This is a genomic window from Pseudomonas sp. B21-009 (assembly GCF_024749345.1).
GTDB lineage: Bacteria > Pseudomonadota > Gammaproteobacteria > Pseudomonadales > Pseudomonadaceae > Aquipseudomonas.
This window is the reverse complement of sequence record NZ_CP087199.1, coordinates 3,052,545-3,108,890: the sequence shown is the minus strand read 5'-3', so window position 1 is coordinate 3,108,890 and position 56,346 is coordinate 3,052,545. Positions and strand designations below refer to the sequence as shown.

The following is a 56,346-nucleotide window of genomic DNA, read 5'->3' as shown; positions in this document are numbered from 1 at the left end:
CCGACGCAATTGTCATGGGCCCCAACGCCGATGGCAGTTTCCCGGCCTCGACCTACCCGCTGGAAAGCATCGGCAAACGCAACCCGGCGATCCCCAACCGTCTGGAGCCGTTCCGTGATTTCGCCGCGCAGTTCACCGACGAAGCCGCCTCGACCCAGGCCTTCCCCGGTTACTGGGCAGACCCGGTAATGGGCCATGTGCTGGAGCCGACCCGCGACTCGTTCATGATCAACTATGGCTCCGGCGGCATGGGCGCCGAGGTTGTGGCCAACCGCCTGGGCGTGGGGCCGATGCATGACTGCCTGTCATGCGCCTATGAAGAGTTCTTCTTGAGTTCGCACACCGTCGGCGACGTGGCGATGCTGGTGGACGTACCGGCCAACGTCGGCCTGGAGAACATCCGCCCGGGCCAGACCCCGAGCGCCGAGCAGGTCGGGGTTAAGGCGACCATGGCCCTGTACCCGGCGGAACCGGCCAACGTCAACCACAGCTACATCGGTGACATGGTCAAGTTCCGCAACACCCACAACGGCCACGAGCAGCACATCTTTCACCTGCACGGCCACCAGTGGCTGTTCAACCCCAATGACGACAACTCCGACTATGTCGACGCCCAGGGCATCGGCCCGGGTGTCGGCTACACCTACGAAATCGCCAACGGCGGCTCGGGCAATCGTAACCGCGTGGCCGGCGATGCGATCTATCACTGCCACTTCTACCCGCACTTTGCCCAGGGTATGTGGAGCATGTGGCGGGTCCACGATGTGTTCGAAGAAGGCACCCGCCTGGAAGTCTCCGGGCAGAGCGAAAACGGCTATCACAGCGTGCCGTTCGCCTTGCGCAGCGGCAAGCCGGCCGCGGGCGCCCGGGCCTTGCCGGATGGCGAGATCGTCGCCGGTACGCCAATCCCGGCCATCGTGCCGTTGCCCGGCAAGGCCATGGCGCCGATGCCCGGCAAGGTCGCGGTGATTCCCAAGCTGGCGCAAACCCTGGTTGCCGCAAACCATGACGACGATGAGCAAGAAGAGGGCGATGATGACGCTGGCCATGACGACGCCGCGCCGCGCGCAGTCGGCTCGCTGGCCCTGGTCGATCGCAGCGAGGCCAACCGCAACGCCGACGGCAGCCTGAAGAACCCGGGCTTCCCGTTCTGGATCGGCGGCATGGAAAACACCGTCGGCCAGCGCCCGCCAACCCCGCCGCTGGACATGCTCGACCCGGCCAAGGCGCAACAGTTGAAAAACTCCGGCAACGCCCTGTGGGCCAACCTCGACCCGGCCCAGGTCGGTGGCTGGGACGGCGGCCTGCCACGCCATGCCCTGGACGGCCTGTCGGCCGGCGGCGAGGCGCTGGTGACCACCACTGCGCTGGACTTCACCAAGGCCATCACCAAGGCCAAGGCGGTGTTCCTGCCCGAGGAGGGTACCGACGTCGAACAGGCGGCGATGAGCTTCCATTCCAAACTGGAGCACCCAAGCTATGCCGTGCTGCCTGGCAAGCAGACCGTGGCGCGCAACTTTCGCACCAACGGCGCCGCACCTACCGCCGGCGCGCCGTACTACGAGCCGTGCATGGATGATCGCGCCAAGCGCCTGACCCAACTGTCCGGCGCCGGTGAGTTCAACAGCGGCGAGCGCCTGGACGGCATGAGCTTTACCGGCAGCTCGACTTTCACCGCCGACCGCCCGCGCATCTACAAGGGCGCCAACATCCAGTTCGACGCGGTGTACAACAAGGTCGGCTACCACTTCCCGCAGGCGCGGATCATCAGCCTCTGGGAAGACGCCTGGGCGGTGATCAACAAGCAGCGCCCGCCGGAGCCGCTGGTGATGCGCATGAACACCTTCGACTGCGTGATGTACCAGCACACCAACCTGATCCCCTCGTACTATGAAATGGACGACTACCAGGTGCGTACGCCAACCGACGTTATCGGCCAGCACATCCACCTGCCCAAATGGGACTTGACCGCCGCCGATGGTTCGGCCAACGGCTGGAACTACGAGGACGGTATCCTTTCCCCTGGCACCGTGGTCGAGCGTATCCACGCGATTCGCGAGTTCAACGAGTGCCGCGCCGGCGACCCGCGCGAAGGCACGGCCGAGTGCCCGGTGGCCAAGGCGCACCCGTTCTTCGGCCGCTACGGGCGCGCCGACTGGCTGGGCGCGCGCACGGCCATGCAGCGCTGGTTCGTCGACCCGGTGGTCAACGTGCACAACGTCGACCGTGGCCTGGGCACCATCTTTACCCACGACCACCTCGGCCCATCGACCCACCAGCAACTGGGCCTGTACGCCACCGTGCTGGCCGAGCCTGCCGGCTCTACCTGGTACCACGCCGAAACCGGCGAGCTGCTGTACAACAGCGCCCTGCGCGAAGACGGCGGGCCGACCTCGTGGCAGGCGGTGGTGAAAACCGGCGACCTCGATGGTGACGGGCGCAACGACAGCTACCGCGAGTTCTTCCTCGAGTACAGCGACTTCCAGCACGCCTATGAGGCCGGTGTTTACGTCGGCGCCGGCCCGGACGGCATCCCCAATGCCCAGGCTTACCCGGCCAGCGCCGACAGCTTCCGCTATGCGATCAACCCGCCGGTGCGGCAGAAGGCTTCGAACCTGCTGGAATCGGTGGTCGAGTCGCGCGGCGGGCTCAACCCGGGCTGCCCGAGCCGGCCTTGCCCGCAGGCAATCTCGGTGGATGACCCGGGCATGTTCGTCGTCAACTACCGCAACGAGCCGCTGGCCCTGCGCGTCTACGACCCCAACAAGGTCGCCCCCGACGGCAAGCGCGGCATGCAGGCCGACGGCCTGGCCGGCGATCTCGCCTATGCCATGCAGAGCCGCACCGACCGCGCCATCCCGGCGATGAACCTGTCGCCGGCGGCTGTTACCTCAGCCGTGGGGCCAACCGGTGGCACCACCTTGTTCCCGCCGCACATCAACGCCGCCGGGGCCGAGCCGGGCGACCCGTTCACGCCGATGCTGCGCACCTACTCTGGCGACAACGTGCGCCTGCGCATGCATGCCGGTGGCCATGAAGAGGAACACAACGTGACCCTGCATGGCGTCAAATGGCTGCAGAACGGCTCGGGCTTCGGCAACAGCTCGAACTCCGGCTGGAAGGCCTCGCAGATGGTCGGGATCTCCGAACAACTGGGCTTCATGGCACCGGTGTCGATGATCTCCAGCGCGTCGGCGCCCAACGGTGACTACCTGTATTCGCTGGACGCCGCCCACGAAGGCTACTGGAATGGCATATGGGGCGTTATGCGCAACTACAGCAACAGCCGCAACGACCTGTTTGCCCTGCCCAACAACCCGTTGCCGATGGCGGCGCGCAATACCGTGGCGTTTGACGGCATCTGCCCGCGCTTTACCGCCAACACCAATGGCATCGGCACCCGGCCAACGGTGCAGCGCAGCTATGAAATCGTCGCCGCCCTGGCCAACGATATCCTCGCCAACTCGCTGGGTGTGAGCATCACCGACCCGGCCGGCGCCGGCCAGCACGTCGGCGGCCCGCTCAAGGCCAACGGCGGCACCCTGGTGTACAACAGCCGGCGCACCAGCATCCCGCAGGTGACGGTGACCGACTCCGAAGATGGCGAGACCTTCACCATCGGCGGCCACAGCGGCCCGCTGCACGACCCGACGGCAATCCTCTATGTGCGCAAGGCCGACCTCGACCCGGGCACCGGCAAGCTCAAGCCCGGTGTGCCGATCGAGCCGCTGGTGCTGCGCGCCGCTGCCGGTGAGTGCCTGAAGGTCACCCTGGAAAACCGCCTGCCGCTGGTCATGCCCGACCTGCCGAGTACCGCCGTGATGCAGAACGTGGTCAAGCGCGACCGCAATGGCAGTGAAGGCTCCACCGCCTTCAACAACAACCTCATGCGGCCCTCCAGCCATGTCGGCCTGCATGCCCAGTTGCTGGCCTACGACATCACCAAGTCGGACGGCGCCAACGTCGGCCAGAACCCGGTGCAGACCGTGCCGCCACGGGCCGGCAACAGCGGCGCCTACCCGAGCAAGGTCTACCAGTACTACGCCGGGCACCTGGAGCGCGAAGGCAAGCCGGTGCTGCAGATGGGCCGTGCGGTGGACAACATCAACACCACCGCCATCGAGTTCGGCGGCCTGAACATCACCCCGGCCGATGTCATCAAGCAGGGGCAAAAGGGCTTGATCGGCGCCATGAGCATCCTGCCGCTGGGTGCCACCTGGAGCGAAGACACGGCCAGCCGCGCCTCGGCCACCGTGCAGGTGCCGGGGCAAACCGCCTACCGCGACTTCGCCACCCTCTGGCAACGCTCGCTGAACATGCGCTGGGCCGATGGCCGGCCGGTGGAGGGCATTGCCACTGAAGGCAACGGCGTGCCGGGCGATCCGAAGGACAACTCGAACATGGCCATCAACTACAAGACCGAGCCGTTGTGGTTCCGCTTCGGCCTGGCCCCGGATGCGCCGTTCGGCCATGCCGATGGCAATGGCTGGGCCGATGTAGCCAATGCCCACATGGCCTACAGCAACGCCCTGGTCGGCGGCGATCCGCAAACCCCGGTGCTCTGGGCCAAGCCTGGCCAGCCACTGCGCAACCACGTGCTGATGCCCACCGGCGGCAGCCGCGGCATTACCTACCAGCTCGACGGGCACCTGTGGCCGCTGCACGCCTACCAGCCGGAGAAGGCCGACCCCGGTGGCTACCCGATGTACCAGCCCGGTATCGGTTCGGTGCGCTTTGGCTACAACCCGCAGGCCATGTACATCGGCGCCCAGGAGAGCGTGCTGCCGGCCGCGCACTTCAGTTTCATGCTGCCTAGCGCCGGCGGCAGCAACGCGGTGCCGGGTGACTACCTGTTCCGCGACTACGCCGCCTACGGCAACGCCTCCGGGTTGTGGGGGATCCTGCGGGTGACCAACGAAACACCACCGGCCACGCCGCCAGCACAGTGAGTGAGGGGAAGGTCATGAACAATAAGAATCGACCGCTGTACCTGGGCCTGCTGGTGGGCCTGACCCTGATCGGCCTGGGGGTGAGTTACGAAAGCCTGTGGTGCGACCCGCGCAGCGAGCAGGTCGAAGGTGACCCCCAGGGCCTGCATAGCTTCAGCCGCGACGGCGTCAGCGTCGAGTTCGAGGCGCGGCCGCTGGGCAGCGGCGGGACCTTGACCGAAGGCAGCTTCGCCAATGTGCGCTTCAAGATCACCGACCAGAACAGCGGCCAGCCATTGTCGGGGGTATCCCCCGGCGCCTGGCTGGACCCGGCGCTGACCGGCGAAGCGGCCAAGGACCGCAGCACCAGTTGCAAGGCACGGGTGGCGCTGTTTCTCAAAAGCAGCATCGGCGCACGGCCCTTGCTCGATTTGAACAGCTACTTCCTGCTGGTGCTGAACAAGGACGCCAGCCTCACGGTGATTGATCCGTCGGTGTCGGTGGGCGGGGTCACCAGCACCCTGGCGCGCATCGAACTGCCGGGCACACCGATGGACTGGGTGGCGAGCAAGGATGACAAGCAGGTCTACGTGTCGATGCCGGAGCGCGGAGAGGTGGCGTTGATCGATACCGAGACCTTCCAGCGCGTCGCCAACCTGCCGGCCGGCAAGCAGCCGCTGCGCCTGGCGATGCAGCCCGACCAGCGCCTGCTGTGGGTCGGCAACAATGCCCGCGACGCCCAGAGCAGCGGGGTGACAGTGATCGACGTGCCCAGCCGCAAGACTCTGAAGTTTTTCGCCACCGGCGCCGGTCACCACGAAATCGCCTTTAGCAGCGATTCGCGCTACGCCTTTGTCAGCAACCGCGACAGCGGCACCCTGAGCGTGATCGACGCCAGCGAGATGCGCCTGGTGAAAACCCTCAAGGTCGGCTCGCACCCTTTGTCGGTGGCTTATTCGCCGCTGTCCCAGGCGGTGTACGTGGCCGATGGCCGCGACGGCAGCATCAGCGTCATCGATGCCCGCAGCCACACCCAGCGCCACCTGATCGAAGGCAAGCAGGGCCTGGGGCCGATGCGCTTCAGCAATGACGGGCGCTTCGGCATCGTCCTCAACACCCTGCAAAGCCAGGCCATGGTCATCGATGCCAGCAGCGACCGGCTGATCCACAGCCTGCCGGTGGCCGCCGAGCCCTACCAGCTGACCTTCACCCAGGCCTATGCCTATGTCCGCGGCCTGGCCTCGCCCAAGGTCAGCATGATCAACCTCAGCAGCCTCGGCGAAGGCCGCCAGCCGATCGTCCAGGGCTTCGAAGCCGGGCCCGCGGCGCCGCGCCAGGCCGGTGACCTGCCGCTGGCCCAGGGCCTGACCGTGGCCCGCGACGAGAACTCGGTGTTTGTGGTCAACCCGGTGGACAACACCACCTACTTCTACGCCGAAGGCATGAACGCGCCGATGTCCGGCTACGCCAACCGTGGCCACAGCGCCCGCGCCGCGCTGGTCATCGACCGCAGCCTGCGCGAGGTGGCGCCGGGGGTGTACAGCTCGACCATCAAGCTGCCGGCCGCCGGTACCTTCGATGTCGCCTTTTTGCTCAACCAGCCGCAGATCATTCACTGCTTCAGTACCGAAGTGGCGGCTTCCAGCAGCGCCCCGCACCGGCAGACGCCACGGGTGGAGTTCCTTATCGGCCCCTCGGTGGTCGACCAGGGCCGGCCGCTGATCGCGCGCTTTCGCATCAGCGAGGGCAACGGCACGCCGCGCACCGGAATCAAGGACCTGAGCCTGCGCTACTTTCTCGCGCCCACCTCGCGAGCCCGGACCAGCGTGGTCCGCGAAGTGGGCGAGGGCATCTACGAGGCGCCGCTGGAACAACTTGAAGCCGGTGCCTGGTACCTGCACGTGCAGGCGCCGTCATTGGGCAAGCGCTTTGCCGAGAACAACTACACCAGCCTGCGGGTAATGCCCGCCGGCGCACAGCAAGCATCCGACGCCGGACCAAGGAGTGTGCAATGAAACTGCTCGATCGCTGCAGACTGTTCAGCCTCTGCCTGCTCGCCGCCAGTTGCGGTATCGCCCAGGCCCACAACGGTGTCGACCACAGCGGCCATGGCGCGCCCGCCGCCCACCAGGAAAAGACCTCGGTGCGCTTTGCCGATGTCTCGTTGCTCGACCAGAACGGCATGCCGGTGCGCCTGGAAAAGGACCTGGTGGCCGATCACCTGGTGGTCATGGGCTTTATCTACACCAGTTGCACCACGGTGTGCCCGGTGGTTTCCTCGATCATGGCCAAGGTGCAGAAGCAGCTGGGCGGCCGGGTCGGCACCGAAGTGCAACTGGTGTCGATCAGCGTCGATCCGCAGCGCGATGATCCCAAGCGCCTGCTCGGCTACGCCCAGGCGTTCCAGAACGGCCCGGGCTGGAGCTGGCTGACCGGCACCCCGTATGCCATCAACGAAACCCTCAAGGGCCTGGGCAGCTTCAGCGCCGACCTAGGCCAGCATCCGCCGCTGATCCTCGTCGGTGACGGCCACAGCGGCCACTGGACGCGCTATTACGGTTTTACCGACCCACAGCTGCTGATCAGCGAGATCGACCGCCTCAGCGCCCGCCGGGTGCACGCCAAGCACACCGCCATTGCCCAGGAGGTGCAACCATGAGCGCCGTCAGCCGTGGCATGCGCAGCACCGACTGGCTGGCCCTGGCGCTGTGCCTGTGGATCCTCAGCGCAGTGGCCCTGGCCCATGAAGGCCATGGCGCACCACCGCCCAACGCCACCCCGGCGACGGCCGAGGGCGGGACCCGCGACGCCCGCACGTACTTCACCGACACCGTGCTGCAGGACCAGAACGGCCGTAACCTGCGCTTTTACCAAGACGTCCTGAAAGACCGCGTGGTGCTGCTCAATGTGATCTTCACCCACTGCAACGACGCCTGCCCGCTGATTACCCGCAAGCTGCGCGAGGTGCGCGAAGCCCTGGGCGAAGACGCAGCCAGCAAGGTCACGTTCATTTCCCTGAGCAGCGACCCGCAGAACGACACCCCGGCGGTGCTCAAGGCCTTTGCCGAAAAACAGGGGGTGGACAGCGCCAACTGGCTGTTCCTCACCGGTGACAAGGCGCAGATGGACCTAGTCTTGGCGCGCCTGGGCCACCTGATTCCAAGCCCCGAGCAGCATTCGACCCAGTTGATTGCCGGCGACGTGGCCAACAAGCGCTGGAGCAAGATCCGCCCGGACGCGCCGGCGCAAGCCATCGCCCAGCGTCTGCAACTGCTGTCGCAACCCTTGGCGGGGCGCTGAGCCATGGCCGCGCGCCTGGCTATCGGCCTGCTGCTGAGCGTGCTGCTGGTCAGTCCGCTGGCCTGCGCCCTCGAGCTCAGCCCGCAGGAGCTGGCGGGCAAGCGCCTGTACCGCGAAGGCCTGTCGAGCAGCGATGCCCAGGTGTCGGCGCGGGTTGGCGCCGCCGACATGCTGGTGCCGGCCAGCGTCGTACCCTGTGCCAGTTGCCACGGCAACGATGGCCTGGGCCGGGCCGAGGGCGGAGTGCGTCCGCCTTCGTTGAACTGGCAGCGCCTGGCTGGCGGGCAGGGCATGCGCGAGGTCAATGGCCGCCGCTATCCGGTCTACACCGAGGCGAGCCTGGCCCGCGCCATCCAGGAGGGCCGCGACCCGGCCGGCAACCGCCTGGACCCGGCGATGCCGCGCTTTGTCCTGAGCATGGCCGACCAGCGCGACCTCAGTGCCTACCTCAAGCGCCTGGCCGATGACCGCGACCCGGGGCTGGAGGAACAGACCCTGCGCCTGGGCACCTTGCTGCCGACCCAGGGCGCCCTGGCCGCGCCTGCGCGGGTGGTGGCGGCGGTGTTGGCTGACCGTATCGAGCAGATCAACCGCCAGGGCGGCATTCATGGCCGCAGCTTGCAGCTGGTCAACCTCGACCCCGGCCCCGACCAGGCCAGTGCCGAGCAGGCGCTGGCGCAACTGATCGACCAGCAGCGGGTATTCGCCCTGGTCGCGCCGATGGCGCCGGCCCTTGATGCCACGCTGGCCGCGCGCCTGGAGCAGGCGCGCCTGCCGTTGATCGGCGCCGCCCCGCAGCTGGCCGGCAGCCGCCAGGTGTTCGACCCCTTGCCCGGGCTGCGCGAGCAATTGCTGAGCCTGGCTGACTATGCCCAGGGCAGCCTGTCGTTGCAGCAGGCCCAGGTGACTATCGTCTATGCCGAGGCCAGCCAGGCCGCGCGGGCGGCCAATCTACGCGAGGCCTTGCTGGCGCGCGGCTGGAGCCAGGTCAAGGTCGAGGCCTTCGAGCAGCAGGCGCCGACCGGGCAGGCGCTGTTCTATCTCGGCAAGGCCTCGGGTTTCAGCCGCCTGACCGACGCCTTGCAGCAGGCCGGGCGCACGCCTTACCTGTTCGCCGCCTCAAGCCAGGTCGCCAGCGAGCTGCTGCTGGTACCACAGGCGTGGTCGCGGCGGGTGTTCCTGGCCTATCCGTTCATCCCCAGCGACTGGACCGCCCAGGGCCGCGAGGCGCTCACCGCCCTGCGCCAGCGCCAGGGCCTGGATGGCCGCCAAGGCTTGTTGCAGGTCAGTACCTGGTGCGCCATGCAATTGCTTGAAGAAGCGCTCAAGCGCGCCGGGCGTGATGCCAGCCGCGAGAAACTCACCCAGGCCCTCGAAGGCCTGCACGACGTGCACACCGGGCTGACCCCGGCCCTGGGCTTTGGCCCGGGCCGGCGCCAGGGCCTGAACGGTGCGCATGTGGTCACCGTTGAAATGCCCGGCCCGGTGTTCTATCCGGTTGCCGCTTACCAGAGTGTCCTTGAGACGAGGTCGCCATGAACCGCCTGATGCCGTTGCTGCTGTGCCTGTTGGCTGTATCGCTGCACGCCGCGGACGGGCCGCCGGCGGCGCGGGTCAACGGCGTGGAGATCAGCCAGATGCGCCTGGAGCGCTATTTTGCCGAGTATCTTGAGGACCAGGGCAGGGCGCTGACCAGTATCCGCAACCCCAGCGTGTACAAGCGCCTGCGCGAACAGGCGCTGAACGACCTGATCGACCGCGAGCTGCTGTGGCAGGAGGCCCAGCGCCAGGGCGTGGCGGTCAGTGATGCCGAGGTCGAGGCGCGCATCGGCCACCTGCGCCAGGCGTTCGGCAGCAATGAAGTGTTCGAGCGGCGCCTGGCCGATGCCGGTTTCGACCCCCAGAGCTTTGCCGCTTACACCCGTCAGGAGATGGCCGCGCAGCAGGTGTTCGTGGCTGCCAGCCGCGTGCCGGAGCCAAGCGCGGCGCAGGTGTCGGCGTTCTATCAAGCCAACGCGAAAACCTTTGCGGGTGGGCAGAACCAAAGCCAGGGCGACCCTGTCCAACGGGAGCAAGGACTTGCAATGGCTAAAACCCTTCTTATCGATCAACTGCAGACGCAGGCGCGTCAGGCGTTGTTGCAACGCTTGCGCGACAGCGGTCAACTGCAGCGTATCGACTGAGCGCAGCGCCGCCCCCACTATTGGGGGCAGCACTAGGGGCAAAACGCCATCTGTCCCCCGGGATTGGGGAAGGGGCTAGCACCCGTTTGCGTCTATGCTTACAGAATCAACGACATAGCACAGTGATTTGCGCCGTATCACGTCTGGCACGAAGCATGCGTAAGCCTCTACAAGGCCGCACTCGTGCCGGGCCGGGAAACCGGGCCAGCGATGCTTCAGGGAGTGGACCTTGGTGAACAGAGTATTGGTAGTCGATGACGAACAGACCCTTGCCGGCAATATCCAGGATTACCTGGTTCTGCAAGGCCTCGACGTCCATGTTGCCCACGACGGAGCCAGTGCCATCGGCGCTGCCGAACGCACCCGCCCCGAAGTGGTAGTGCTGGATTATCGCTTGCCCGATATGGAGGGGTTTCAGGTTCTTGAGACTGTGCGCCAACAAGGTACGCGCTGTCATTTCGTGCTGATCACCGCCCACCCGACCGCCGAGGTCCGTGAGCGGGCCAGCCAACTGGGTGTCAGCCATATCCTGTTCAAGCCTTTTCCCCTGGCGGAACTGGCCCGCGCAGTCCTCGACCTGATGGGCATCAAGCGAGAAAGCCGGCGCGCAGCCGACAAGGACACAGGATTCGTCGAACGACGCCAGAGCAGGAGTGAGAGTTTCCCCCTGCAGTTGTTCGACGGTAGCTGGGTCCTGGCCGATCGCCGACGTAATGGCGCACGGCCGCCGGGGCCCGACGACGACCAACTGCTCACCGGGGAATAACGCGCGAGCAGGGCTGAACCAGGCTCTCCGCGCCCCGCGTCGGAGAGCATGCCATGGAACCGTTGTCGCTCGTTCCTCCCGTTGTAGCCAGCACCCCGGCGCCCCTTGGTCGCGCGCTGCTGGCCCAGGCCAGGGCCAGTGCCGAACTCAGCGGCGAGCGCCTGCTCGATACCCTGCAATCGCTCAGCGGTCTTGAGCCGGCAGCGTTTGTCCAGTGCCTGGGCGCCACCCTGCATTACCCGCTGCTCGACGGCCCGGCGCTGTTCGCCGCCACGCCGCTGTTCGAGCGGGTCAGCCTGGCCCAGTGCCTGAAACGCGAATTCATCCTCCTCCAGCATGACGGCCAGACCCTCGGGGTGTTCGCCGACCCCTTCGACGACGCCCGCCTGGCCTGGATCGATGACTGCCTGCAAGGCGCACCGCTGTACCTGGTGCAAGCCGCTGAGCTCACGGGCTTTCTGGCCCGCCACGAAGAGAGCTTCCACGCGGTCGATTCGCTGGACACCGAGAACGAAACCGCCAACGAGCTCGACAGCCTGCAGAGCCTGTCGCTGGCGAGCATCAGCGAAGACCAGAGCCGGGTGGTCAAGCTGGTCAACTCGACCCTCTACGATGCCCTGAAGATGCACGCCAGCGACATTCACCTGGGCGTGACCGGCAGCGGCCTGGTGATCAAGTACCGCATCGACGGCGTACTCAACAGCATCAGCAAGGTCAGTGGCAGCGAGTTCGCCGACCAGGTGATCTCGCGGATCAAGGTCATGGCTGAGCTTGACATCGGCGAGAAACGCGTGCCCCAGGACGGCCGCTTCAAGATCGGCATCAGCGCCCGGCAGATCGATTTCAGGGTGTCGATCATGCCGAGCATTTTCGGCGAAGACGCGGTGTTGCGGGTGCTCGACAAACAGGACCTGGCCGATCGCGTCAGCGGCGTGCAGTTGCAGGCCCTGGGCTTTGAACAGCAGACCCTGCGCAGCCTGCGCCGGCTGGCCAGCGAACCCTACGGGATGATCCTGGTCACCGGCCCCACCGGCAGCGGCAAGACCACCACCCTTTACGCCATGATCAGCGAGATCAACCACGGCGTAGACAAGATCATCACCATCGAAGACCCGGTCGAGTACCAGTTGCCGGGGGTGCTGCAGATCCCGGTCAATGAAAAGAAAGGCCTGACCTTCGCCCGCGGCCTGCGCTCGATCCTGCGCCACGACCCGGACAAAATCATGGTCGGCGAAATCCGCGACCCGGACACTGCGCAAATCGCCGTGCAGTCGGCACTCACCGGGCACCTGGTGTTCACCACCATCCACGCCAACAACGTCTTCGATGTGATCGGCCGCTTCAGCCAGATGCAGGTCGACCCCTACAGCTTTGTCTCGGCGCTCAACGCCGTGCTGGCCCAGCGCCTGATTCGCCTGGTGTGCCCGCACTGCGCCGCTGCCCAGCAACCCAGTGATGAAGAACTCGTCGCCTCGGGCCTGGAGCCCGGCCAGGTCGGCCATTACCGCTTCGTTCACGGCAGTGGCTGCGGCCAGTGCCGGGGCAGCGGTTATCGCGGGCGCACGGCGATTGCCGAGCTGCTGCACCTGGATGACGACCTGCGCCAGATGATCGTCGAGCGCAAGCCCCTGGCGCAAATCAAGACCCTGGCCTGCCAACGCGGCTTGCGCCTGCTGCGCAGCTCGGCGCTGGAGCTGGTGCGTGATGGCCGGACCACCCTGGAGGAGATCAATCGTGTCACTTTTATCGCCTGATCGCTTTATCGCCGTGCTCGGCGCCCAGGGTGTGGGCCTGTGCCAACGCCAGGGTCAACAGCAACGCTGGCTCTCAAGCCTGGACTTTATCGCCGAGCGCAGCCTGGCCTGGGCCGTGGCCCTGGAGTCGCTGCAGCACCTGCTGGTTGAACATGCCGGCAAGGGTGCGCAGTTGCAGGTGTTGCTCTCGGCCCAGTACAGCCGCTTCTGCCTGGTGCCCTGGAGCGCCGCCATCAGCCGCCCGGACGAGTTGCAGCAGTACGCCCGCGCCTGTTTCGAGGCGCATTACGGGCAGAGCCTGGAAGGCTGGCGCATTGTCGTATCCCCCGAAGCCGGCGGTTGCCCGCGCATCGCCAGCGCCACGCCGCAGGCCTTGCTCGATCAGCTTGAGGCCCTGTGCCGCAACCTTGGGCTACGCCTGCGCTCGACGCGGCCTTACCTGATGGCGGCCTACAACCACTTTGCCGAGCAACTGGGGCAGGGCGACTTTCTCTTCGTCCTGGCCGAGCCGCAACGCAGCGTCTGCCTGCTGGCGCAAAACGGCGCCTGGCAGCACGTCAGTGCCCAGGGCTGCAGCGACAGTGACCAGGCCCTGCAAGCCTTGATCGCCCGCCACAGCGAGTTGCACCAGGGCGAGGGGCAACTGCCGGTGTACCTGCATGCGCCCGGGCGCCTTGAGCCAGTACCGGCGCTGGCGGGCGTGCAACTGTGCGAGCTGGCGCCAGCGCCGCTGGCGGTACGCGACGTGCTGTGCAGCATGTCACGGGCGGTGGCCTGAAATGCGCCGCCTGATGCTGGACCTGCAACCCGCCCGCACAGGTTGGCCCGCCTGGGCGCTGTTGGCATGCGCACTGAGCCTGCTGCTCGGCACTGCGCTGCTGCAGCAGGGCTTCGATCAACAACAGGCCGGGCTTGAACAGCAACTTGAACAGCTCGACCGGCAACTGGGCAAACGGCCCCAGGCCGAGCCAGCGCTCAATGCCGCGCAAAGCCGCGAGCAGGCCGAGAAACTGGCACAGATGCGCAGCGTCTCGCAGCAACTGCAACGGCCGTGGGAGCGCCTGTTCAACATGCTTGAAGGGCTGGCGCAAGACGACGTTGCCTTGCTCACCCTGACCCCCGATGCGCGCAAGGGCCAACTGCGCATCAGCGCCGAGGCCCGCGACCTGGAGGCCATGCTGGCCTTCCACAAGCGTCTGGAAGCCAGCGACGAGCTGCGCGATGTGTCGCTGCTCAACCACGAAATCATCGCCAAGCAGGCCGAGCATCCGGTGCAGTTCAACCTGTCGGCCACCTGGGAGAACGGCAATGCGCATCCCTAGCCTGATCCTCCATGAACGCGCCCGCCAGCTCGGCGTAGTGGGCCTGGCCGGTGCCGGGTTGCTGGCCCTGGCCCTGCTGTATGGCGTTACTGCCTTGCTCGGCCAATGGCAGCAGTTGCAACAGCTGGAGCTGCAGCGCGACCTGGCCCTGGCCCAGGTCGCGCAGTTCAAGCAGGGCACGCTGAAGCTGGCGCAGGTGCCCAGGCACGAGCTGGAAGACTTTCACAAACAGCTGCCGGCCCAGCCTCAGGCCACGGTGGCCATCGACCGCATCTACGCCCTGGCCAAGGCCGAGCAGATCACCCTGGCCCGCGGCGAGTACGCCCTGGGGGTCGATCCCAAGACTCAGCTGGCGCGTTACCAGATCCTCCTGCCGGTGCGCGGCAGCTACCCGCAAATCCGCCGCTACGTGCATGCCTTGCTCGGCCAGTTGCCGGCACTGGTGCTCGAAGACATTGACCTGCAGCGCAAGAAGATCGGCGACCGCGAGCTGACCGGGCGCATCCGTATGACCCTTTACCTGTCGAGGTCATGATGAACACTCAACGCAGCCTGGCCTGGCTGGCTTTTCTCGGCACCGCCGCAGTGCTGGCCTGGGCGCCGGGGTATTTCTTCGACGACGTCGCTGAAGACGCCGAGGCGGCTGTTGAGGTCGCCGGCAAGGCTTCTGCACCGCTGACGCCGACTGCGCAGATGGCGGCAAGGCCGGCAGCCCTGCAGCCGCGCGACCTGTTCCCGAGCAAGAGCTGGAAGCCTGCGGTGCAGGTCACCACCGTCACCGAACAACCGGTGGTCATCGCTCCGGTGGCCGTGGCGCCTGTCGCCCCGGCACTGCCATTCCAGTTCGTTGGCCGCCTGGATGATCGCGACGACCAGCAGGTGTTCCTGCAAAGCGGCGAAAAACTCTACGTCGTGCGCCGCGGCGACGTGATCGATGACACCTACCGGATCGAGCAGATCTCCGCCACGGAGCTGAGCCTGGTCTACCTGCCATTGCACCTGTCCCAGACCTTGTCTGTAGGGAGCGCACCATGAATTCGCCAAGGCTCAGCCACAAAGCGCCGTACCTGATGCTTGCCCTGTGTGTCGCCCTGGCCGGATGCGGCACTTCGGGTGTGCGCAAGGACGCCCAGGCCCTGATCGGTGAGGGCCAGTACGAGGCCGGAATCGCCCAGCTTGAAGACGCGCTCAAGGAACACCCGCGCGACACCGAACTGAACATCGCCTTGATCCAGGGCCGGCGCCAGGCGGTGGAGGCGCTGCTGACCCAGGCCGACAGCGACCGCAGCCGCCATGACTTCGGCGGTGCGCGCACAGGTTACGGGCGGGTGCTGACCCTGGAGCCGAACAACCGCCGGGCCCTGGATGCGGTGCGCCAGATCGAGCAGATGCGCAACCTGGGCGAGCGCATTGCCCTGGGCCAGGCGGCGTTGCGCAGCGGCGACCTGTTCGGCGCCGAGCGGCACATGCGCGAAGTGCTGCTGCTCGACCCGCAGAACGAAGGTGGCCTGGCCCTGCGCAAGGACATCGAGCGGGTGCAAAGCCGCACCGCCCAGCCCAACCCGCAACTGCGCAGCAAGCTCGAACGGCCGGTGACCCTGGAGTTTCGCGACGCCAACCTGAAGACCATCTTCGAGGTGCTGTCGCAGGTGGCGGGGCTGAACTTCATCTTCGACAAGGACCTGCGCCCGGACATGAAGGCGACCATCTTCGTGCGTGACGTGCGCATCGAAGACGCCGTGGCCCTGCTGCTGGAACAGAACCAGCTGCACCAGAAGGTGGTGAACGACAACACCCTGCTGATCTACCCGGACTCGCCGCAGAAGCTCAAGGATTACCAGGAACTGGTGATGCGCACCTTCTACCTGACCAGCATCGACGCCAACACCGCATTGAACATGGTCAAGACCATGCTCAAGACCCGCGACGTGTTCGTCGACGAGCGCCTCAACACCCTGACCATGCGCGACACCCCCGACGCCGTGCGCATGGCCGAGAAACTGCTGCAGTCCCAGGACCAGTCCAACCCGGAAGTGGTGCTGGAGGTGGAAGTGATGGAGGTTGCCCGTTCGCGGATCCTCGAACTCGGCCTGCAGTGGCCCAACACCTTTGGCATCCTCAACGCCGATGGCAACCCGGTGGGCACCCTCGACCAACTGCGCGGCATCAACTCCTCGCGCATCAGCATCGCCCCGGCACCGCAAGCCAAGATCAACGCCCAGGACAACGACATCAACACCCTGGCAAGCCCGGTGATCCGCGTCAGCAACCGTGAACAGGCGCGCATCCACATTGGCCAGCGGGTGCCGATCATCAGCGCCACCTCGGTGCCCTCGACTCAGGGCCCGGTGATCACCGAAAGCGTCACCTACCTGGACGTCGGCCTCAAGCTCGAAGTGACCCCGGTGGTGCACCTGAACAACGAAGTGGCGATCAAGGTGGCCCTGGAAGTCAGCAACGCCAAGCCGCTGGAGCCGACCCGCCAGGGCACCATCCCGGTTCAGGTCGACACCCGCAACGCCCAGACCAGCCTGCGCCTGCACGACGGCGAAACCCAGGTGCTGGCCGGGTTGATGCGCAACGACCAGGGTGGCAGCGGCAACAAGATCCCGGGGCTTGGCGACATTCCCGGCCTGGGCCGGCTGTTCGGCAGCAACCGCAGCGACAACAGCCAGTCGGAGCTGGTGCTGTCGATCACCCCGCGGATCATCCGCAACCTGCCGTACCAGAGCCCGTCGGACATGGAGTTTGCCACCGGCACTGAAACCAGCATGCAGATCCGCAACCTCAACCGCAGCATCGAGGTCGACGACGAACAACCCATTGCGGCGGTACCGACCGCGGTGAGGCCGTAAATCATGAAACGCCCGATGGCAGGTTTCAGCCTGATCGAAGTGATGCTGACCCTGGCACTGCTCGGGTTGCTCGCCTCGATTGCTGCGCCGCTGACCGAAACCCTGGTGCGGCGCAACAAGGAGCAGGAGCTGCGCACCGCGCTGTACCAACTGCGCGATGCCATCGACGCCTACAAGCGCGCCTTCGACGCCGGCTATATCGAGAAGTCCCTCGACGCCAGCGGCTACCCGCCGAACCTGCAGGTGCTGGTCGATGGCGTGCGCGATGTGCGCAGTGCCAAGGGCGCAAAGTTCTACTTTCTGCGGCGCATTCCCCAGGACCCGCTGCTGGCCGCGCGCAAGGACGACGAGCAGGGCGGGTGGGGCCTGCGCGCCTACGACAGCCCGGCGCAGAGCCCGCGTGATGGTGAAGACGTTTTTGATGTGTACTCCCGGGCCCGCGGCAAGGGCCTCAACGGCATCGCCTACGGGCAGTGGTGAGCAGCATGAAACGCAACCAGGGCTTTACCTTGATCGAATTGCTGGTGGTGATGGCGATCATCGCCACGCTGATGACCATCGCCATGCCGCGCTACTTCAACAGCCTCGAGACCTCGCGCGAGGCCACCCTGCGCCAGAGCCTGGCGGTGATGCGCGAGGCGCTGGACCACTACTACGGCGACACCGGCCGCTACCCCGAGTCGCTGGAACAGTTGGTCGAGCAGCGCTACCTGCGCGGCGCGCCGCTGGACCCGATCACCGAACGCCGTGACGGCTGGCTGCTGGTGGCACCGCCTGAAGGCGTCGCCGGCGCCGTTGCCGACATCAAAAGCGGTTCAACCGGGAGGGCCCGTGATGGCAGCCTTTATGCCGAGTGGTAATGCCGGGCAGGCAGGCTTCACCTACCTGGGCGTGCTGTTGCTGATTGCCGTCACCGGCATGGCCCTGGCGGCCACCGGCACGCTGTGGTCGACCGTCGCCCAGCGCGAGCGCGAACGCGAGCTGCTGTGGGTCGGCGGCCAGTATGCCCAGGCCCTGCGCAGCTACTTTCGCGCCTCACCTGGCCTGGCCCAATACCCGCAGAGCCTTGAGGAGCTGCTGGAGGATAGCCGTTACCCCAACCCCAAGCGGCACCTGCGCAAGTTGTACCCGGACCCGATCACCGCCAGCGATGACTGGGGCCTGCTGCGCTCGATCGACGGGCGCATCACCGGCGTCTACAGCCGCTCCCAGGCCCTGCCGCTCAAACGCACCGGCTTTGCCGGGCAATGGTCGGAGTTCGACGGCCTTGAGCACTACAGCGACTGGCAGTTCGTCGCCGAAAAGGCTTTCAACGAAAGCGCCGCCGGCGCACGCAAGGGCCTGGCCCAGGGAGCCGGGCAATGAACCGCCGCCTCAGTGCCCTGGCCCTGGCCCTGGTGCTGCTGGCCGGCACCGCCCGGGGCGGCGCCGAGGACGAGATGATGGGCTTTATCGTCGACAACACCATCTCGCACATCGGCCACGACTTCTATTACAGCTTTGCCGAGCGGCTGCGTGCCACCAGCCGCCTGGATTTCAACCTGGTGGTACGTGAACGACCCGACCCGCGCTGGGGCAGCCTGGTGACGGTCGAGTACGAGCAACGCGTGCTGTACCGGCGTTTTCTGCCACCCAACACCACCGAGCTTAAGGACGCCGCCTACGAGGCTGCGGACCTGGTCAAGGCGCAGATCATCCAGCGCAAGCTGCAGATGCTGCTGCAGGACACCACTGATCTGGAGAGGGACGAGCTATGAACAACAACAAAACCTGCAGCCTGGCCTCGCTGGTATTGCTGGCGAGCCTCGCCAGTGCAGCCAGCGCCACGGAACTGGTCTACACCCCGGTCAACCCGGCGTTTGGCGGCAACCCGCTGAACGGCACCTGGCTGCTCAACAACGCCCAGGCGCAGAACGATCACGAAGACCCGGCCATCAAGGACCGCACCTCGGCCTTTGCCAGCACCTCGGCACTGGAGCGCTTCACCAGCCAGCTGGAGTCGCGCCTGCTCTCGCAACTGCTGACCAACATCAACAACGGCAACACCGGCAGCCTGCAGACCGACGCCTTCATCATCAACGTCATCGACGACTCGGGGGCCCTGAGCATTCAGGTGACCGACCGGGTAACCGGGGAAATCTCGGAAATTCAGGTCAACGGCCTGAACCCTTGAAGGGCACAGGACAACGGGGAGAAACAGCGATGAAACGAATTCTGAGCACACTGCTGATCCTGGCCGCCTTGCAAGGCTGCAGCCTGCGCGAACCGATGCCGGCCGAACAGGACAGCGAAAGCCCGACCCTGACGCCACGGGCCTCGACCTACTACGACCTGCTCAACATGCCGCGGCCCAAGGGCCGGCTGATGGCGGTGGTGTATGGTTTTCGCGACCAGACCGGGCAATACAAGCCGACCCCGGCCAGCTCGTTTTCCACCAGCGTCACCCAGGGCGCGGCGAGCATGCTGATGGATGCCCTGCAGGCCAGCGGCTGGTTCGTGGTGCTCGAGCGCGAAGGGCTGCAGAACCTGCTGACCGAACGCAAGATCATTCGCGCCTCGCAGAAAAAGCCCGACACCCCGGTGAATATCCAGGGCGAGCTGCCGCCGCTGCAGGCGGCCAACCTGATGCTCGAAGGCGGCATCATCGCCTACGACACCAACGTGCGCAGCGGCGGCGAGGGCGCGCGTTACCTGGGTATCGACCTGTCGCGCGAGTACCGGGTCGACCAGGTCTCGGTCAACCTGCGGGCGGTGGACGTGCGCAGCGGCCAGGTGCTGGCCAACGTCATGACCAGCAAGACCATCTACTCGGTCGGGCGCAGCGCCGGGGTGTTCAAGTTCATCGAATTCAAGAAGCTCCTGGAAGCCGAGGTCGGCTACACCACCAACGAGCCGGCGCAGCTGTGCGTGCTGTCGGCGATCGAGGCGGCGGTGGGGCACTTGCTGGCCCAGGGCATTGAACGGCGCCTGTGGCAGGTGGCGGGGGATGGCAGCGGCGACAAGGCGGTACTGGACAAATACCTGAGCCAGTACCAGAGCCCTGAGTGAGTGTGTCAGTGGCTGGGGCAGCCCTGTTCCTTGACGATCCGCTGGGTCGAGGCCGGGTTGTTGACCAGCTTGGCCGCCGAGCGCGCCGGGCGTTTGACCAGCTCACCGCCGCAATTGGGGCACTGGCCCTTGAGCTGACGTTCGTTGCAGACACGGCAAAAGGTGCATTCGAACGAGCAGATCAACGCATCCGCGCTATCTCCGGGCAGGTCGCTGCCACAGCATTCACAGTTGGGGCGCAATTCGAGCATGGTCAGGTCCTCACAGGCGGAACGGAATCGTCAGTGTATACGCTCAGGGCCGATACAGGTGGGCGTGGCCAGCGCGGTACAGCGCCGACTCGCTGAAGCTGTCGTTGCCCAGCACCCGGCCTACCAGAATCAGCGCGGTACGGCGAAAATCCTTGGCTGCCGCCAGCTCGACAATCGTCTCCAGGGTGCCCAGCACCCAGTCCTGGTCCGGCCAGGTTGCGCGGTGCACCACGGCAATCGGGCAGTCGCCGCCATAGTGCGGGCGCAGCTCTTCGACGATTTTAGCCAGGTGCTTGACCCCCAGGTGCACTGCCAGGGTGGTTTGGTGGCGGGCCAGGTCGGCCAGTTGCTCGCCGGCCGGCATGGGTGATTTGTCGGCGTAGCGGGTGAGGATCACACTTTGGGCGATGTCCGGCAGGGTCAGCTCGCAGCCGAGCAGGGCGGCGCTGGCCGCCACGGCGGTGACGCCGGGGACAATCTCGTAGGGGATGCCCAGCTCGCGCAGGTAGCGGATCTGCTCGCCGATGGCGCCATACAGGCTGGGGTCGCCACTGTGCACCCGGGCGACGTCCTGGCCATTGTCGTGGGCGCTCTTGATAGCTTCGATAATCTGCGCCAGGTGCAGTTCGGCGCTGTTGATCAGGGTCTCGGCGCGGTGACCTTCCAGCACTGCGGCGGGCACCAGGGAGCCGGCGTAGATGATCACCGGGCAGCGCTGGATCAGGCGCTGGCCCTTGACGGTGATCAGCTGCGGATCGCCGGGGCCGGCGCCGATGAAATAGACGGTCATGGGGTGTCCTTGCGGGTAAAGGGCTGATTATCAGCGAAAACCGCTGGTGCAGGCCAATGCCAGGCTGGCGTCGGCCTGCAAGGTGCGAGTGACCAGCAGCCGGGCCGGGCCGCCGAGCTGCTCGGCCAGGGCCAGGGCGGCGCTCTCGGCCACGCCATAACAGCCGCTGTGCTGGAAGGCTAGCGCAGAGCGATGGCTCAGCTGTGATTCGAAAGCGGCCAGCTGCGCCGCACTGTAGAACCGCAGCGGCACGCCCAGGCGCCGGGCCAGTTCATGCAGGCCGGGTTCGTCGTGCTTGAGGTCGATGCTGGCAAGGCCCATGACCGCGCCGGGCGGCAGGTCATGGGCGAGCAGGGTGCGGGTGAGCAGCTCGCTCAGGGCGTCGGCCGGGCAGCCGCGACGGCAACCCAGGCCGAGGTACAGCTGCATAGTTCAGGCCTGGCTCGAACGGCGGTACAGCCAGGCGCTGATCAGCCCCAGGGCCAGCCAGAATGCGGCGTTGGTCAGCAGCGAGGCGACCTTGAACTCGGCTTCCAGGGCTTCTGGGGCGAGCATCTGGTGCACTTCCGGCTGTGGCGCGCCAATCACATGCGGGACTACCAGCAAGACTGCGCCGACTATCTTCAGCAGCCAGTTGTGGGCAAACACGATCAAGGCCAGGCCCACGGCGGTGGCGGCAGCGGTGCCAACCCACCAGGTCTGGCGCTGGGCCAGGTCGGCGGCTGCGGTGCCCGGCAGTTCCGGTGGCAGGCCCAGGGTCGGCGCCAGGCAGAACACGGCAAAGCCGCCCAGGCCCCAGAGCGCGCCGCTGATCACGGTTTTCGGTGCGCTCAGGGTGTAGAGCGCGGCGAGGATCAGGGCGAAACCGACCGCCACCACCAGATTGCCACCGGTGGTCGACAGCACACGCTGCCAGCCGTCTTGCGGCGACCAGGCTTCGCTGTCGTGATGATGCTCGGCGGTGCCGGCGGCATGTTCATGGGGCGCTTCGAGCGCAGGCGCGGCGCTTTCATAGGTTTCCGCCTGGAGAATCAGCGGCGCGACCCAGAAGCTTTGCAGCAGGGTCAGCAGCAGGGCGGCCAGCAGGCCGGTAAAGCCTGCGGTACTGGCAATACGCTTGATCATCGGGGCAGCACTCAGTGGCAAGGGAAGGCGGCGCTGTGGCGGGTATCGTGGGCAGCGTTGTGCACTGCTTCGATGTGCGAGAAACCGGCGAAGTACACCAGGCACAGGCCCAGCAGCGAGGCGCCGACAGCCACCAGCAGACGCTGGCTGAGGCTTGACGGGGTAACGGCTTGGTTAATGGCGGTACTGGTACGCATGGCGCTTTCCTCTTGGTGTTGTCGGCAACAGGCAAGCGCAGCAAACCCCTGCGCGGCGTTCGCCCAGGGGTTGTAACAGCGCCCGCCCACCGCGGGTTTGTTCGGTCAAGCGTTGGGCCGGTCTCCGGGCTGGTGAGGGTTGGCCGCAGGCCACACCACAGGCGTCACCTTCCCATGCCAGACAGCGGGCACAGTGGCTCTGACGCTTTTCTCACTTACCGTTGCGGGGGCAGCACCGGACTTGCCATACACCCTATAAAGAGCGTACGACGCACCGGTTTCCCAGTTTCACCCTCAAGGGGCACCCAAACGAATGGCGTTAGCAAATCACGGGCGCGGGCAGGCGTCAATCGTGACAGCAGTTGACCGCTCACCGGGCACTGCGTAGCCTAGCCGCTTCGAGGTTCTTCGGCGCTGGCCGAAGCTAAGACGGGAACGCGGTTCAAGCCGCGGCTGCCCCCGCAACTGTAAGCATTGAAGGGTTCGACACAGCCACTGCAGCACGTGCGGGAAGGCGTCGTTCGACTGGCCACGGCGCCGGTGCAATGCAAGCCAGGAGACCTGCCTCGAACAGTTTCCGACATTCAACCGGGCGGGGTGATCCGGTGGCGAACAGGCCAGGTGCGCAACACCTTTGGCGCTCGTCCCGCATGCCCGCCATCCTGCCAAGGGCATCGAAATGAAAACACTGGCCAAACTCCCCGTCACCATCGTTACCGGCTTCCTCGGCTCGGGCAAGACCACGCTGCTGCGGCACATGCTCGACAACGCCCAGGGGCGGCGCATCGCGGTGATCGTCAACGAGTTTGGCGAGCTGGGCATCGACGGCGAAATCCTCAAGCAATGCAGCATCGGCTGCACTGAAGAAGAGGCCAGCGGCCGCGTCTATGAGCTGGCCAATGGCTGTCTGTGCTGCACCGTGCAGGAAGAGTTCTTCCCGGTGATGCGCGAGCTGGTGGCGCGTCGCGGCGACCTCGACCATATCCTCATCGAAACCAGCGGCCTGGCCCTGCCCAAGCCCCTGGTACAAGCCTTCCAGTGGCCAGAAATCCGTAACGCCTGCACCGTTGATGCGGTGATCACCGTGGTCGACAGCCCGGCGGTTGCCGCCGGCACCTTTGCCGCCTACCCGGAGCAGGTCGATGCGCAGCGCAAGCTCGACCCCAACCTTGACCACGAATCGCCACTGCACGAGCTGTTCGCCGACCAGCTGGCCAGCGCCGACCTGGTGGTGCTGAACAAGGCCGACCTGATCGCCGCCGACGACCTGGCCAAGGTTCGCGCCGAAGTCGAAGAAGAGCTGCCGCCGGCGGTCAAGGTGATCGAAGCCAGCAGCGGCCGCCTGCCGCTGGAGGTGTTGCTGGGCCTGGGCGCCGAATCCGAGGCGCACATCGATGGCCGCCGCACCCACCACGACTCGCACCACGACGGTGACGATCACGACGACCATGACCACGACGCCTTCGACTCGATCTCCATCGAGCTGCCGCAAGCCGACGAAAGCCTGCTGCTCGACGCCCTGACCCAACTGGTGGTGCAACACGGCATCCTGCGGGTCAAAGGGTTTGCGGCGATCCCGGGCAAGCCGATGCGCCTGCTGATCCAGGGCGTAGGCACCCGTTTCGACAAGCACTTCGACCGCGCCTGGCGCAGCGAAGAGCCGCGCACCACGCGCCTGGTGCTGATCGGCCAGGAGCTGGATGCGCCGCAGCTGCAAGCGAGCCTGCGCGCCGCCCTGGGCGCCTGACCCATGCACCTGCTGCGGACCCAGCCCGGTGGTTTTGTACCGGACGACAGCATTGCCGACCTCGGCCAGACCCCGGCCGAGCTGGTAATCCTCTGCAGCGGTGACTCGCACCTGGCGCTGCTGGCCGAAACCGCCCAGCAGCTGCCCGAGGATTTCCCCAGCCTGCGTCTGGCCAACCCCATGCAGGTACAGAATCATGCCTCGGTCGACCTGTATGTCGACCAGGTGCTGCGCCATGCCAAGGTTATCCTGGTGTCGCTGCACGGCGGCGTCGGTTACTGGCGCTATGGTGTGGAGCAACTGCTGGAACTGGCCGCCCGTGGCGTGCAGTTGATCCTGGTGCCCGGCGACGACCGCCCCGACCCGGAACTGACCGGCCTGAGTACGGTGCCGGCCGAGCAGGCCGAACGGCTCTGGCACTTCTTGCGCCAGGGCGGCAAGGCCAATGCCCTGAACCTGTTCAACTGCCTGGCCAGCCAGTACCTGCAGCGCGACTATCCGTGGAGCGAACCGCAGCAACTGCCGCGCACCGCGGTGTACCACCCGCGCAAGGCCGCTGCGGTGCTGCAGGACTGGTTCGGCGAGTGGCAGGTCGAGCAGCCAGTGGTGCCGATCCTGTTCTACCGCTCGCACCTGCAGGCGGCCAACACGGCCTTTATCGACACCTTTTGCGAGCGTTTGCAGCTGGCCGGGCTCAACCCCTTGCCGATCGCCGTGGCCAGCCTCAAGGAGGCTGCATGCCTGCAGCAGGTCGAAGACTGGCTGGACCAGGTCGACGCTGCGCTGATCATCAACACCACAGGCTTTGCCCAGTCCAGCCCCGAGCAGCCGCACCTGCGCCCGTTTCGCCGCGACATCCCGGTGTTGCAGGCGATCTGCGCCCAGGACAACGAACCGGCCTGGCAGGCCAGCGAGCAGGGCTTGGGTGCCCGTGACCTGGCCATGCACATCGCCTTGCCGGAGCTGGACGGGCGCATCATCACCCGCCCGGTCAGCTTCAAGGACCTGGCCTGGCGCAGCGAGCGCAGCCAGTCCGATGTGGTCTGCTACCGCGCCCAGCCCGAGCGCATGGACTTTGTCGCCGAGCTGGCGCGGCGCTGGTGTGCGCTGGCGCAGATACCCAACGGGCAGAAGCGCGTGGCGCTGATCCTCGCCAACTACCCGACCCGCGATGGTCGCATCGGCAATGGCGTGGGCCTCGATACGCCGGCAGCGGCGCTGAACATCCTGCGCACCCTGCAGGCCCAGGGCTATCCGCTGGCGCCCTTGCCCGTCAGCGGCACGGCGCTGATCCAGGCTTTGCTCGGTGGCGTCAGCAATGACCTGGACAGCCTTGACCTGCGCCCGTGCATGCAGAGCATGGCCCTGGAGGACTACCTGGCGGCCTTTGCTACCTTGCCCGAGGCCAATCAGCTCGCTGTGCGCGAGCGCTGGGGCGAACCGAGCCAGGACCCGATGTGGCGCAGCGGGCGGATGATGATCGCCGGCCTGCGCTACGGCCTGACTTTTGTCGGCATCCAGCCGGCCCGTGGCTACCAGCTGGACCAGAGCGCGGTCTATCACGACCCGGACCTGGTGCCGCCGCATGGCTACCTGGCGTTCTACTTCTGGCTGCGCCATGGCTTTGCCGCCGATGCGCTGATCCATGTCGGCAAGCATGGCAACCTGGAATGGCTGCCGGGCAAGGGTGTCGGGCTGTCCGAGAGCTGCTGGCCGGACGCCTTGCTCGGGCCGCTGCCGAACATTTACCCGTTTATCGTCAACGACCCGGGCGAGGGCGCCCAGGCCAAGCGCCGCACCCAGGCCGTGATCATCGACCACCTGATGCCGCCGCTGACCCGCGCCGAAACCTACGGGCCGTTGCGCCACCTGGAGCTGCTCGCCGACGAGTACTACGAGGCGCAGCTGCTCGACCCGCGCCGGGCCCGCGAGCTGCAGCGCGACATCCTGGCGCTGGTGCGCGACAACCATATCGATCGCGAACTGCAGATCGAAGGCGCCCTGGACGATGCCGCGATCTGGCTGCCACGCCTGGACACCTACCTGTGCGACCTCAAGGAATCGCAGATCCGCGATGGCCTGCACGTATTCGGCGAGTCGCCGGCCGGGCGCCTGCGTATCGACACCTTGCTGGCGCTATTGCGGGTGGAACGCGGTGATGGGCGCGAGGCCAACGGCAGTTTGTTGCGGGCCCTGGCCAAAGCGCTGAACCTGGGCTTCGACCCGCTCGATTGCGACCTCGGCCAGCCCTGGCAAGGCCCTCGGCCCGCACTCCTGGCGACATTGGACGAAGCCTGGCGCACCGCCGGCGATACCCGCGAGCGCCTTGAGCTGTACGCCAGCCAACTGATCGAACAGACCCTCGATGGCAGCGTGCAGCTGGTCGGCGGCCCTGAATGGGCACAGGTACAGGCGATTCTCGACGCGCTGGCGCAGCAGGTCGCGCCGCAACTGGACAGCTGCGGCCCGGCAGAAATGCACGGCTTGCTGGCGGCTCTCGACGGTCGCTTCGTGCCTGCCGGCCCCAGTGGTGCGCCAAGCCGCGGGCGCCTGGACGTACTGCCGACCGGGCGCAACTTCTATACCGTCGATGTGCGCAACCTGCCGACCACCACCGCCTGGCGCATCGGTTTTGCCTCGGCCAACCTGATCCTCGAACGTCACCTGCAAGACCATGGCGATCACCTGCGCCAGCTCGGCCTTTCAGTGTGGGGCACGGCGACCATGCGCACCGGTGGCGACGATATCGCCCAGGCCATGGCCCTGCTTGGCGTGCGGCCGGTGTGGGCCAGCGGCAGCCAGCGCGTCGACGACTTCGAAATCCTGCCCTTGAGCCTGCTCGACCGGCCACGGGTGGATGTCACCTTGCGCGTCTCGGGGTTCTTCCGCGATGCTTTTGGCAACCTGATCAAGCTGTTCGATGCGGCGGTGCAAGCGGTGGCGGCGCTGGATGAGCCGGATGAGCTCAATCCGCTGGCGGCCAAGGTCCGTAGCGAGCGCGCAGAACTGCTGGCCCAGGGCCTGGACGCCGAACGGGCCGCTCGCCAGGCCGGCTGGCGGGTGTTCGGGGCCAAGCCGGGCGCTTATGGCGCCGGCGTGCAGAATGCCATTGACGGACGGCTGTGGAATGACCGTCAGGACCTCGCCGAGGTTTACCTGAACCATGGTGGCTATGCCTATGGCACCGCCGATGACGGCACGCCGGCGCGCGCCGATTTTGCCCGGCGCCTGAGCCAGGTGCAGGCGGTGGTGCAAAATCAGGACAACCACGAGCACGACCTGCTCGATTCCAATGACTACTACCAGTTCCAGGGCGGCATGCTCGCCGCCGTGGAGAGCCTGGGCGGCAGCAGGGTGGCCAGTTATCACGGCGACCACAGCCAGCCGGACCGGCCGCGCATCCGCACCCTGAAAGAAGAGCTGAACCGGGTGATTCGCGCCCGGGCGCTGAACCCCAAGTGGATCGACGGGGTCAAGCGTCACGGCTATAAAGGTGCCTTCGAGCTGGCGGCCACCGTCGACAACCTGTTCGCTTTCGATGCCACCACGCAGCTGATCGACGACCACCATTACCAGTCGCTGGCCGACGCCTATGTGCTCGACGATGCGACCCGCGACTTTATCCGCCAGCACAACCCCGAGGCCTTGCGCGACATCACCGAGCGCCTGCTCGAAGCCCAGCAGCGCGGGCTCTGGCAGGAGCCGGGTGATTACCGTGAAGCGTTGGAAGAACAGCTGCTGGACGGCGAAGAAGAGAATTGAGATGAGCGAACCTGCACATTTTCCCCTGGCCGCCGTGGTCGGCGCCGATGAGCTGAAACTGGCGCTGTGCCTGACCGCCATCGACCCGAAGATCGGCGGCGTGCTGATCGAAGGCCCGCGCGGTATGGCCAAGAGCACCCTGGCCCGGGGCCTGGCTGATTTGCTCGGCGAAGGGCCGTTCGTGACCCTGCCGCTGGGTGCCAGTGAAGAGCGCCTGGTCGGCACCCTCGACCTGGATGCGGCGCTGGGCCAGGGCAAGGCGCAGTTTTCCCCCGGGGTGCTGGCCAAGGCCGATGGCGGCGTGCTCTATGTGGATGAAGTCAACCTTCTGGCGGATCATCTGGTCGACCTGCTGCTGGACGTGGCTGCCAGTGGCACCAACCGGGTCGAGCGCGACGGAATTTCCCACCGCCACAGCGCCCGATTCGTGTTGATTGGCACCATGAACCCGGAGGAAGGTGAGTTGCGCCCGCAGTTGCTCGATCGCTTCGGCCTCAATGTGGTGCTCGAAGGCCAGCCGCTGCCTGAAGCCCGTGGCCAGATCATTCGCCGCCGGCTGGATTTCGACAGTGATCCCGAGGCCTTTTGCGCCCAATGGGCGCCTGCTCAGGCGGCCCTGCGCGAGCGTTGCCATGGTGCTCGCGAGCGCTTGGCGCAGATTGCCCTGGACGACCAGGCCCTGGCGCAGATTACCCAGCGCTGTTTTGCTGCGGGCGTTGATGGCCTGCGCGCCGACCTGGTCTGGCTGCGCGCTGCCCGCGCCCATGCAGCCTGGCGCGATGCTCAGGTAATCGAGGCCGAGGATATCGATGCCGTGGCCGAGTTCGCCTTGCGCCATAGGCGTCGCGAAGCGCCAGCGCCACAACCACAAACGCCAGATAACGGTGCCGCGTTGCCGCCTGCGGCCGGGCAGCAAGGCCAGGGCCAATGGGGCGAATTACCGCCGCAAGCCACACCGAGCGGCGCCCGGCGCGAGGTGCCAAGCTGGGCAAAAAAGCCCTGAGCATCCGCCGCCGCAGCAGCGCGGATGCCAGACCCCGGCCCGGAGCACTTGCCGCAGGCCCGCGTGGGCGCAGCAAACAGGCGGCATCTGGCGCGGTGGCCTGGCCGGCCACCTTGCTCAAGGGCCGGCCGCGCACGCGTAACGCGCTGTGCTGGCAACAGCGCACGGCCAGCGCCCATGAGCTTTGGCTGGTGATTGTCGATGCGTCGGCGTCGACCCGCCGACACCAGGCGCTGAGCCGGGCCAAGGGCATGCTGGCGAGTTTCTTCGACCAGGCCTACCGCAACCGCGCGCGCTTGACCCTGCTCACCGCCAGCGGCAATGCACCCCACTGGCAGCGACACGGGCTCAAGGCTTCGGCGAGCTTGCAGCCATGGCTTGAGGCGTTGGGGGCGGGGGGCGGAACGCCATTGCTGGCGGCACTGGCGCAGGCACGGGACTGGCTGCAGGAGCGTCAGCGGCGTTATCCGGCAGAACTGCAACGTTGCCTGATTGTCACCGATGGCCGGCTCAAGGCCTGGGAGGCGCTGCAGCCGCTGCCGTGCCAAGCGTTGCTGGTAGATATTGAAAGTTCGCCGGTAAAGCTCGGCAGGGCGCAGTTACTTGCACAACAACTGCACGCCGATTACCAGCACCTGGAAACGCTGGCAGTACTCGGCAAATAATCAGGCATCAATAAATATAACTGCGGCAAAGTGTCGCAGTTTATCGGCGAGTTATAACAACGTTACCAAAGACGGGCGCCTGGGCCGCGCCTTTGGTAATTAACCGGTCGTTACCTAGGCATCGACCAAGGCTGCAAGTCATAACCTTTTTCGCTCAGCTCGGCGCGCACTTGCTCGATCAGATCAGCCCACTGGGCGGGGTCGGAGTAGGTGCTGCTCGGCACCTGCTTGCTGCCAATGCGGGTACTGGTCCGGTCGATAACTGCCAGGCTTAGTTCACCGGTACCATTGGGCGCATCCCAGGCAACACACTGGAAAGGTTCGAAGGCGTGGTCGGCAATCAGCAGTGCTTCGTTGACACGGAGCGGGGCGTTCATGGGTTCGGTCTCTCTGTGGGCCCAAACATCGAATATAACCGCATGCGTGTTTGCGTAGCGGTAAGTTACTTGTACTGATGCCCCCGACCGGGGGGCAAGTCACACTTCTTTTAAAAATAGTTGAATACCGCTCATCGGTTGATGACGGGGTACCTGGCATTTTTGTCAGTAGCGGCCAGGGAGTGGGGGGTATTGAATAAGGACCGACCGCAGTTCCCGGTCGGTCCTGGACTGTGGACGGTGCAGGGGGCTGCTTCATTGACCCACGCCAAGGTGCCCTATGAGCCAGGACCCGCAACTACCTGTACTACACGCTGCTGCACATCACTCGCAACAGGCGCACGATCCGAGGCCATGGTACTTGCGCTTCGGCCAGGTACGCTTGATCGAAAGCAGCGTTCTGATCATTCCCTACTGGAACCCCCTGACTGGTCACCCGGAGAACCTGGATGGCGGTATCACCGCGGCAGCGCTTGCCACTGACGCTGATGGCCTGTTGGTGATCATCGAGGCGTACCTGGGCATGGCGCTCAATGACCAGGTGCAGGTTTACTGGGGAGCAGGCCAAGCGGTCTTGCCATCGCCCATCATCATTACCGACAAGAATCTGAATCAGGCCCTGTTTGACAATGTGCCAGTAGACAGGATTACCAATGGCATCAGCGAGGTCTGGTTCGAAGTACGACCTGCCGTGGGGCCGGTCCGGTCTTCGGCACGGTTGCGAATCAAGGTCAAACGGGCACTGCCCGGTGGCCCGGATCCGCATCCAGGCGAACCTGGACACCAGGGGCTTGCAGCCCCGGTGGTACCGCCCCATCTGATTGATGAGCAATATGCGCAGTTGGGGGTGGAGGTATACATCCTGCCGTGGGCCAATATGGCGGTAGGCGATGTCATCGAGCTGAGCTGGGGCTCAGTGATACTGCGTCAAGAGGTCAGGTTGGGCCAGGTCAATCAGACCATCGAAATGATCGTCGACTATGAGCGGATTATCGCCGCCGGGGACTCTGAGGCGCTGGAGGTCAAGTACCGCTTGTTTGATGATGTCGGTAACGTTTCTGCCGGTTGGTCACCTTCCAGTTACGCCCACGTCGAGGCCGGGGGCGGTCGCCTGTTGCCGCCTGTGGTGCGCGAGGCAGACGCCAATGGCTACATCGACCTTGAACAGCTCGACGGCCTCGATGTGACGGTGCAAGTGTATGCATCGCTTACGGGGGGGGTCAGGGTGTGGGACATCATTCAGGTGCAATGGCGCGGGTTTACCGCCACTGGCCTTGGGCCGCTGCTGTATGAGCCCGAACCTTTCGAGCTGCAGACGTTACCCTATATCGCAACCTTCACGGTCCCCAATCAACGGCTGCAGGACATACCCCAGGGTTATGCCGATGTCACTTATGAGCTGCGCAAGTTTGCCGGCGGTTCGGCGTTTTCGTCACGCAGGGTGGTTAGAATCCTGGGTGAATTGAGTGGGCTGCGGGCGCCAAGTGTTCTTGAAGCGTCAGACGGCCTTCTGCCCGATACGCTGCCTGAGGCAACCGTACGGATTGAGGCCTACCCGGGCATGGCCCGTAATCAGGTGGTACGCATGATCTGGGATGGCCGGCAGTCGAATAACCAGGCGTATCACCATGCCGAGGAGCGTCTGATCCTTGAGGACATGGTCGGGGACTATCTCGACTTTCGCGTGCCATCCAGGCATATCGCGCTGCTTAAGGGGGGGACGGTGAATGTACATTACCGGGTACTGGTCAGCGGTAACGAACCCCAGGATTCGGAACCTCTGTTCCTGCATGTCGGTGACGCTGTGCCGGAGCTGGTCCAGCCAACGGTCGACTTTGCCGAAAATGATGCCTTTGACCCCACAGGCCATTTGTTCGCAACTGTGCGGATTCGTATTTATGACGATATGCTGGCGGGGCAGACGGTCCATGTGGAGTGGTCGAGTACTGCAGCGGGAGGCACCTACAACCTCAGCATCCCGGTAACTGTCGCGGTGGAACTGACGGCCCGGGTGCCGATCGAGTTCATCACTCCAAGTCTGAACCGTGAGGTCTACGTACGTTACTGGGTAACCGAGCCTGGGCAACGTACGCGCTATTCCGACGATCTGGCCCTGTGGGTAGGTGTCATGCTGATAAACCCGCCCACGCCTTTCATCGAGCAAGCCGAGGGCAATCTGCTTGATCTGGCGCGGTTCACCGGCAATGCCACGGTAGCCGTCGAGGCGTGGCGCGGTATCAACACCCTGCAGCGTTTCTGGCTGCGGGCTGTGGGCAGGCTTGCTTCCGGGGCGGATAAAACCGTTATTTTGGCCAATGGCGTGCTGGTGCAGATCGGCGAAGTCGACCTGGGCATCCGCCGACCCCTGTTGCGCTCGGACCTGCATCAACTGAGGGACCTCAGTGAGCTGCGCATTGAAATGACCGTTACGCCCTATGGCAGCCAAAATGAAGCCGAGGGCATCGCCTTTCCTCAACCACGTTACGTGGTGCAACAGGTGCTGCTCACGACGCCAAGAATTAACCAGGCAAGTGGTAACGTGGTTGACCTTGCAAACTTCACTGGCGACGCAACCGTCAGCCTCGACCCATGGCGCAGTATCAGTACGGTGCAGCGGGTCTGGCTGCGCTGTCGAGGTCCTAACAACTGGCTGGTAACCCTGGCAAACGGCGTGTTGGTGCAGCCCTCAGAACTGCAGACCGGCATCATCCGAAGCCTGCCGCGCAACCGCCTGCTTGAGTTGGCCGACAATGCCAGCCTCACGGTGGAGGCCACCGTTACCCTGGACGGCAGCAGTAATGAAAATACCGGGACAGTGTTTCCGACGCGTACCTATACGTTCAGGTCATCACCGGTACGTCTTGTGGTGTCCAGTGGCGGCCTGACCACAGGGGCGTTGCCCCATGACTGGGCGCATGCGAGAGAAACCAACCACGTTGCTGTCGTGGGCCAGCCGGGGGCTGTGGTAACGCTTAGCCTGTCGGGCACGGCAAGGTTTACCGGTAACCTGCAAACCGTCCAGGTGACGCTAGATGGCGTTGGCGTCGCACGGCAGGCGATCAGCTGTACCGCCACCAGTACGACGTTGAGTGCAACCCAGGCAGGAAGACCCACCGTCACGGCGCAGATCGCCTTTCGCGGCAGCTTCCCGGCAGATGGCGCCAGTGGAAATTTTCAAGCCAAGGCCAATCTTGCCACCGGTGCGTTCGCTGACGGACATTCTCGCAACCGGATCAGTTACGACACGGTGACTATAACGGGTATAGGTTCCGTACGTGTGACCCTGACCGGGAGCGCGCGATTTACCAACTATCCAGGCCAAGTGGCCGACGTGCCTCTGCGCAACGGTACGTTTGATGCCATGATCGACGTGGTCAATACTCAAGCGGAGACGATCTCGGTTACCTTCCAACTGCTAACCCAAGGCAACTGGGCGCGCTTCACCAAGACCATGACATTTACCGCCTGAACACCTGACATTTTTGCCAGTAGCGAGGCAACAAAAGAGGGTACTGAATAAGGACCGACTGCAGTTTCCCAGTCGGTCCTTTTTTTCATGGGCAGGACCGGGTCATTGCTCCGATTGTCACGTCTGCAGAGGCGACCCATGAACCAAGACCTGCCTTTTTCAACACTCAAGCTGACGGATCTGTCCGGCCTGGACGACGCGGATCTGCTCCCTGATTACCTGCGCGGTGACGAAATTCACTCGGTGGAAGCCAGTCGTGTGCATGTTCCGTACATGACGCCGCTGGTCGACCATCCGGACAATCTTGACGGCGGTATCACCCAGGCGTTGTTGCAAACCAGCCCGCACGGCTTGCAAGTGGTGGTTGCACGCTATCTGCAAATGGCGCCTGGTGATGCGATCAGTGTGTATTGGGGGGATCCGGAGCAGCCGGCCAGCCCGTCGCCTTACATCGTGCGGCCTGAAGATCTCGACAAGCCGGATTTTTTGATTGTCCGGCTACTACCTGTCGAGCGGATACCGGAAGGTATCTCAGAGGTCTGGTATCAGGTCCGGCCGTTGAGCGGCAATATTCGCCGGTCGATGCGCTTGCGGGTCAAGGTCAGGCGTCTGCTGCCGGGTGGGCTCGACCCGGATCTCGGTACGCCGGGCCACCAGGGCTTGCAGCCACCGCGGGTGACCCCGGACTTGATCGGCGAGGAGCATGCCCGCCTGGGTGTAGAGGTATACATTTTCCCTTGGGAGAACATGGCCTGGGGCGACGTCATTGAATTGAGTTGGGGCGGTGTGTTTGTTCGCCATCGGGTGCAGGGCCACGAGGTCGATCAACGTATCCAGATCATTGTCGATTACGACACCATCGTCGAGGCAGGTGACGCCGACCAGCTGGTGCTGATCTATCGCTTGATCGACGACGTCGGCAACTACTCCGCGGACTGGTCACCGGTGAGCTACGCCTGGGTCGAGATCGGCGGAGATTTACCGGCGCCGTTTGTCGCTGACGCCGACGCCAATGGTTTGATCGACCTGGACAAACTCGCTGGCAAGGATGTGACCGTACAGGTTTTCGCCGACCTTTCGTTAGGCTTTCGAGCCGGTGATGTCATCCACTTGAAATGGCGCGGGTTTACCGAGCAAGGGGTAGGGCCGATCGTCTACCTGCCGCAACCCTTCGAGATTCCGTTCCTGCCGTATTTTGCCAGTTTCAGCATTCCGAACGCCGAGGTGCAGGGGATCGCGCGCGGGCGGGCCGCGGTGTCTTACGAGGTGCAGAAAATAAACGGCAGCGTGTTGCGCTCCAAGAGCAAATCGGTCGGGATTGTCGGCGAGCCGCAAAAGCTGCAACGGCCAATCGTGGATGAAGCGCCAGACCAGTACCTGCCAGATGACGCGGCTCAAGCGACCGTGAGGGTTCCACCTTATTCATGGATGGCAAAGGATCAGCGCCTGGTGCTGGTGTGGGACGGCACGCGTGCCGACCATGAACCCTACCTTCATGAGGAACATCGCATCATCAGGGATGAGCATATAGGCGAGGAAATCATCATTGTGGTGACAGCGCAACATATCGTTGCGCTCGCTGGCGGTTCGCTGGAGCTCTACTACCGGGTGATACATGACAATGGACCCAGCGTTGACTCTGAGCGCTTGCTATTGCATGTGGGCGAGGCCGCACCCGAGCTGCAGCAAGCCAGTGTGGATGGCGCCCAGAATGGCGTGTTTGATCCGACCGGACTCACCAGCGCGACTGTACGCATCCCCAGCTACACCAATATGCGGCAGGGGCAGACCGTGCACCTTGAGTGGCTGGGCAGTGCGCAAGGTGGTCATTTCACCACCAGCGTCGAGGTGACAGCGCCAGGGGCGTTTACCATTAGCGTCCCTATAGGCTTTATTACACCGAGCCTCAATCGCGAGGTATACGTCCGCTACTGGGTGGTCGAAGCAGGGGTAAGGACACGCTATTCGTTTACGCTGACGCTGCTGATCAGCCAGGCAGTTCTCGAACTGCTGGCGCCTACCGTGCTACAAGCGCCTGGCGGCCTGCTTGACCCGCTGCAGGCAACATCGGGCGCGACGGTACTGATCCGTTACACCGGTATGTCGACACAAGACCGCATCACCCTGTCCTGGACCGGCACACCCTTGGGGTCAACCTCGGTGGGACCGCTTGTTGGCAATGCTAACGGTGAGCTATCGGTGCCCATACCGCCCTTGTACATTGGTGCGAATATCGGTGCGGTCCAGCGTCAGGTACAGGTTCGTTACTCCGTGTTGCGTCAAGGAGCCAGCCAGCCGCAGGAGTCGCAGCTGCTGAACCTGAGGGTGCAGCCGTTGACAGGGTTGACGCAGCTACAGGTCGACTATGCGGTTGGTCTGGTGCTGGACCTGGATAGTTTTAGCGGCAACACCCGAGTGTCGGTGGCTGCCTGGAATTTTGTCAGGGCAGGCCAACGTATCTGGCTGCGCTGCTATGGCACCAAATTGAACGGTGACCCGGATATCATCGAACTGATCGTCGGCGAAGCACTTACCTCCGGTGAAGTCAGTGCGGGCATAAGCAGAACTTTGACCCGCAGCCGGCTGCTGATGCTACGAGACAACAGCGAGCTGCGGGTTGAACTGAAGGTCAATTTCGCGCAAGCCCAGAATGAAGCCGATACGCTGATCTTTCCGGTTCTGCGCCTGACCCTGCGAGCCGGTTTTTCCATCGCCCCGGAGCCGTTGGTGCTTAATGGCTCGGCGATCAGGGTGCAAAAGAACTGGCAGCTGATTCGCGACTTCCCGGCCAATACGGCGGTGCGCCAAGCAACCGGCGGACGTCCTCCGTACACCTACCACTCCGCCAATACCGGTATTGCTGTTGTCGATACGCAAGGCAAAGTCACCGGAGCGCGCAATGGCAGCACGGTGATTACCGTGCGCGATGCAGACCAGCGCTCTGCCTCCTACAGCGTTCAGGTCAACAATGTCAGGTGGCTGAATATCGATGAGAGCTCCACCTCCTATGCCACCGGCTACGCAGTGATGCAACGCAATGGCGGCAACCCGGTATCGGCGGCTGATGAAGCGCTGTTGCAGCAGCATTATGGGTACCCTTTCCCTGATTTGCTACGCCGCTACTTCTTCCTGTTCACCAACGGTCAATGCCCTGGCGCCGAGCGTATTTACGAGGTGGGTTCGGCTCACACATTTCGCTGTATTTCCCAGAATACCAATGCTGGCGGCTGGTACCTGACCGTAGGCAATCCGTCGCCATGAGCGGCAGCTTGATTCGAGCATTCACACCACCAAGAGGTGCATCATGTCATACCGTTCACGTTTTACCGCAAGTCGTACCTTGGGGCATCTGGTAGTCGCATCAGCATTCACCTTGTTAGCAGGCTGCAGCTCATCCGGGGGCGTCAGCAACGAAGAGGTTCAGGTGAGCTGCGCGGCGGTCGGGGCGGGTTACCATCCAGACCCCAGCGACTGTACGCGCTATTTCAGATGTTTGCTTACAGGGGGGCAATGGTATCGCTATGCCTACAGTTGCCCGGCAGGCAGCTTCTATTCCCCGTCGGCCCAGCGATGCGTAGTGGCCAGCAGTTGCCCGAGTGCCGGTCAACCCGCCACCGGCCAGCTCGACCCGGGCTTGCCCGAACGCCGCCAGCTGGTACGCTGAATACTGAGGATCCAGGCGTTCTAGCGTCAGCAAAATTTCAAGGTTGCCGCAGGGATACCGACCCGGTATCCAGCTCGTTGCGGCGCCGCCTTTGACCGCAATTGCTCGACAAATACTCCCTTCCAGCAGACAGACGGTAGTGGGCGATTGACGCATCGTTGCTACTGTTAAAACGGGCCTGCCAACACACTGTTTCTATTTAAAATTCCAACTATTGGCGCCAAGGAATAGGTCATGCTAGAGCCTGCATCCAACCGCCGCCTGCTGATCGTCGATCCTTGCGATGACTGCCATCGTCTATTGCCTGGCTTGCGCAGTGTGGGCTGGGATGTACACAGCTGCACCTTGAACTCGGCCCTGGAACATCCCTGCGACGTCGGGCTGCTGCGTTTGCAGGCTTCGCACCTGCAGCACCCGGATGCGGTCAAGGATTTGATCAGCCGCAGCAATACCGAATGGATCGCCGTACTCAGTCCGCAGGAGCTGCGGGCGCAGAATGTCGGCGATTTTGTCTGCGAATGGTTTTTTGACTTTCATACCTTGCCCTTTGATGTCTCGCGGGTACAGGTCACCCTTGGCCGCGCGTTCGGCATGGCGCGCCTGCGCGGCAAGGGCTATGTGCATGTCGATGAACCGGAGCACGAACTGCTCGGTGACAGCCGGCCGATTCGCGAACTGCGCAAGCTGCTGAGCAAGCTGGCGCCCACCGAGTCGCCGGTGCTGATTCGCGGCGAGAGCGGCACCGGCAAGGAGCTGGTGGCGCGCACCTTGCATCGTCAGTCTCAGCGCCGTGACAAACCCTTCGTGCCGATCAACTGCGGCGCCATCCCCGAGCACCTGATCCAGTCCGAGCTGTTCGGCCACGAGAAAGGCGCCTTCACCGGTGCCCATCAACGCAAGATCGGCCGTATCGAAGCCGCCCACGGTGGCACGCTGTTTCTCGATGAAATTGGCGACTTGCCGCTGGAGCTGCAGGCCAATCTGCTGCGCTTTTTGCAGGAAAAACACATCGAGCGGGTCGGCGGCAGCCAGCCGATAGCCGTCGATGTGCGGGTACTGGCAGCGACCCACGTCGACTTGGAAAAAGCCATCGACAGCGGGCGCTTTCGCGAAGACCTGTATTACCGCCTGAATGTCCTGCAGGTGGTCACCGCGCCGCTGCGCGACCGCCATGGTGACCTGTCGATGCTGGCCAGTCATTTCTCGCACTTCTACAGCCTGGAAACCGGCCGCCGGCCCCGCTCCTTCAGCGAAGACGCCCTGGTGGCCATGGGCAAGCACGACTGGCCCGGCAACGTCCGTGAGCTGGCCAACCGCGTGCGCCGCGGCCTGGTTCTGGCCGAAGGCCGGCAGATCGAGGCACAGGATCTGGGCTTGCTGGGCCAGCACGAGTTCGCCCCGAGCATGGGCACCCTTGAAGACTACAAGCACCGGGCCGAGCGCCAGGCCTTGTGCGACGTGCTCAACCGCCACAGCGACAACCTGAGCATCGCCGCCAAGGTGCTGGGGGTTTCCCGGCCGACCTTTTACCGGCTGCTGCACAAGCATCAGATTCGTTGAGTCGTGACCAATGCGCATGAAAAAGCCCGCCGAAGCGGGCTTTTTCATGGCTGTGAACCTTAGAAGTAGTAAGGGAATTTCAGACTGAAGGAGAAATCCGGCGAGTCGTCGGTCAGGCCAATAGACAGGTTGGGGACGATGGTCAGGTTGTCGGTGGCGGCCAGGGTCATGCCGATGTTGAAGTTGGCCGCGTTGTAGTCGCTGCTGGGCACCGATTGCCAGTCACCGCCATCGGGTTTGATCTTGCTCTTGCTGGCAAACTGGTCAGTGAACGAGAACGACATACTCATCTTCTCGTTAAGGGCAAAGGCGATACCGGCGCCAATCTGCCAGGAGTCGCCCAGTTTCACGTCACCTGCGACCTTGGTGTTGATCGTCGGGCTGATGTCGCTGAACGAGTCCTGCATGTTGTAGGTATACGACAGGCTGCCGAACAGCACCGCCGGGTCGAAGGTCTTGACCAGCGAGATACCCGGTGTAATCGCCCAGACGCCGTTGCCGGTGGGCAAGCTCTCAGGCACCGAGAGGTTGTCGTTGGTCGGGTCGTTGACCAGCTTGATGCCGTAGGGGTCTTTGCCGGTGGGGGCCTTGACCCGCAGGGTGGCGACCGCGTCGGGCCAGTTTTCCGACTCATCGAGGAACTTGTAGGCAATGCCGACGTTGACATCGCCAATGGTTGGATCGCGCCTGACGGTCGCATCGGAAGTAACCGGGCCGGCACCGCCGGCACCGCCGGAGGAATAGGTGGATTCACGGTAGATCACCGGGACGTTGATATCGAACTGCCAACGCTGATCGAGGTTGTAGCGGGCGGTCAGGTCCAGGGTCCAGTTGTCGGCCTTGATACGGTCGAGGTTGATGTTGCCGAGGAAGATCGAGTCCAGCGCCAGAAAACCGTTGAGGACCAGGGCGCGGGTGTCGTAGTGGGTGTAGGTCAGGCCGGTTTCGACGCTGAACCTGCCGCCACCAAAAAAGCCGCTGGCTTCGTCATACAGGTTGGAAACGCTTTGCGCCGGTTCCGAGTCGTCTTTGAGCGACTGCCCATAGGAGCTGCCGGTGGTTCCCGGCGCACCGGTGGCCACGGTCTGGCCGCCCTTGACGGTTTCGGCGGGGGATTTGGTCAGGCGTCTGGGCGCGGGTGCTGCCGGTGCTGTTTCGACCTGGCGAACGCGCTGTTCAAGGACCATCAACGCGTTCTGCTGGGCTTCGTAGCGTTGTTTCAACTCCATGAGTTCTTGTTTTAGTGCTTCGACCTGGGGGTCGGCTGCTGCGTAGAGCAATGTGGCCGGGGTCAGGCTACTCAAACAGACAATAGCTCTGAAGGTTAACGATCGGTGCATGGGTTAGCCGTCCCTTCTGACTACAAGTGATGAGACAGAGCGTAGATCAGAAACCGAGAGTGCGAAGGCCTTTGAGCTGGTCCAGGTTACCGTTCAGCGCCCCGGCGCTCGGCACGTTGTCACGCAGCACGACGTTCAGGGAGGTGAGGTTGCTGACCTTGTTGCCAGCGCCGAGCAAGGTGGTGTTCTGCATCAGCCCACCCTGGGCCAGGCGCTGCACGGTGCTGCCCTGGTTGTTGTTGGCGATGATGTTGAATTGCACGCCGCTGCCGGTTGAGGACACACTCAGCGAACCCGCGCCGTTGGCGCCGACCAGGGTGGAACCTGCGGCCAGGGCCTCGCCCTGTGGCTGCGTGGCTGCTGCGGGCGCCTGGTTGGCCTTGGTGACGTTGATATCGACGTTGTTGTAGGCGCTGTTGTTGTCGCCGGCGGCGCGCACCACCTGGGTCACGCCCTCGGTGCTGTTGAGGCCACTGCCACCGGTGACGCTACCGCTGCCGACACTCTGCGAGCGCGCCGCGCCGCTGCCTTTTTCGTCGATCATCGACACGTAGAACTGCGGCTTGATCGTCGTTTGCTGGATTTGCATCGAAGACCTGGCGCCAATCACTTCGCCATTGGCGTTTTGCCAGGTGCTGCTCATGACAATGCCAAAGCTGATGATCCGCCCGGGCATAACAAAGCGGCCGCGCAGGTTGGCCAGTTCCTGATCCTTCAGTTCAATGGGCTTGAGCGTCTGGGCCTGGGTTGGCAGGCTGGCGGCCAGGCAAAGCACGGCGAGCCAGATAGAAGTCTTCATGGGATGCTCCCGGAGCCTCATGCTCCCTTGTCATTAGAAGAAGTCGCTTTGGATGAAGCCGAAATCCATCAACTCAGCGTCTTGCACCGGGGTGAAGGTATTGATGCGGTTCTTGGCCGTGAGCGGCAGTGGTGGGTCGAGCAAGGCGTTGGCCTTGTCGTAGCCCCGGCCGATGACGGCGAAGAGAATGCCGTTCCAGCCTTTGACGAAGTCTTCGATCTTGTAGCGTTTATGGCCGAGCACCGGGTCGCCGATGTACACCCAGCCGTTGTGGACTTTCTGCATGACCACGAAGTGCTTGTAGCCGCGCACGTCCATCAGCACCACCACCGGAATGCGCACGCTCTGCAAGGCGTCCAGTTGTACCCGGTAACCGCGGGCGCGCATCCCGAGGCTTTCGACGTAGCGCTTCATGTCGAGCATGGAAAAGCCCTGGACCCGCACCACATCATGGTCGGAGTGGGCGAGCATGCCTTCGATGATCTGTTCTTCGCTGACGTCCAGCCAGTAGGCCTGGCGCAAGATGGTCGCCAATGCCGCGGCGCCACAGCTGAAATCGGTTTTCTGTTGCACCAGGTCGGCGAATTTGCGTTCACGCACGCTCTGGATGGGCTTGAACACCACCGCACCACCCGGTAATACCGAAAGCGGCAATTGCGCCGCTTCGCTGATGCTGCTCAGGCAGAGCAAAAATGCCAAGGCGATAACGCGCATGTCCGACGCCCCCCTGATGGTGTTGAAAAAGGCCCCCCGAAGGGGGCCTCCAGATCACAGCATTTACATCGAGGTGTTGGAGATGGCCAGCGAGTTGCTTTGCTGGTTGCCCACACCGGCTGCTACGTTGACGCCCAGGTTGCCGCTGCCGCCGTTCACCGAACCGCTCAGGGTTGCAGTGTTGGTTACAGGGTTGGCCCAGCCGGTTGGAGTCAGCACTTGATAAGAGAAAGTATTGCTCAAATCATAAGAGCTGCTTTCACTGTAGCTTTTCGCTTTGTTGTACTCAGACTCGGAGGATTTGCTGCCCGATTTTTCGAACGAAGAATCGAAGGCTTTTTCGAACGAAGAGCTCTTGGACTTATCGTACGAAGAGCTGGACTCTTTGTTCCACGACTTGTCGATATCAACATCCAGCGAGGCAGTCAGCGAAGCATCGGCCGACTGCGAGCTGCTGCCGCTGTGATGACGGCCATAGTCATAGGACGAGTTTCTGCTGGCTTCAACCGATGCATCCAGCGAAGCGGTCAGAGAAGCACTGCTCGAGCCGCTGGCTTCATGGTTTTTAGAACCGCTAGCTTCGGAGTTGTGCGAGCCGCTGGCATTGAAGCTGTTGGCGCCGGCGAGCTCGAAGCTCGAAGAGTTGCTCTTGCTGCCGCTGGCTTCCATGGACTTATCGTAATTGGCGCTACCACTGGCGGTTTTGGTCACCGTCAGGGTATCGACACGATAGGTACGGTCAGCGTTGTTGTTGACGGTCAGGCCAGGGCCGCTTTGATCGGCAGAGGCGGTGGCGGTTGCGTTACCCAGTGCAGCGTTGGTATTGGCAATTGCCATGGTGTTTTTCTGTTGGTTCAGGTCGCCACCGGCAATGTTGATGCCCATGTTGCCGCTGCCGTTGTTGCCCGAACCGCCCATGACCGCCGAGTTGGTGCTGCCGTAGTTGTCGACCCGGTTGTTGTTGCTGTATTGCGAGACCTTGGCGGTCGCCGTTGCGTTGCCGAACACGAAGGTGTTGTCGATTTCCGAGTTGTCGGTGGCGGCGTTGGCGATGGCGGCGGCGTTGTCTTGCTGGTTGCCGGCACCGGCAGCCACGTTGACGCCGACGTTACCGCTGGTGCCGGTGGCCGAGCTGCTCATTTCGGCTTCGTTCACAGTGCCTTCATTGCGGATGCGGTTGTTGGTGCTGCTTTGCTTGTCCCACGCGTTGGCGGTCGCGTTGATCGAGATTTTGGTGGGAGGAGGAGGGGTGTGGTGGCCATTGTTGTGATGACCGTTATGGCCATGGCCACGTGGTTCGTTCTGCCCAGCTTGTACAGCAACAGCCATGACCGCAGCAATTGCGAAAACCAGAGGCTTGAGTGCCATCGAAGGTTTCATGGTGATTCTCCGTACTTTATTTTAGGTTAAGTGTTGTTCCTAACTATTTGGGTCAGTCCGCGACCCGGATGCTCAGGGTGTTGGCCGTTCGGTTTCCCACCCCGGCACTCTGATTCAGCTGAATCACCCCACGGCTACCGGTGAAGGCCTGGTCACTGGTAGTGACCTGGCGAAAGCCGGGTGCGGAGTCAGCTGAGTCGGAGCTGTTGAGCAGCGCCACGTTCTGTTGCATGAGGACGCTGTCGTCGATACTTTGCGGACCGGAACTAATGCTGATCCGCATGGCGTTGGCTTGCTGGTTGCTGGCCCCGGCACTCTGGTTGACGCCCAGGGCGCCGCTGCCGTGGCTGAAAGAGTTGCCCTGGATGTTCGACTGGGCATCGATGCTCGGGTCTACCGTTGTGCGCAGGCGCTGGCGGATCTGGGTACTGGCGCTGGCGCCATGGCCCACCGCGATGGCCCGGGCGTTGGCCTGTTGCTGCTGATCGCCGGCAGCCTGGTTGACCGTGAGGTTGCCCTGGTACTGGGCACCGGAATTGTCGATGTTGGCGTTATTGACGACGGGGGGCTGGGCGAAGGCCGGTACACTGCAGAACATGGCCAGAATCAGCAACGAGTGCTTCATCTCACTTGCCTCCGGTGAGGATCTGCAGGGGCGCGAGGCCTTTCTGCACGCTGGAATTGACCATGTTGGAGATGCCGTTGCCGGAGTTGCCGGAACGTCCACCGGCCAGGTTCGGCAGTTGCGTCTGGTTATTGATGTTGCTGCCCAGGTTATTGGTCTGCTGGGTGACCATGGCGCCGATTCCCGAGCCGCTGGTGATCGAGGCAAAATCGCCGTCGCTCAGCTCGTTGGTTTGCTTGAGGATCTGCGCCGACGGGTTGGTGTTGACCGTGGTCGGATAAGGGTCGGGCGCCAGCGGTGGGCGCATGGCGTTGCGCGGCTGCACATCGCGGGTGATGACGACGATGCCGTTTTCGGCCTGGGCCGGCAGGCTCAAGCTCAGGCTTGAACTCACTGCACAGGCAAGCAGCAGGAGGCGGTAGATGCCTTTATCAATCTTTCCCACGATGGCAATTCCTTCTTATGGTGCGCTGGCCCTGTTCAGCGTTGCGAAGAAGAGAGCAGAAGGTGTGCCGGTTTTTATTTATCAAGCGAAAACAATGGCTTGGTTTTATGCTTGGCCAGGGTCAAAAAAATGTTGTAACGCCGCTGAGACACCGGCGCTGTTCAGCGCCTGATACTGCGGGCGCCACGGCCCGGCAACAGGCATGCCCGGGGATTGTTTCAGCGGCTTAACACTTTTACCCGGCCACGGCCTGGCCGCTTTAGCTCGCGGCTTTGCGCAGGTGAAAGTGTTTCAGGAATGGACACTGTGCAGCGCGCAGCTGCTCAGGTCTTGAGCAACTGCGCAACTGCGGCAAAGGCTGCGCGCCGACGCTGCGCCCAGTCGCCTTGCACGACCTGGAACGCTTGCTGGTGCTGCGCCAGCCACTCGCCCGTGGCATTGAAAAACGCCATACGTTCGGCCAGCAGCGGCTGGCAACGCTGGCCATCGTCGTGCCAGGCAACGGCCTCGGGGCTGAGCAGCAAGTGCAGGTCGTAGTGACGGGCCAGCAGCGCCTGTTCCAGCCACGCCGGGCAATCGCCGAACAGCGTGCGGCTCCAGAGCATGTTGCTCAGCAGGTGGGTGTCGAGGATCAGCAGCGCCGGTTGCCGCGCTCGTGCGGCGTCTTCCCAGGCCAACTGCCCGCGGGCAATGGCCGGGATGTCGGCATAGCAGGTGTCACGCGCCTGCTCGTCAATGAAGTGGCGCACGTACTCGCCCACCCGTTCGCCACCGAAGTGCGCCTGGATTTCGGCGCTGAGCCAGCTTTTACCGCTGGATTCAGGGCCGGTGAGTACCACTACCTTCATGCGTAGGTCAACGCTGGATCGCGTCGCCAGTCGCGCCAGCCCTGTACCGCGATCAAGGTGAACAGGGCATAGAGCGCGGCGGTCAGGTACATGGCCTTGGACAGGAACAGACCGACGAAAATAACATCAAGCACCACCCACAGCGGCCAGCATTGCAGGCGCTTTTGCGCCATCCACCATTGCGCCACCAGGCTGAAACTGGTCAGCGCGGCGTCCAGCCAGGGGTGGGCGGCGTCTGTCCAGGTGGCCATGGCCGCGCCCAGGCCGAGGCTGCCGAGCAAGCCAATGCCCAGGCCAAAGGCAACCGAATGCGCCGGCAACAGGCTGACCTGGCGAGCTTCGCGCGTGCTGCCCGGCCGCGTCCATTGCCACCAGCCATAAAGTTGCAGCACGGCATACACCAGTTGCAGGAGCATGTCCGAATACAGCTTCACGTCATAGAAAACCCAGGTGTACAGCAACACCATCACCAGGCCGATCGGCCAGCACCAGGGGTTCTGTTTGGTCGTGAGCCACACGGCGATAACGCCGAGCACGGCGGCGAACAGTTCGAGGCCGGACATCGGCGTTCCTTGGAGGATTCGAGGGTAGGGCGGGGATTGTACCTTGTGGCACGCCAAGCGCCACTAGTGCGCTGGCGAAGTAGCCGCAGGTACGCTCCCCGGGGCCCAACCGTCAGACCCGGAACTGACTGAGGGTTCGATCCAACTGCTCGCTCAGGCGGTTCAAGGCCACGCCGGCACTGCTCGACTGCTGTGCGGCCGTTGCCGTCTGACGCGACAGGTCGGCCGTCTCGGTAACGTTACGGTTGATCTCCTCGACCACATGGGACTGCTGCAGGGTAGCGCTGGCAATCGAGGCATTGAGCGCGGTCAGGTTGTGCAGCGCCTGGCTGATGGCGTCCAGGCTGACCCCGGCTTCGCTGGCTTGTTCGACGGTCTGGCGCGAGGCTTCGCTGCTGGCGTCGATGGCCTTGACCGCCGCCTCGGACTGGCCTTGCAGGTGTTCGATCATGCTCTGGATTTCGGCGGTGGACTGCTGGGTGCGCTGGGCCAGCAGGCGCACTTCGTCGGCCACCACGGCAAAGCCGCGGCCCTGTTCACCGGCCCGCGCCGCTTCGATCGCGGCGTTCAAGGCCAGCAGGTTGGTCTGTTCGGCAATCGAGCGGATCACTTCCAGTACGCTGCCGATGCGCGTGCTCTGACCGGCCAGGGCGCGGATCACCTGCACCGCTTCATCGATGGTCGTCGATAGTTGGTCGATGCGCTGCAGGCTGCCGTGGATGCTGTGTTGCCCCTGTTCGGCGCGCAACTGGGCGTCATGCATTTCGCTGGACGCCTGTTCGGCATTCTTCGCCACATCCTGCACGGCGTAGGTCACTTCGTTGATGGCCGTGGCCACCTGCTCCATTTGCTGGGATTGCTGCTCGCTGCGCTGCTGGGCCTGGCCGGCGTTGTTGCCGACATCGCTGGCCGATTGCGCCAGGGCATGCACCGCGCCCTGCAACTGGCTGATCACGCCCTGCAACTTGCCGGTAAAGCTGTTGAAGTGGATGCCCAGCTGGGTGACTTCATCGTTGCCGTGGGTATCCAGGCGCCGGGTCAGGTCGCTCTCGCCACTGGCAATGGTGGCCATGGCATCGACCGCTTCCTGCAGCGGCCGGGCGATACTGCGGGCAATCAGCACCACCAGCAGGGTCATGACCAGGGCGATGCCCAGGCCGAGGATCGAGGCATCGCGCAACTGGCGCAAAAACTCGTCCTGCATGTCATCGATGTAAACGCCCGAACCGATCACCCAGCCCCAGGGCTTGAACAGCTGCACGTAGGAGGTCTTTTTCACCGGCTCGCTGGCGCCGGGCTTGGGCCAGCGGTAGTCGATGCTGCCGGCGCCCTTGGCCTTGGCCAGGGCGGCCATTTCGTTGAACAGGGCAAAGCCGTCCGGGTCGCGGATTGCCGAAAGGTCCTGGCCGTCGAGCTTGGGGTTGGTCGGATGCATGATCATCTTCGGCCCCAGGTCGTTGATCCAGAAATAGTCATTCTGATCGTAACGCAGGCCGCGCACCGCGCTCAGGGCCTGTTGCTGGGCCGCGTCGCGGCTCAATGTGCCGGCTGCTTCCAGCCCTTGGTAATACGCCAGCACGCCAGCGGCGGTTTCTACCACATGGCGGGTTTTTTCCGCTTTGGCCTGGTACAGGTCGCCATGAATCTGGCGCAGCATCAGCAAACCGAGGGTTACCAGCATCACCACTGCCACTACCAGGATCAGCCACAAACGCCGGCTGATCGACATACTGCGAAGAGTCTTCATGGAATGCTTACCTCGAGTTCTTTTTTATTGTTGCCCACATCCAAGCATGCTTTGCCTCCCGCCACCTACTCGACCAAGGACTAAGTGCTTGATTCGTTGAGGTCTGTTGCGTCGTCCCAGCAGCGTTTATCCGAGAGGTCTGATAGGATTTCGGCCTCGACGGGATAAACCTGAAGGCCGCGTGAACTTTTCTGCTGGCTTTGCGACCAACTGTCGCTGTAAAACGGCCAGGCGCTGAACAGCCATTGGCAACTAAAAGACTATAAAGGGGCATGCCACAGGCATTGCCCCACGGGGGAAGCATGGATCTTTGGACCGGCCTGCAGGCTGTCATTCTAGGTATTGTCGAAGGCTTGACGGAGTTCTTGCCGATCTCCAGTACCGGCCACCAGATTGTCGTGGCCGACCTGATCAATTTCGGTGGTGAGCGGGCCATGGCCTTCAACATCATCATCCAGCTGGGCGCGATCCTGGCGGTGGTCTGGGAATTTCGCCGCAAGATCTTCGAGGTGGTGGTGGGGCTGCCGCGTCAGCGTGAGGCCCAGCGCTTTACGGTCAACCTGCTAATCGCCTTCATGCCGGCGGTGGTGCTGGGGGTGCTGTTTGCCGACCTGATCCATGAGTACCTGTTCAACCCCATCACCGTGGCCGCCGCCCTGGTGGTTGGTGGCGTGATCATGCTCTGGGCCGAGCGCCGCGAGCATGTGATCCGCGTTGACCAGGTCGACGACATGCGCTGGTCCGACGCCCTGAAGATTGGTTGCGCTCAGTGCCTGGCGATGATCCCGGGTACTTCGCGCTCCGGCTCGACCATCATTGGCGGCCTGCTGTTCGGCCTGTCGCGCAAAGCAGCCACCGAGTTCTCGTTCTTCCTGGCCATGCCGACCATGGTCGGTGCGGCGGTGTATTCGGGCTACAAGTACCGCGATCTGTTCCAGCCAGACGACTTCCCGGTATTTGCCATCGGCTTTGTGGTCTCGTTCATCTTCGCCATGATCGCGGTACGCGGCTTGCTCAAGTTCATCGCCAACCACAGTTACGCGGCCTTTGCCTGGTACCGTATCGTGTTCGGTTTGATCATCCTCGGCACCTGGCTGTTCGGCTGGGTCGACTGGACCACGGCGCACGGTTGAGATGAGCCGTAGCCCAAGCCAGCCGCGCCGCGCAGCCCCTGCCAGTGGCGCCCTGCAAAACCCCCGCAGCAAGTTGCTGGCCTTTGTCGGCTTGTGCCTGCTGCCGGTGGGCGGCGCTTTGCAGATGCTTTTGAGTGGGCAATCCTGGCTACCGGCCGTGGCCTACCCGTTGGCCAGCCTGGTGAGTTTCGTGCTGTATTGGCGCGACAAGCAGCAGGCCCGCAACCAGGCCTGGCGCACGCCAGAGAAAGTCCTTCACGCCAGTGAGCTGTGCGGCGGCTGGCCGGGCGCCTTGCTGGCCCAGCAACGCTTTCGGCACAAGACCCGCAAACTGTCGTTTCAGCTCAGTTTCTGGGCCATTGTCGGCGTGCATCAGTTGTTCTGGATCGACCACCTGCTGCTCGGCGGCCGCTGGCTTGGCGCTGCCCTGGGGCCAATCCTCAGATAAGCAAGCCTGGCTGCAGGCGCTTGGGCAGGCGCCGGACCACCAGTTGATGGGAGCGTTGCAGCAGTTCGGTCAGCTCGGCGCGGCCCATGGGGTAGGGCGGTGCCATGCTGACCCAGTGCGCCCGCGCAAGGTAAGGCGCCGGGCGCACGCCGGGGCGGTCGACGTAGCCGAGAAACAGCTCGCTATCGACCTTGAACGACAACCCGGCGCCGCCCAGGTCAAGCACGGCAAACATCTTGTTGCCGGCCACCGAGAACACCCGGATACCGCCCCATTTGTAGTCTTCGCGCGCACCCGGCAGGCGCAGGCAGAACGCTGCGACCTGCTCTTCGCTGGTTTTCTTGTCAGACATAACGCTCCCCGCATTGGGCAAATTCCGCGACCAGGTGATCGATCCATACCCGCACCGCCGGCAGCAGCCCGCGCCGATGGGGGTAGACCGCCTGCAGATAACCGCCGGGCAGCGACCAGTCTGGCAGCAGGCGCACCAGCTCGCCACGTTCGAGTTCTTCTTCGCAGTGCATGATCGGCAGCGTGGTAAAGCCAAGGCCGGCGACAGCGGCGGCTTTGCGCACGACAAAGTCGTCGATCGCCAGGCGTGCCTCCAGGGCCAGTTCGTGCTTGTGGCCCTGGCCATCGAGCAGGCGCAGATGCACCAGGCGGTCGGCATCCACCGCACCGAGTACCGGCAGGCTGGCCAGGTCTTGCGGGTGGTCGAGCGCCTGCGCGGCGGCAAACTGCGGGGCGGCCACCAGCAGCATCTGCGCCTGACGCAGGCGCCGGGTGACCAGCGCCGGGTCTTCATCGCCCAGGTCGCGCACTCGCAGGGCAACGTCGACACCTTCGGTGATCAGGTCGACGCGACGGTTGAGGAGGATCATGTCCAGTTGCACCTGCGGGTATTGCTGCAGGAAGCGGCTGATCACGTTCGGTAAAAATTCATGGGCCAGGCCCACCGGGCACGACACCCGCAAGCGCCCGCGCGGTTCGCTGGTCATGCTCGCCACCGCTTCGTTGGCCATTTCCGCCTCCAGCAGCATGGCCTGGCAGTGGCGCAAATAACGTTCACCCACGGCCGTCAGCTTCAACTGGCGTGTGGTGCGTTGCAGCAGGCGTGTGCCCAGGCGCTCTTCGAGTTCGGCGATACGCCGCGACAGGCGTGATTTGGGAATCCCGAGCACACGGCCAGCGGCGGCAAAACCACCAGCTTCGACCACCCGGGCGAAATAGAACAGATCATTGAGGTCTTGCATGTGCGTCACCATTGTCCTGCCAGTAGGACAAACTAACGCATTTTTACTGACTTATCAGCTATTCGCCACCCAAGTAGGATTCTCCCCATCGTGATCGCCCACTCGCGGTCTTCATTCAGGAGAGTCCCATGAAACTGTTGCACATCGATTCGAGCATCCTGGGCGATAATTCCGCCTCCCGTCAGCTGAGCCGCAGCGTGGTTGAAGCCTGGAAAACCGCCGAGCCGTCGCTGCAAGTGACTTACCGTGACCTGGCCGGCGACGCCATCAGCCACTTCTCGGCCGCAACCCTGGTCGCCGCCGGCACCCCGGAAGAACTGCGCGACGCCGCCCAGCAGCATGAAGCCAAACTCAGCGCCGAAACCCTGCAGGAGTTTCTCGACGCCGACGCCGTGGTACTGGCCGCGCCGATGTACAACTTCACCGTGCCGACCCAGCTCAAGGCCTGGATTGACCGCGTCGCAGTGGCCGGCAAGACCTTCCGCTACACCGAAGCCGGCCCTGAAGGCCTGTGCGGCAACAAGAAGGTGATCCTGGTATCGACCGCAGGCGGCCTGCACGCCGGCCAGCCTACCGCGGTCGGCCATGAAGAGTTCCTCAAGGTGTTCCTTGGTTTCATCGGCATCACCGACCTGGAAATCGTCCGTGCCCACGGCCTGGCCTATGGCGATGAGCACCGGGCCAAGGCCCTGAACGCCGCGCAAGTGCAGATCAGCACCGACCTGTTCGTCGCCGCCTGATCGCTGGGCCAGTAATCAAACCGACTGCCGGCAGCGCCTGCAGTCGGTTTTTTCATTGAGGTTTCATCTGCGCCGGGCTGGCCCGTTCTATGCTGCGCACTATCAGCATTGATCGATAGCGTTGCTTAGGGTGCGAAACGATGCGGCGTCTTGGCGCATTACTCCTGTTAGTCCTGTTGGGCAGCCCGCTGATGGTGCAGGCCGAGCCGGCTGCGCACTGGAGTGTCGGCGTGCATCGCCTCAGTTTCGCCGACCCGCTCGATGCGCAGCCGGTGCAGGCCCTGGCGTTCTATCCCTCCACTGCACCTGAGCGCAGCAGCCGCATCGACGGCTACCGGGTCCAGGCTTGGGAAGGTGCGCCGATGGTTATCGGCCGTTATCCGCTGTTGATGCTGTCCCACGGCAATACCGGCACGCCGCTGGCCTTGCACGATCTGGCCACCGCCCTGGCGCGGCGCGGCTTTATCGTCGTCGCCGTGACCCACCCGGGCGATAATGCCCGCGACCACAGCCGCCTGGGCACCCTGAGCAATCTTTACGGGCGGCCGTTGCAGATCAGCGCAGCGATCACCGCCAGCCTCGGCGATAGCTTTCTGGCCCCGTACATCAATGGCCCGCAGGTGGGCGTGATCGGCTATTCGGCTGGCGGTGAGACCGCCTTGATCCTGTCCGGGGCGCAACCGGACCTGGAGCGTTTGCAGCGCTACTGCCAGGAGCGGCCGCTGGATGCCGATGCCTGCAAAACCAAGGGTGTGCTGATCGCCGACCGCGCCGACCTGCGTGCCGCGCCCGATCCGCGGGTCAAGGCGCTGATGTTGATGGCGCCGCTGAGCCTGATGTTCGGCCGTCACGCGTTGGCCGAGGTCAAGGTCCCGGCGTTGATCTACAGCGGCGACAAGGACCAGTTGCTGGCCATCGACAAGAATGCCCAGGCCCTGGCGCGCAAGCTGCCGGTCACGCCCAACTACAAGCTGCTGGCCGGTGCCGGGCACTTCGTGTTCATGGCGCCGTGCGACGACGAGCAGCGCCAGAAAATGGCCGCCTTGTGCAACGACCCGGACGGCGTCGACCGTGAGGATATTCACCTGACGTTGCAGGCTGAGGCTGCGCGGTTTTTCAACCACACCCTGGCTGACCGCCATCAGGGCGGCCTGCACATGGCCGATCAGTAGTTGCCGGCACGCCGTGACAGCAGGAGGGTGAGGCCGACGCCAAGCAGCGAAAGCAAAGCAGCCAGGCAAAAAATCCAGGCATAGCCCAGGTGCAGAGCCACCGCACCCATCATTGGCCCGGCAATCGCCAGGGCCAGGTCGAAGAACACCGCATAGGCGCCCAGGCCTGCACCGCGGCTGGAACTGGGCACCTGTTTGATCGCCTCGACACCCAACGCCGGATACACCAGCGACAGGCCGAAACCGGCAAAGCCTGCGCCAATCAATGCCAGCAGCGGGCTCGGTGCCAGCCACAATAAGGCCAGGCCCAGGGCTTCGGTGGCCATGCAGGCCATCGCCACCGGGTAGCCGCCAAAGCGGTTGACTGCGTTGACGAACAATAGCCGTGAAAGGATGAAACACACGCCGAATGCGCTGAGGCACCAGGCTGCGCCGCTCCAGCCCTGCTCGAGGTAGAACAGGGTGACGAAAGTGGTCAGGGTGCCGTAGCCGATCGACGCCAGAGTCAGGCTGACCCCGCACGGCGCAACCCGGCCGAATGCGGCCCAGAACGGCAGGCGCTCGCCACGTACCACCGGCGTCGACGGTTTGTTGCGGATTACCAGCAGGGCCAGCACTGCCAGGACGCTCAAGGCCAGGCCAAGGGTGGCGAAATTGACTCGGTCGACCAGTGCCACGCCCAGCGGCGCACCGATGGCGATGGCCCCGTAGGAGGCAATGCCGTTCCAGGAAATCACCCGCGCGGTGTGCTCGGCGCCCACCGCACCGATGCCCCAGCTCAAGGTGCCGACGCCGATCAGACCCTGGGCGATGCCCAGCAGCACGCGCCCGCCCAGCAGCGCCAGCAGGCTCAGCAACGGCACATCGACTGTCAGTGCTGAAGCAAAGGTCAGCACACCGCTGGCGGCAATACCGATCAGGCCGTAAATGATTGCCCGCTTGGTACCCAGGCTGTCTGCCGCGCGTCCGGCCAGCGGCCGGCTGAGCAGGGTGGCCAGGTATTGCAGGCCGATGGTGATACCGGCGATCACCGCACTGAAGCCTAACTGGTCATGCACATAGCTGGGCAGCACCGCGATCGGCAAACCGATGCAGAGGAAGGCGATAAAGGTATAAAAGACAATCGAAAGGATTTGCCGGGTGATCGACCCGGTATCGACGGGGGCGGGTGCTTGCGCGGACATGAGCTCGTTCGCTGGCGGGCGGTGGGAGAGGGCCCATGATCGCCGGGTGCGAAGAGAAAAGGAAGCAGGCTAACGGATTTTCCAGCATCGCGGGGCAAGCCCGCTCCTACAGGATTATAGGAGCGGGCTTGCCCCGCGATCAGATCTGGATCAGATCACCACACCTTGGCTGCGCAGGTAGTCATCGTAGGTGCCGCTGAAGTCCACCACACCGCTCGGGCTCAGCTCGATGATGCGGGTGGCCAGCGACGATACGAACTCACGGTCGTGGCTGACGAAGATCAGCGTGCCCGGGTAGTTCTCCAGCGCCAGGTTGAGCGCCTCGATCGATTCCATGTCCAGGTGGTTGGTCGGTTCGTCCATCACCAGTACGTTGGGCTTTTGCAGGATCAGCTTGCCGAACAGCATGCGGCCTTGCTCACCACCGGAGATCACCTTGACCGACTTGAGGATCTCGTCGTTGGAGAACAGCATGCGCCCCAGGGTGCCACGGATTACCTGCTCGCCTTGAGTCCACTGGCCCATCCAGTCGAACAGGCTCAGGTCCTCTTCGAAGTCGTGGGCGTGGTCCTGGGCGTAGTAGCCCAGTTCCGCGCTTTCGGTCCACTTTACCGCGCCGGCATCCGGGCTCAGTTCACCGACCAGGGTACGCAGCAGGGTGGTCTTGCCGATACCGTTGGGGCCGATGATCGCTACGCGCTCGCCGGCTTCGACGGTGAAGCTGAAGTTTTCGAACAGGGTCTTGCCGTCGAAGCCCTTGGACATCTTCTCGATGGTCACGGCCTGGCGGTGCAGCTTTTTGGTCTGCTCAAAGCGGATGAACGGGCTGACCCGGCTCGATGGCTTGACCTCGGCCAGCTGGATCTTGTCGATCTGCTTGGCGCGCGAGGTGGCCTGCTTGGCTTTCGAGGCGTTGGCCGAGAAGCGGCTGACGAAGGTCTGCAGTTCGGCGATCTGGGCCTTCTTCTTGGCGTTGTCCGACAGCAGCTGCTCGCGCGACTGGGTCGCGGCGGTCATGTACTCGTCGTAGTTGCCCGGGAACAGGCGCAGTTCGCCGTAGTCCAGGTCGGCCATGTGGGTGCAGACGCTGTTGAGGAAGTGGCGGTCGTGGGAAATGATGATCATGGTGCTGTTACGCGCCGTGAGAATGTTTTCCAGCCAGCGGATGGTGTTGATGTCCAGGTGGTTGGTTGGCTCGTCGAGCAGCAACACTTCCGGGTCCGAGAACAGCGCCTGGGCCAGCAATACACGCAGTTTCCAGCCTGGCGCGACTTCGGTCATCGGGCCGAAATGCTGTTCCAGCGGGATACCCAGGCCCAGCAGCAGCTCACCGGCGCGGGATTCGGCGGTGTAGCCGTCCATCTCGGCGAACTCGGTTTCCAGCTCGGCGACGGCCATGCCGTCTTCTTCGGTCATTTCCGGCAGCGAATAGATGCGATCGCGCTCGGCCTTGACCTTCCACAGCTCTTCATGGCCCATGATCACGGTGTCGATCACGGTGAACTCTTCGTAGGCGAACTGATCCTGGCGCAATTTACCCAGGCGCACGTTCGGCTCGAGCATGACCTGGCCGGCGGACGGCTCCAGATCGTTGCCGAGGATTTTCATGAAGGTCGACTTGCCGCAGCCGTTGGCGCCGATCAGGCCGTAGCGGTTGCCGTTGTTGAACTTGACCGAGACGTTCTCGAACAAGGGCTTGGCGCCGAACTGCATGGTGATGTTAGCGGTGGAGATCAAAGGGCTTACCTATCAATAGCTTACGTCGCTGGCATTGCGGCTGATACCGATTTGATACCAATTTGCAGCTTTTCCAGCTCGCTCCAGTCGGAGCTTGAGTTAATCCAACGCGCATACGTCGACAGCAGCATTTGCACGCTGTGGCCGAGCTGTTGGGAGATAAATGCGGGGTTGAGGCCAGACATTAAGCATATTGTCGCATAGGTGTGACGACAGTTGTATGGCGGGCGGTAACGAATCCCCAGTTCTTTCAGCACCGGCCGCCACTGATGATGCAGATCAGAGGTCTGCCGGACGTACTCTGCGTTCTTCGATGGCGGGAAAATGAACGGTGACTCCGTGACCCGCCCCTTTCCATTCCTGCGTCGCTCGGCGTACTCCCTGGCGAACTCGAGCGCATGCAAGGCCCTCTCGTTGAGTAGCACGAACCGGTCTTTGCCGGTTTTGGTGCGCTCGACTACCTCGCCCAGCGCTACAGTGCGCTTCACATGGGCAACCTTCTTCTCCAAGTCGACAGCATCCCAGCGCAGCGCCAGGCCCTCCGACAGGCGTACGCCGCTGAAGAACACGAACTCGAAGAACGCCGCGTAGATCTGGCTTGGCCAGTGCGGGTGCTCGTAGAGCCTGGTAGTGATCTGGTTCGCCTCCTCTAAAGTGAACGGGTCGATCTCTTTCTTGGTGCGCTTGGGCAGTTGCAGAGCCTCTGCAGGGTTTCTGCTGATCAATCCGTCGATCACCGCTGAGCGCAGAATTGTTGACAGCTTCACCAGGGCGTTGCGCTTTACCCCCGGCGATCTCCAGGTGATTGAACTCACCACCTTGCGAACCTGGGTGGTGGTGATCAGGTCCACACGAACCATCGCGAAGTGGAGCATCCAGTAATTGTTCAGCGCGCTTTTGTAGTTGTTGTAAGTGCCGGGCGTAATCTCCCGGCTGTCGAGCCAGAGCTGGGCGTACTCACCAAACGTCGGCTTGCTGCCCGCGACAGTTTGCGAACCCGGGAAAAGCTCGGCGTACTTGTCCTGGTCCAGAAGGCCAAGCTTGTTAAAGCTAACTACCTGATCGCGAAGCTGGGATGCAGCCTTGATGCCTTTTTGTGTCGGGGGGTAAGGGAGCGTTTCGCATCGACGGATACCGTCCCATGTGAAACGAATCCGGAGGGAGTTGCGGAAGACTTCGACCCCTCGGGGTAAATCCATTGGCTTTCCAGCCATTCGTCATACCTCTTCTTGCTATAGATGATTCGGCGCTGGTGCTTCATCCAGACGCCTTCGGGGAATACTCCGCGCAGGCGCCGACCCTCCAGGGTTCGCTTTGTGCATCCCAGTAGATCGGCCATGCGCTGCTCGGTGACCTTGTCGAAGTCACCGTCTGTTTCGGTGGTCATGATTGTCTCCACGCCGCGCATGGCGGCAGAGGTGGGGAGGGGGAATTGATAGGTTGAGGTGATGT

At 63.8% G+C, this 56,346-nt stretch carries 52 protein-coding genes, 1 pseudogene and 2 riboswitches (1 of these 55 cut by a window edge); of the genes and pseudogenes, 32 read left to right on the top strand and 21 right to left on the bottom strand.

Annotation, left to right across the window (positions count from 1 at the left end; translation table 11 throughout):
• From mnxG to LOY34_RS14180, 19 genes are all read left to right on the top strand, one after another.
• A protein-coding gene (gene mnxG, locus LOY34_RS14270) for a manganese-oxidizing multicopper oxidase MnxG (RefSeq protein ID WP_195884250.1) crosses the window boundary here: on the top strand, window positions 1-4,949 show its 3' portion. The gene continues 931 nt to the left of window position 1, outside the view; the window shows 4,949 of its 5,880 coding nt (coding positions 932-5,880); the start codon falls outside the window, past its left edge; it ends in the stop codon at window positions 4,947-4,949.
• A 14-nt stretch (window positions 4,950-4,963) separates the two neighbouring features.
• On the top strand, window positions 4,964-6,943 hold the full coding sequence (locus tag LOY34_RS14265) for a YncE family protein (protein WP_195884249.1): 1,980 nt from the start codon (window positions 4,964-4,966) through the stop codon (window positions 6,941-6,943).
• Complete coding sequence (locus LOY34_RS14260; protein WP_093382236.1) at window positions 6,940-7,587, top strand: SCO family protein; 648 nt, start codon at window positions 6,940-6,942, stop codon at window positions 7,585-7,587. Before LOY34_RS14265 ends, LOY34_RS14260 begins: the two co-directional genes overlap by 4 nt.
• On the top strand, window positions 7,584-8,228 hold the full coding sequence (locus LOY34_RS14255) for an SCO family protein (protein ID WP_230090865.1): 645 nt from the start codon (window positions 7,584-7,586) through the stop codon (window positions 8,226-8,228). The genes LOY34_RS14260 and LOY34_RS14255 overlap by 4 nt, the downstream gene beginning before the upstream one ends.
• 3 nt (window positions 8,229-8,231) lie before the next feature.
• Entirely contained in the window at window positions 8,232-9,767 is a 1,536-nt protein-coding gene (locus tag LOY34_RS14250) for an ABC transporter substrate-binding protein (RefSeq protein ID WP_195884248.1), read from the top strand.
• Window positions 9,764-10,411, top strand: coding sequence for a SurA N-terminal domain-containing protein (locus LOY34_RS14245; protein WP_123566611.1), 648 nt, complete (start codon window positions 9,764-9,766; stop codon window positions 10,409-10,411). The genes LOY34_RS14250 and LOY34_RS14245 overlap by 4 nt, the downstream gene beginning before the upstream one ends.
• Window positions 10,412-10,640: 229 nt before the next feature.
• Window positions 10,641-11,177, top strand: a complete 537-nt coding sequence (locus LOY34_RS14240; RefSeq protein WP_093382246.1) for a response regulator — start codon at window positions 10,641-10,643, stop codon at window positions 11,175-11,177.
• 53 nt (window positions 11,178-11,230) lie between these two features.
• On the top strand, window positions 11,231-12,931 hold the full coding sequence (locus LOY34_RS14235; RefSeq protein WP_195884247.1) for a GspE/PulE family protein: 1,701 nt from the start codon (window positions 11,231-11,233) through the stop codon (window positions 12,929-12,931).
• Window positions 12,882-13,709 (top strand): hypothetical protein, encoded by an 828-nt coding sequence (locus tag LOY34_RS14230; RefSeq protein ID WP_195884246.1) that lies wholly within the window; start codon window positions 12,882-12,884, stop codon window positions 13,707-13,709. Before LOY34_RS14235 ends, LOY34_RS14230 begins: the two co-directional genes overlap by 50 nt.
• 1 nt (window position 13,710) lies before the next feature.
• The gene (locus tag LOY34_RS14225; protein WP_195884245.1) at window positions 13,711-14,253 is read left to right on the top strand and encodes a PilN domain-containing protein; all 543 of its coding nucleotides are present in this window, start codon (window positions 13,711-13,713) and stop codon (window positions 14,251-14,253) included.
• A complete protein-coding gene (pilO, locus tag LOY34_RS14220; RefSeq protein ID WP_195884244.1) occupies window positions 14,240-14,788 on the top strand; it encodes a type 4a pilus biogenesis protein PilO in 549 nt (182 codons plus the stop codon). The genes LOY34_RS14225 and pilO overlap by 14 nt, the downstream gene beginning before the upstream one ends.
• Entirely contained in the window at window positions 14,788-15,288 is a 501-nt protein-coding gene (locus LOY34_RS14215; RefSeq protein ID WP_045198308.1) for a hypothetical protein, read from the top strand. Before pilO ends, LOY34_RS14215 begins: the two co-directional genes overlap by 1 nt.
• A complete protein-coding gene (locus tag LOY34_RS14210) occupies window positions 15,285-17,108 on the top strand; it encodes a secretin N-terminal domain-containing protein (protein WP_195884243.1) in 1,824 nt (607 codons plus the stop codon). Before LOY34_RS14215 ends, LOY34_RS14210 begins: the two co-directional genes overlap by 4 nt.
• Window positions 17,109-17,111: 3 nt before the next feature.
• Window positions 17,112-17,588: a prepilin-type N-terminal cleavage/methylation domain-containing protein gene (locus LOY34_RS14205; RefSeq protein WP_045198311.1), complete on the top strand. Its 477-nt coding sequence runs from the start codon at window positions 17,112-17,114 to the stop codon at window positions 17,586-17,588.
• 5 nt (window positions 17,589-17,593) lie between these two features.
• Window positions 17,594-17,968: a type II secretion system protein gene (locus LOY34_RS14200; RefSeq protein WP_093382267.1), complete on the top strand. Its 375-nt coding sequence runs from the start codon at window positions 17,594-17,596 to the stop codon at window positions 17,966-17,968.
• Window positions 17,943-18,473 carry a type II secretion system protein gene (locus tag LOY34_RS14195; RefSeq protein ID WP_045198314.1) on the top strand — a complete coding sequence of 177 codons (531 nt, stop codon included), beginning with the start codon at window positions 17,943-17,945 and terminating at the stop codon, window positions 18,471-18,473. Before LOY34_RS14200 ends, LOY34_RS14195 begins: the two co-directional genes overlap by 26 nt.
• On the top strand, window positions 18,470-18,865 hold the full coding sequence (csgE, locus tag LOY34_RS14190; RefSeq protein WP_045198315.1) for a curli production assembly/transport protein CsgE: 396 nt from the start codon (window positions 18,470-18,472) through the stop codon (window positions 18,863-18,865). Before LOY34_RS14195 ends, csgE begins: the two co-directional genes overlap by 4 nt.
• Window positions 18,862-19,281 carry a curli assembly protein CsgF gene (locus LOY34_RS14185; protein WP_045198317.1) on the top strand — a complete coding sequence of 140 codons (420 nt, stop codon included), beginning with the start codon at window positions 18,862-18,864 and terminating at the stop codon, window positions 19,279-19,281. The genes csgE and LOY34_RS14185 overlap by 4 nt, the downstream gene beginning before the upstream one ends.
• 29 nt (window positions 19,282-19,310) lie before the next feature.
• The gene (locus tag LOY34_RS14180) at window positions 19,311-20,156 is read left to right on the top strand and encodes a CsgG/HfaB family protein (RefSeq protein WP_123566619.1); all 846 of its coding nucleotides are present in this window, start codon (window positions 19,311-19,313) and stop codon (window positions 20,154-20,156) included.
• Between the two features lie 5 nt (window positions 20,157-20,161).
• On the opposite strand, the gene LOY34_RS14175 is transcribed toward LOY34_RS14180, so the two are convergent.
• Genes LOY34_RS14175 through LOY34_RS14155 form a run of 5 tightly spaced genes read right to left on the bottom strand, consistent with a single transcriptional unit; the run spans window position 20,162 to window position 22,519 of the window.
• Window positions 20,162-20,407, bottom strand: a complete 246-nt coding sequence (locus LOY34_RS14175) for a DUF1272 domain-containing protein (protein ID WP_093382280.1) — start codon at window positions 20,405-20,407, stop codon at window positions 20,162-20,164.
• A 43-nt stretch (window positions 20,408-20,450) separates the two neighbouring features.
• Window positions 20,451-21,197 (bottom strand): precorrin-4 C(11)-methyltransferase, encoded by a 747-nt coding sequence (gene cobM / locus LOY34_RS14170; RefSeq protein WP_045198321.1) that lies wholly within the window; start codon window positions 21,195-21,197, stop codon window positions 20,451-20,453.
• Window positions 21,198-21,227: 30 nt separating this feature from the next.
• Window positions 21,228-21,626, bottom strand: coding sequence for a cobalamin biosynthesis protein (locus LOY34_RS14165; RefSeq protein ID WP_195884242.1), 399 nt, complete (start codon window positions 21,624-21,626; stop codon window positions 21,228-21,230).
• A gap of 3 nt (window positions 21,627-21,629) precedes the next feature.
• Window positions 21,630-22,322, bottom strand: a complete 693-nt coding sequence (locus LOY34_RS14160) for a CbtA family protein (protein WP_195884241.1) — start codon at window positions 22,320-22,322, stop codon at window positions 21,630-21,632.
• 11 nt (window positions 22,323-22,333) lie between these two features.
• Entirely contained in the window at window positions 22,334-22,519 is a 186-nt protein-coding gene (locus tag LOY34_RS14155; RefSeq protein ID WP_036995824.1) for a CbtB domain-containing protein, read from the bottom strand.
• Between the two features lie 97 nt (window positions 22,520-22,616).
• A riboswitch (cobalamin riboswitch) is annotated at window positions 22,617-22,843 on the bottom strand.
• A gap of 60 nt (window positions 22,844-22,903) precedes the next feature.
• Window positions 22,904-23,103: riboswitch (cobalamin riboswitch) on the top strand.
• A 95-nt stretch (window positions 23,104-23,198) separates the two neighbouring features.
• Here LOY34_RS14155 and cobW point away from each other — a divergent pair.
• The 4 genes from cobW to LOY34_RS14135 are packed head-to-tail and all read left to right on the top strand — an operon-like array spanning window position 23,199 to window position 29,696.
• On the top strand, window positions 23,199-24,266 hold the full coding sequence (gene cobW / locus LOY34_RS14150; RefSeq protein ID WP_045198466.1) for a cobalamin biosynthesis protein CobW: 1,068 nt from the start codon (window positions 23,199-23,201) through the stop codon (window positions 24,264-24,266).
• A 3-nt stretch (window positions 24,267-24,269) separates the two neighbouring features.
• Window positions 24,270-28,028: a cobaltochelatase subunit CobN gene (cobN, locus tag LOY34_RS14145; protein ID WP_195884240.1), complete on the top strand. Its 3,759-nt coding sequence runs from the start codon at window positions 24,270-24,272 to the stop codon at window positions 28,026-28,028.
• 1 nt (window position 28,029) lies between these two features.
• Entirely contained in the window at window positions 28,030-29,031 is a 1,002-nt protein-coding gene (locus LOY34_RS14140) for an ATP-binding protein (protein WP_195884239.1), read from the top strand.
• Complete coding sequence (locus tag LOY34_RS14135) at window positions 28,956-29,696, top strand: VWA domain-containing protein (protein WP_195884238.1); 741 nt, start codon at window positions 28,956-28,958, stop codon at window positions 29,694-29,696. Before LOY34_RS14140 ends, LOY34_RS14135 begins: the two co-directional genes overlap by 76 nt.
• 110 nt (window positions 29,697-29,806) lie before the next feature.
• Here the strand turns inward: LOY34_RS14135 and LOY34_RS14130 are convergent, their stop codons facing one another.
• Window positions 29,807-30,073, bottom strand: a complete 267-nt coding sequence (locus tag LOY34_RS14130; protein ID WP_045198333.1) for a hypothetical protein — start codon at window positions 30,071-30,073, stop codon at window positions 29,807-29,809.
• A gap of 280 nt (window positions 30,074-30,353) precedes the next feature.
• Between LOY34_RS14130 and LOY34_RS14125 the strand changes: the two genes are divergently transcribed.
• The 4 genes from LOY34_RS14125 to LOY34_RS14115 all read left to right on the top strand — a co-directional run bounded on the left by LOY34_RS14125 (window position 30,354) and on the right by LOY34_RS14115 (window position 38,766).
• Entirely contained in the window at window positions 30,354-33,542 is a 3,189-nt protein-coding gene (locus LOY34_RS14125) for a hypothetical protein (protein ID WP_195884237.1), read from the top strand.
• Between the two features lie 138 nt (window positions 33,543-33,680).
• Window positions 33,681-36,803 (top strand): hypothetical protein, encoded by a 3,123-nt coding sequence (locus LOY34_RS14120; protein WP_195884236.1) that lies wholly within the window; start codon window positions 33,681-33,683, stop codon window positions 36,801-36,803.
• Between the two features lie 43 nt (window positions 36,804-36,846).
• Window positions 36,847-37,206, top strand: coding sequence for a chitin binding peritrophin-A domain-containing protein (locus LOY34_RS27525; protein ID WP_408980879.1), 360 nt, complete (start codon window positions 36,847-36,849; stop codon window positions 37,204-37,206).
• 234 nt (window positions 37,207-37,440) lie between these two features.
• A complete protein-coding gene (locus tag LOY34_RS14115) occupies window positions 37,441-38,766 on the top strand; it encodes a sigma-54 dependent transcriptional regulator (protein WP_045198338.1) in 1,326 nt (441 codons plus the stop codon).
• A gap of 59 nt (window positions 38,767-38,825) precedes the next feature.
• On the opposite strand, the gene LOY34_RS14110 is transcribed toward LOY34_RS14115, so the two are convergent.
• The 6 genes from LOY34_RS14110 to LOY34_RS14085 form a co-directional block, all read right to left on the bottom strand.
• Entirely contained in the window at window positions 38,826-40,106 is a 1,281-nt protein-coding gene (locus LOY34_RS14110; RefSeq protein ID WP_045198339.1) for a hypothetical protein, read from the bottom strand.
• A 46-nt stretch (window positions 40,107-40,152) separates the two neighbouring features.
• Entirely contained in the window at window positions 40,153-40,905 is a 753-nt protein-coding gene (locus LOY34_RS14105) for a hypothetical protein (protein ID WP_045198340.1), read from the bottom strand.
• A 33-nt stretch (window positions 40,906-40,938) separates the two neighbouring features.
• Window positions 40,939-41,619, bottom strand: a complete 681-nt coding sequence (locus LOY34_RS14100) for a C39 family peptidase (protein ID WP_045198341.1) — start codon at window positions 41,617-41,619, stop codon at window positions 40,939-40,941.
• Window positions 41,620-41,682: 63 nt separating this feature from the next.
• Window positions 41,683-42,999 carry a heme utilization protein gene (locus tag LOY34_RS14095; RefSeq protein ID WP_195884234.1) on the bottom strand — a complete coding sequence of 439 codons (1,317 nt, stop codon included), beginning with the start codon at window positions 42,997-42,999 and terminating at the stop codon, window positions 41,683-41,685.
• Window positions 43,000-43,051: 52 nt separating this feature from the next.
• Entirely contained in the window at window positions 43,052-43,624 is a 573-nt protein-coding gene (locus LOY34_RS14090) for an adhesin (RefSeq protein WP_195884233.1), read from the bottom strand.
• A gap of 1 nt (window position 43,625) precedes the next feature.
• Window positions 43,626-44,069 (bottom strand): hypothetical protein, encoded by a 444-nt coding sequence (locus LOY34_RS14085; protein WP_093382321.1) that lies wholly within the window; start codon window positions 44,067-44,069, stop codon window positions 43,626-43,628.
• On the opposite strand from LOY34_RS14085, the gene LOY34_RS14080 reads away from it, so the two are divergent.
• Complete coding sequence (locus LOY34_RS14080) at window positions 44,047-44,241, top strand: hypothetical protein (RefSeq protein ID WP_156160209.1); 195 nt, start codon at window positions 44,047-44,049, stop codon at window positions 44,239-44,241. The genes LOY34_RS14085 and LOY34_RS14080 overlap by 23 nt on opposite strands.
• A gap of 151 nt (window positions 44,242-44,392) precedes the next feature.
• On the opposite strand, the gene LOY34_RS14075 is transcribed toward LOY34_RS14080, so the two are convergent.
• The 4 genes and pseudogenes from LOY34_RS14075 to LOY34_RS27515 form a co-directional block, all read right to left on the bottom strand.
• Window positions 44,393-44,917, bottom strand: a complete 525-nt coding sequence (locus tag LOY34_RS14075; RefSeq protein WP_045198351.1) for an AAA family ATPase — start codon at window positions 44,915-44,917, stop codon at window positions 44,393-44,395.
• Window positions 44,914-45,480, bottom strand: a complete 567-nt coding sequence (pnuC, locus tag LOY34_RS14070) for a nicotinamide riboside transporter PnuC (protein ID WP_258663289.1) — start codon at window positions 45,478-45,480, stop codon at window positions 44,914-44,916. The genes LOY34_RS14075 and pnuC overlap by 4 nt, the downstream gene beginning before the upstream one ends.
• A gap of 112 nt (window positions 45,481-45,592) precedes the next feature.
• Entirely contained in the window at window positions 45,593-46,327 is a 735-nt protein-coding gene (locus LOY34_RS27520; RefSeq protein WP_371128679.1) for a methyl-accepting chemotaxis protein, read from the bottom strand.
• Window positions 46,328-46,450: 123 nt separating this feature from the next.
• A pseudogene (locus LOY34_RS27515) lies at window positions 46,451-47,137 on the bottom strand (cache domain-containing protein); the annotation flags it as partial.
• Window positions 47,138-47,529: 392 nt separating this feature from the next.
• Between LOY34_RS27515 and LOY34_RS14060 the strand changes: the two are divergent.
• Entirely contained in the window at window positions 47,530-48,360 is an 831-nt protein-coding gene (locus tag LOY34_RS14060) for an undecaprenyl-diphosphate phosphatase (protein ID WP_093382336.1), read from the top strand.
• Between the two features lies 1 nt (window position 48,361).
• The gene (locus LOY34_RS14055) at window positions 48,362-48,808 is read left to right on the top strand and encodes a DUF1294 domain-containing protein (protein ID WP_195884232.1); all 447 of its coding nucleotides are present in this window, start codon (window positions 48,362-48,364) and stop codon (window positions 48,806-48,808) included.
• On the opposite strand, the gene LOY34_RS14050 is transcribed toward LOY34_RS14055, so the two are convergent.
• Together LOY34_RS14050 and LOY34_RS14045 are read right to left on the bottom strand one after the other, a co-directional pair.
• The gene (locus LOY34_RS14050) at window positions 48,801-49,160 is read right to left on the bottom strand and encodes an MmcQ/YjbR family DNA-binding protein (RefSeq protein ID WP_258663288.1); all 360 of its coding nucleotides are present in this window, start codon (window positions 49,158-49,160) and stop codon (window positions 48,801-48,803) included. The genes LOY34_RS14055 and LOY34_RS14050 overlap by 8 nt on opposite strands.
• Window positions 49,153-50,061 carry a LysR substrate-binding domain-containing protein gene (locus tag LOY34_RS14045; protein WP_195884230.1) on the bottom strand — a complete coding sequence of 303 codons (909 nt, stop codon included), beginning with the start codon at window positions 50,059-50,061 and terminating at the stop codon, window positions 49,153-49,155. The genes LOY34_RS14050 and LOY34_RS14045 overlap by 8 nt, the downstream gene beginning before the upstream one ends.
• 128 nt (window positions 50,062-50,189) lie before the next feature.
• Here LOY34_RS14045 and LOY34_RS14040 point away from each other — a divergent pair, with 128 nt between their 5' ends.
• Complete coding sequence (locus LOY34_RS14040) at window positions 50,190-50,801, top strand: FMN-dependent NADH-azoreductase (protein WP_045198361.1); 612 nt, start codon at window positions 50,190-50,192, stop codon at window positions 50,799-50,801.
• Between the two features lie 140 nt (window positions 50,802-50,941).
• Entirely contained in the window at window positions 50,942-51,973 is a 1,032-nt protein-coding gene (locus LOY34_RS14035) for a dienelactone hydrolase (protein ID WP_045198363.1), read from the top strand.
• Here LOY34_RS14035 and LOY34_RS14030 read toward each other — a convergent pair.
• The 3 genes from LOY34_RS14030 to LOY34_RS14020 all read right to left on the bottom strand — a co-directional run bounded on the left by LOY34_RS14030 (window position 51,967) and on the right by LOY34_RS14020 (window position 56,108).
• Window positions 51,967-53,157, bottom strand: coding sequence for an MFS transporter (locus LOY34_RS14030; RefSeq protein ID WP_195884229.1), 1,191 nt, complete (start codon window positions 53,155-53,157; stop codon window positions 51,967-51,969). The two genes, LOY34_RS14035 and LOY34_RS14030, sit on opposite strands and share 7 nt — an antisense overlap.
• A gap of 150 nt (window positions 53,158-53,307) precedes the next feature.
• Window positions 53,308-54,894 carry an ABC-F family ATPase gene (locus tag LOY34_RS14025; protein WP_010226270.1) on the bottom strand — a complete coding sequence of 529 codons (1,587 nt, stop codon included), beginning with the start codon at window positions 54,892-54,894 and terminating at the stop codon, window positions 53,308-53,310.
• 20 nt (window positions 54,895-54,914) lie between these two features.
• On the bottom strand, window positions 54,915-56,108 hold the full coding sequence (locus LOY34_RS14020; RefSeq protein ID WP_258663286.1) for a site-specific integrase: 1,194 nt from the start codon (window positions 56,106-56,108) through the stop codon (window positions 54,915-54,917).
• Window positions 56,109-56,346: the final 238 nt, after the last annotated feature.

Bases quoted from the DNA above. Each gene is read 5' to 3' on its own strand.
- LOY34_RS14265 (WP_195884249.1), top strand. From the start codon at position 4,964: ATGAACAATAAGAATCGACCGCTGTACCTGGGCCTGCTGGTGGGCCTG.
- LOY34_RS14260 (WP_093382236.1), top strand. From the start codon at position 6,940: ATGAAACTGCTCGATCGCTGCAGACTGTTCAGCCTCTGCCTGCTCGCC.
- LOY34_RS14255 (WP_230090865.1), top strand. From the start codon at position 7,584: ATGAGCGCCGTCAGCCGTGGCATGCGCAGCACCGACTGGCTGGCCCTG.
- LOY34_RS14250 (WP_195884248.1), top strand. From the start codon at position 8,232: ATGGCCGCGCGCCTGGCTATCGGCCTGCTGCTGAGCGTGCTGCTGGTC.
- LOY34_RS14245 (WP_123566611.1), top strand. From the start codon at position 9,764: ATGAACCGCCTGATGCCGTTGCTGCTGTGCCTGTTGGCTGTATCGCTG.
- LOY34_RS14235 (WP_195884247.1), top strand. From the start codon at position 11,231: ATGGAACCGTTGTCGCTCGTTCCTCCCGTTGTAGCCAGCACCCCGGCG.
- LOY34_RS14230 (WP_195884246.1), top strand. From the start codon at position 12,882: ATGGCCGGACCACCCTGGAGGAGATCAATCGTGTCACTTTTATCGCCT.
- LOY34_RS14225 (WP_195884245.1), top strand. From the start codon at position 13,711: ATGCGCCGCCTGATGCTGGACCTGCAACCCGCCCGCACAGGTTGGCCC.
- pilO (WP_195884244.1), top strand. From the start codon at position 14,240: ATGCGCATCCCTAGCCTGATCCTCCATGAACGCGCCCGCCAGCTCGGC.
- LOY34_RS14215 (WP_045198308.1), top strand. From the start codon at position 14,788: ATGAACACTCAACGCAGCCTGGCCTGGCTGGCTTTTCTCGGCACCGCC.
- LOY34_RS14210 (WP_195884243.1), top strand. From the start codon at position 15,285: ATGAATTCGCCAAGGCTCAGCCACAAAGCGCCGTACCTGATGCTTGCC.
- LOY34_RS14205 (WP_045198311.1), top strand. From the start codon at position 17,112: ATGAAACGCCCGATGGCAGGTTTCAGCCTGATCGAAGTGATGCTGACC.
- LOY34_RS14200 (WP_093382267.1), top strand. From the start codon at position 17,594: ATGAAACGCAACCAGGGCTTTACCTTGATCGAATTGCTGGTGGTGATG.
- LOY34_RS14195 (WP_045198314.1), top strand. From the start codon at position 17,943: ATGGCAGCCTTTATGCCGAGTGGTAATGCCGGGCAGGCAGGCTTCACC.
- csgE (WP_045198315.1), top strand. From the start codon at position 18,470: ATGAACCGCCGCCTCAGTGCCCTGGCCCTGGCCCTGGTGCTGCTGGCC.
- LOY34_RS14185 (WP_045198317.1), top strand. From the start codon at position 18,862: ATGAACAACAACAAAACCTGCAGCCTGGCCTCGCTGGTATTGCTGGCG.
- LOY34_RS14180 (WP_123566619.1), top strand. From the start codon at position 19,311: ATGAAACGAATTCTGAGCACACTGCTGATCCTGGCCGCCTTGCAAGGC.
- LOY34_RS14175 (WP_093382280.1), bottom strand. From the start codon at position 20,407: ATGCTCGAATTGCGCCCCAACTGTGAATGCTGTGGCAGCGACCTGCCC.
- cobM (WP_045198321.1), bottom strand. From the start codon at position 21,197: ATGACCGTCTATTTCATCGGCGCCGGCCCCGGCGATCCGCAGCTGATC.
- LOY34_RS14165 (WP_195884242.1), bottom strand. From the start codon at position 21,626: ATGCAGCTGTACCTCGGCCTGGGTTGCCGTCGCGGCTGCCCGGCCGAC.
- LOY34_RS14160 (WP_195884241.1), bottom strand. From the start codon at position 22,322: ATGATCAAGCGTATTGCCAGTACCGCAGGCTTTACCGGCCTGCTGGCC.
- LOY34_RS14155 (WP_036995824.1), bottom strand. From the start codon at position 22,519: ATGCGTACCAGTACCGCCATTAACCAAGCCGTTACCCCGTCAAGCCTC.
- cobW (WP_045198466.1), top strand. From the start codon at position 23,199: ATGAAAACACTGGCCAAACTCCCCGTCACCATCGTTACCGGCTTCCTC.
- cobN (WP_195884240.1), top strand. From the start codon at position 24,270: ATGCACCTGCTGCGGACCCAGCCCGGTGGTTTTGTACCGGACGACAGC.
- LOY34_RS14140 (WP_195884239.1), top strand. From the start codon at position 28,030: ATGAGCGAACCTGCACATTTTCCCCTGGCCGCCGTGGTCGGCGCCGAT.
- LOY34_RS14135 (WP_195884238.1), top strand. From the start codon at position 28,956: ATGGGGCGAATTACCGCCGCAAGCCACACCGAGCGGCGCCCGGCGCGA.
- LOY34_RS14130 (WP_045198333.1), bottom strand. From the start codon at position 30,073: ATGAACGCCCCGCTCCGTGTCAACGAAGCACTGCTGATTGCCGACCAC.
- LOY34_RS14125 (WP_195884237.1), top strand. From the start codon at position 30,354: ATGAGCCAGGACCCGCAACTACCTGTACTACACGCTGCTGCACATCAC.
- LOY34_RS14120 (WP_195884236.1), top strand. From the start codon at position 33,681: ATGAACCAAGACCTGCCTTTTTCAACACTCAAGCTGACGGATCTGTCC.
- LOY34_RS27525 (WP_408980879.1), top strand. From the start codon at position 36,847: ATGTCATACCGTTCACGTTTTACCGCAAGTCGTACCTTGGGGCATCTG.
- LOY34_RS14115 (WP_045198338.1), top strand. From the start codon at position 37,441: ATGCTAGAGCCTGCATCCAACCGCCGCCTGCTGATCGTCGATCCTTGC.
- LOY34_RS14110 (WP_045198339.1), bottom strand. From the start codon at position 40,106: ATGCACCGATCGTTAACCTTCAGAGCTATTGTCTGTTTGAGTAGCCTG.
- LOY34_RS14105 (WP_045198340.1), bottom strand. From the start codon at position 40,905: ATGAAGACTTCTATCTGGCTCGCCGTGCTTTGCCTGGCCGCCAGCCTG.
- LOY34_RS14100 (WP_045198341.1), bottom strand. From the start codon at position 41,619: ATGCGCGTTATCGCCTTGGCATTTTTGCTCTGCCTGAGCAGCATCAGC.
- LOY34_RS14095 (WP_195884234.1), bottom strand. From the start codon at position 42,999: ATGAAACCTTCGATGGCACTCAAGCCTCTGGTTTTCGCAATTGCTGCG.
- LOY34_RS14090 (WP_195884233.1), bottom strand. From the start codon at position 43,624: ATGAAGCACTCGTTGCTGATTCTGGCCATGTTCTGCAGTGTACCGGCC.
- LOY34_RS14080 (WP_156160209.1), top strand. From the start codon at position 44,047: ATGCCTTTATCAATCTTTCCCACGATGGCAATTCCTTCTTATGGTGCG.
- LOY34_RS14075 (WP_045198351.1), bottom strand. From the start codon at position 44,917: ATGAAGGTAGTGGTACTCACCGGCCCTGAATCCAGCGGTAAAAGCTGG.
- pnuC (WP_258663289.1), bottom strand. From the start codon at position 45,480: ATGTCCGGCCTCGAACTGTTCGCCGCCGTGCTCGGCGTTATCGCCGTG.
- LOY34_RS27520 (WP_371128679.1), bottom strand. From the start codon at position 46,327: ATGGAGCAGGTGGCCACGGCCATCAACGAAGTGACCTACGCCGTGCAG.
- LOY34_RS14060 (WP_093382336.1), top strand. From the start codon at position 47,530: ATGGATCTTTGGACCGGCCTGCAGGCTGTCATTCTAGGTATTGTCGAA.
- LOY34_RS14055 (WP_195884232.1), top strand. From the start codon at position 48,362: ATGAGCCGTAGCCCAAGCCAGCCGCGCCGCGCAGCCCCTGCCAGTGGC.
- LOY34_RS14050 (WP_258663288.1), bottom strand. From the start codon at position 49,160: ATGTCTGACAAGAAAACCAGCGAAGAGCAGGTCGCAGCGTTCTGCCTG.
- LOY34_RS14045 (WP_195884230.1), bottom strand. From the start codon at position 50,061: ATGCAAGACCTCAATGATCTGTTCTATTTCGCCCGGGTGGTCGAAGCT.
- LOY34_RS14040 (WP_045198361.1), top strand. From the start codon at position 50,190: ATGAAACTGTTGCACATCGATTCGAGCATCCTGGGCGATAATTCCGCC.
- LOY34_RS14035 (WP_045198363.1), top strand. From the start codon at position 50,942: ATGCGGCGTCTTGGCGCATTACTCCTGTTAGTCCTGTTGGGCAGCCCG.
- LOY34_RS14030 (WP_195884229.1), bottom strand. From the start codon at position 53,157: ATGTCCGCGCAAGCACCCGCCCCCGTCGATACCGGGTCGATCACCCGG.
- LOY34_RS14020 (WP_258663286.1), bottom strand. From the start codon at position 56,108: ATGGCTGGAAAGCCAATGGATTTACCCCGAGGGGTCGAAGTCTTCCGC.